40 protein-coding genes, 1 tRNA gene, 2 pseudogenes and 2 riboswitches are annotated in these 42,292 nt (G+C 67.9%); of the genes and pseudogenes, 30 read left to right on the forward strand and 13 right to left on the reverse strand.

Translation table 11 applies throughout. The features are described 5' to 3' along the window. A partial coding sequence (locus IPF36_RS34425; protein ID WP_218959753.1) for a hypothetical protein occupies positions 1–236 on the reverse strand: 236 nt, incomplete at its 3' end. On the opposite strand from IPF36_RS34425, the gene IPF36_RS29920 reads away from it, so the two are divergent. Together IPF36_RS29920 and IPF36_RS29925 are read left to right on the forward strand one after the other, a co-directional pair. Next, entirely contained in the window at positions 235–1,179 is a 945-nt protein-coding gene (locus IPF36_RS29920) for a Kdo hydroxylase family protein (RefSeq protein WP_195431836.1), read from the forward strand. The two genes, IPF36_RS34425 and IPF36_RS29920, sit on opposite strands and share 2 nt — an antisense overlap. A gap of 261 nt (positions 1,180–1,440) precedes the next feature. Beyond that, on the forward strand, positions 1,441–3,120 hold the full coding sequence (locus IPF36_RS29925; protein ID WP_135704239.1) for a GMC family oxidoreductase: 1,680 nt from the start codon (positions 1,441–1,443) through the stop codon (positions 3,118–3,120). 22 nt (positions 3,121–3,142) lie between these two features. Here IPF36_RS29925 and IPF36_RS29930 read toward each other — a convergent pair whose 3' ends face one another. Further along, a complete protein-coding gene (locus tag IPF36_RS29930; RefSeq protein ID WP_195431838.1) occupies positions 3,143–4,813 on the reverse strand; it encodes an acyl-CoA dehydrogenase family protein in 1,671 nt (556 codons plus the stop codon). Positions 4,814–5,025: 212 nt separating this feature from the next. Then, positions 5,026–5,127, forward strand: a riboswitch (TPP riboswitch). Between the two features lie 101 nt (positions 5,128–5,228). Here IPF36_RS29930 and thiC point away from each other — a divergent pair. The 6 genes from thiC to IPF36_RS29960 all read left to right on the forward strand — a co-directional run bounded on the left by thiC (position 5,229) and on the right by IPF36_RS29960 (position 11,272). Next, entirely contained in the window at positions 5,229–7,109 is a 1,881-nt protein-coding gene (gene thiC / locus IPF36_RS29935; protein ID WP_133098165.1) for a phosphomethylpyrimidine synthase ThiC, read from the forward strand. Positions 7,110–7,251: 142 nt separating this feature from the next. Beyond that, positions 7,252–8,442, forward strand: a complete 1,191-nt coding sequence (locus tag IPF36_RS29940; protein WP_133098166.1) for an FAD-dependent oxidoreductase — start codon at positions 7,252–7,254, stop codon at positions 8,440–8,442. 12 nt (positions 8,443–8,454) lie between these two features. After that, the gene (thiS, locus tag IPF36_RS29945) at positions 8,455–8,652 is read left to right on the forward strand and encodes a sulfur carrier protein ThiS (RefSeq protein ID WP_029047356.1); all 198 of its coding nucleotides are present in this window, start codon (positions 8,455–8,457) and stop codon (positions 8,650–8,652) included. A gap of 4 nt (positions 8,653–8,656) precedes the next feature. Beyond that, complete coding sequence (locus IPF36_RS29950; protein ID WP_133098167.1) at positions 8,657–9,499, forward strand: thiazole synthase; 843 nt, start codon at positions 8,657–8,659, stop codon at positions 9,497–9,499. Further along, positions 9,496–10,629, forward strand: coding sequence for a thiamine phosphate synthase (locus IPF36_RS29955; RefSeq protein WP_133098168.1), 1,134 nt, complete (start codon positions 9,496–9,498; stop codon positions 10,627–10,629). Before IPF36_RS29950 ends, IPF36_RS29955 begins: the two co-directional genes overlap by 4 nt. A 193-nt stretch (positions 10,630–10,822) precedes the next feature. Beyond that, positions 10,823–11,272, forward strand: coding sequence for a PaaI family thioesterase (locus IPF36_RS29960; RefSeq protein ID WP_063241153.1), 450 nt, complete (start codon positions 10,823–10,825; stop codon positions 11,270–11,272). Positions 11,273–11,306: 34 nt separating this feature from the next. On the opposite strand, the gene IPF36_RS29965 is transcribed toward IPF36_RS29960, so the two are convergent. Together IPF36_RS29965 and thiD are read right to left on the reverse strand one after the other, a co-directional pair. Then, positions 11,307–11,741, reverse strand: a complete 435-nt coding sequence (locus tag IPF36_RS29965; protein ID WP_133098169.1) for a PGDYG domain-containing protein — start codon at positions 11,739–11,741, stop codon at positions 11,307–11,309. Between the two features lie 7 nt (positions 11,742–11,748). Beyond that, entirely contained in the window at positions 11,749–12,585 is an 837-nt protein-coding gene (thiD, locus tag IPF36_RS29970) for a bifunctional hydroxymethylpyrimidine kinase/phosphomethylpyrimidine kinase (RefSeq protein ID WP_167884580.1), read from the reverse strand. 58 nt (positions 12,586–12,643) lie between these two features. Continuing rightward, positions 12,644–12,736, forward strand: a riboswitch (S-adenosyl-L-homocysteine riboswitch). A 118-nt stretch (positions 12,737–12,854) separates the two neighbouring features. Here thiD and ahcY point away from each other — a divergent pair. The 4 genes from ahcY (at position 12,855) to IPF36_RS29990 (ending at position 16,483) form a co-directional block, all read left to right on the forward strand. Next, on the forward strand, positions 12,855–14,273 hold the full coding sequence (gene ahcY, locus IPF36_RS29975; protein ID WP_133098171.1) for an adenosylhomocysteinase: 1,419 nt from the start codon (positions 12,855–12,857) through the stop codon (positions 14,271–14,273). Between the two features lie 82 nt (positions 14,274–14,355). Beyond that, on the forward strand, positions 14,356–14,706 hold the full coding sequence (locus IPF36_RS29980) for a phage holin family protein (protein WP_133098172.1): 351 nt from the start codon (positions 14,356–14,358) through the stop codon (positions 14,704–14,706). A 40-nt stretch (positions 14,707–14,746) separates the two neighbouring features. Further along, entirely contained in the window at positions 14,747–15,577 is an 831-nt protein-coding gene (metF, locus tag IPF36_RS29985) for a methylenetetrahydrofolate reductase [NAD(P)H] (protein ID WP_133098173.1), read from the forward strand. Positions 15,578–15,739: 162 nt separating this feature from the next. Beyond that, on the forward strand, positions 15,740–16,483 hold the full coding sequence (locus tag IPF36_RS29990) for a Mut7-C RNAse domain-containing protein (protein ID WP_135704247.1): 744 nt from the start codon (positions 15,740–15,742) through the stop codon (positions 16,481–16,483). A gap of 39 nt (positions 16,484–16,522) precedes the next feature. On the opposite strand, the gene IPF36_RS29995 is transcribed toward IPF36_RS29990, so the two are convergent. Then, positions 16,523–17,128 (reverse strand): 5-formyltetrahydrofolate cyclo-ligase, encoded by a 606-nt coding sequence (locus IPF36_RS29995; protein ID WP_133098175.1) that lies wholly within the window; start codon positions 17,126–17,128, stop codon positions 16,523–16,525. 108 nt (positions 17,129–17,236) lie between these two features. On the opposite strand from IPF36_RS29995, the gene IPF36_RS30000 reads away from it, so the two are divergent. The 4 genes from IPF36_RS30000 (at position 17,237) to IPF36_RS30015 (ending at position 22,455) form a co-directional block, all read left to right on the forward strand. Beyond that, a complete protein-coding gene (locus tag IPF36_RS30000; protein ID WP_135704251.1) occupies positions 17,237–19,192 on the forward strand; it encodes a lytic transglycosylase domain-containing protein in 1,956 nt (651 codons plus the stop codon). A 106-nt stretch (positions 19,193–19,298) separates the two neighbouring features. Further along, positions 19,299–20,321, forward strand: a complete 1,023-nt coding sequence (locus tag IPF36_RS30005; RefSeq protein ID WP_133098177.1) for a complex I NDUFA9 subunit family protein — start codon at positions 19,299–19,301, stop codon at positions 20,319–20,321. A 153-nt stretch (positions 20,322–20,474) separates the two neighbouring features. Next, entirely contained in the window at positions 20,475–21,164 is a 690-nt protein-coding gene (locus IPF36_RS30010; RefSeq protein ID WP_133098178.1) for a glutathione S-transferase family protein, read from the forward strand. Between the two features lie 55 nt (positions 21,165–21,219). Beyond that, complete coding sequence (locus tag IPF36_RS30015) at positions 21,220–22,455, forward strand: multifunctional CCA addition/repair protein (RefSeq protein ID WP_195431840.1); 1,236 nt, start codon at positions 21,220–21,222, stop codon at positions 22,453–22,455. A 13-nt stretch (positions 22,456–22,468) separates the two neighbouring features. Here IPF36_RS30015 and IPF36_RS30020 read toward each other — a convergent pair. After that, positions 22,469–22,738, reverse strand: a pseudogene (locus IPF36_RS30020) (universal stress protein); the annotation flags it as partial. On the opposite strand from IPF36_RS30020, the gene IPF36_RS34885 reads away from it, so the two are divergent. Continuing rightward, entirely contained in the window at positions 22,625–22,882 is a 258-nt protein-coding gene (locus IPF36_RS34885; RefSeq protein ID WP_240745972.1) for an ABC transporter permease subunit, read from the forward strand. The pseudogene IPF36_RS30020 and the gene IPF36_RS34885 sit on opposite strands and share 114 nt — an antisense overlap. A 19-nt stretch (positions 22,883–22,901) precedes the next feature. Here IPF36_RS34885 and IPF36_RS30025 read toward each other — a convergent pair whose 3' ends face one another. Beyond that, entirely contained in the window at positions 22,902–23,096 is a 195-nt protein-coding gene (locus tag IPF36_RS30025) for a DUF2905 domain-containing protein (protein WP_133098180.1), read from the reverse strand. 15 nt (positions 23,097–23,111) lie between these two features. After that, positions 23,112–24,329, reverse strand: a complete 1,218-nt coding sequence (locus IPF36_RS30030) for a class I SAM-dependent methyltransferase (RefSeq protein ID WP_195431841.1) — start codon at positions 24,327–24,329, stop codon at positions 23,112–23,114. Between the two features lie 15 nt (positions 24,330–24,344). On the opposite strand from IPF36_RS30030, the gene IPF36_RS30035 reads away from it, so the two are divergent. The 3 genes from IPF36_RS30035 (at position 24,345) to ttcA (ending at position 26,768) form a co-directional block, all read left to right on the forward strand. Next, positions 24,345–25,202 (forward strand): SDR family oxidoreductase, encoded by an 858-nt coding sequence (locus IPF36_RS30035; protein ID WP_133098182.1) that lies wholly within the window; start codon positions 24,345–24,347, stop codon positions 25,200–25,202. Positions 25,203–25,297: 95 nt separating this feature from the next. Beyond that, positions 25,298–25,702, forward strand: coding sequence for a dihydroneopterin aldolase (locus IPF36_RS30040; protein WP_133098183.1), 405 nt, complete (start codon positions 25,298–25,300; stop codon positions 25,700–25,702). 124 nt (positions 25,703–25,826) lie between these two features. Then, a complete protein-coding gene (gene ttcA / locus IPF36_RS30045; protein WP_133098184.1) occupies positions 25,827–26,768 on the forward strand; it encodes a tRNA 2-thiocytidine(32) synthetase TtcA in 942 nt (313 codons plus the stop codon). 83 nt (positions 26,769–26,851) lie between these two features. Here the strand turns inward: ttcA and IPF36_RS30050 are convergent, their stop codons facing one another. Further along, positions 26,852–27,679: a DUF6279 family lipoprotein gene (locus tag IPF36_RS30050; RefSeq protein WP_135704260.1), complete on the reverse strand. Its 828-nt coding sequence runs from the start codon at positions 27,677–27,679 to the stop codon at positions 26,852–26,854. Between the two features lie 290 nt (positions 27,680–27,969). Between IPF36_RS30050 and glmU the strand changes: the two genes are divergently transcribed. Next, positions 27,970–29,334, forward strand: a complete 1,365-nt coding sequence (gene glmU / locus IPF36_RS30055; protein ID WP_195431842.1) for a bifunctional UDP-N-acetylglucosamine diphosphorylase/glucosamine-1-phosphate N-acetyltransferase GlmU — start codon at positions 27,970–27,972, stop codon at positions 29,332–29,334. A 105-nt stretch (positions 29,335–29,439) separates the two neighbouring features. After that, the gene (gene glmS / locus IPF36_RS30060) at positions 29,440–31,278 is read left to right on the forward strand and encodes a glutamine--fructose-6-phosphate transaminase (isomerizing) (protein WP_195431843.1); all 1,839 of its coding nucleotides are present in this window, start codon (positions 29,440–29,442) and stop codon (positions 31,276–31,278) included. Between the two features lie 69 nt (positions 31,279–31,347). Here glmS and IPF36_RS30065 read toward each other — a convergent pair. Beyond that, a pseudogene (locus tag IPF36_RS30065) lies at positions 31,348–32,320 on the reverse strand (transporter). 107 nt (positions 32,321–32,427) lie between these two features. Beyond that, complete coding sequence (locus tag IPF36_RS30070; RefSeq protein ID WP_195431844.1) at positions 32,428–33,378, reverse strand: LysR family transcriptional regulator; 951 nt, start codon at positions 33,376–33,378, stop codon at positions 32,428–32,430. 107 nt (positions 33,379–33,485) lie between these two features. Here IPF36_RS30070 and IPF36_RS30075 point away from each other — a divergent pair, with 107 nt between their 5' ends. The 4 genes from IPF36_RS30075 to IPF36_RS30090 all read left to right on the forward strand — a co-directional run bounded on the left by IPF36_RS30075 (position 33,486) and on the right by IPF36_RS30090 (position 36,197). Continuing rightward, positions 33,486–34,466 carry a tripartite tricarboxylate transporter substrate binding protein gene (locus tag IPF36_RS30075; RefSeq protein ID WP_195431845.1) on the forward strand — a complete coding sequence of 327 codons (981 nt, stop codon included), beginning with the start codon at positions 33,486–33,488 and terminating at the stop codon, positions 34,464–34,466. 331 nt (positions 34,467–34,797) lie between these two features. Next, complete coding sequence (gene bfr, locus IPF36_RS30080; RefSeq protein WP_133098191.1) at positions 34,798–35,277, forward strand: bacterioferritin; 480 nt, start codon at positions 34,798–34,800, stop codon at positions 35,275–35,277. A 107-nt stretch (positions 35,278–35,384) separates the two neighbouring features. Next, positions 35,385–35,459 (forward strand) — tRNA-Cys (locus IPF36_RS30085). Between the two features lie 294 nt (positions 35,460–35,753). Next, complete coding sequence (locus IPF36_RS30090) at positions 35,754–36,197, forward strand: GNAT family N-acetyltransferase (RefSeq protein ID WP_135704270.1); 444 nt, start codon at positions 35,754–35,756, stop codon at positions 36,195–36,197. A gap of 54 nt (positions 36,198–36,251) precedes the next feature. Here the strand turns inward: IPF36_RS30090 and dmeF are convergent, their stop codons facing one another. Then, a complete protein-coding gene (gene dmeF, locus IPF36_RS30095; protein ID WP_195431847.1) occupies positions 36,252–37,253 on the reverse strand; it encodes a CDF family Co(II)/Ni(II) efflux transporter DmeF in 1,002 nt (333 codons plus the stop codon). 229 nt (positions 37,254–37,482) lie between these two features. Here dmeF and IPF36_RS30100 point away from each other — a divergent pair, with 229 nt between their 5' ends. Beyond that, the gene (locus IPF36_RS30100) at positions 37,483–38,361 is read left to right on the forward strand and encodes an alpha/beta fold hydrolase (RefSeq protein ID WP_195431848.1); all 879 of its coding nucleotides are present in this window, start codon (positions 37,483–37,485) and stop codon (positions 38,359–38,361) included. Positions 38,362–38,439: 78 nt separating this feature from the next. After that, positions 38,440–38,661: a hypothetical protein gene (locus IPF36_RS30105; RefSeq protein ID WP_135704276.1), complete on the forward strand. Its 222-nt coding sequence runs from the start codon at positions 38,440–38,442 to the stop codon at positions 38,659–38,661. Positions 38,662–38,743: 82 nt separating this feature from the next. On the opposite strand, the gene IPF36_RS30110 is transcribed toward IPF36_RS30105, so the two are convergent. Next, positions 38,744–40,210 carry a PLP-dependent aminotransferase family protein gene (locus IPF36_RS30110; RefSeq protein WP_135704277.1) on the reverse strand — a complete coding sequence of 489 codons (1,467 nt, stop codon included), beginning with the start codon at positions 40,208–40,210 and terminating at the stop codon, positions 38,744–38,746. Between the two features lie 376 nt (positions 40,211–40,586). Here IPF36_RS30110 and IPF36_RS30115 point away from each other — a divergent pair, with 376 nt between their 5' ends. Next, positions 40,587–41,918, forward strand: coding sequence for an aspartate aminotransferase family protein (locus IPF36_RS30115; protein ID WP_133098197.1), 1,332 nt, complete (start codon positions 40,587–40,589; stop codon positions 41,916–41,918). A 108-nt stretch (positions 41,919–42,026) separates the two neighbouring features. Continuing rightward, a partial coding sequence (locus tag IPF36_RS30120) for an aldehyde dehydrogenase family protein (RefSeq protein ID WP_195431849.1) occupies positions 42,027–42,292 on the forward strand: 266 nt, incomplete at its 3' end.

Here is a 42,292-nt window from a genome sequence, read left to right on the forward strand (position 1 = left end):
GACGCCAGCAGCAGGGGCCACGCCCAGCTCTGGGCTCGTTCAATCATCGCAGGCGGTTCAACAGCCGACAGCATGTCATCAACAGCGACAGCAGACGCTAAAACAGCCAACAGCATGTCACCAGGCCAGAAAGCCCCCGCCCCCTGCGCCCCAATCGCCACCCAAACACCCAGGTAGTAAAATCCCAACCACCACAAAATTCCTTCACGGGGGTCCCGTCCCCAGAGGACTGCCATGCCCGCAGCACCAGCCATTTCCAATGCCACCGCGCCGACCCGCTCCGCGTCGGGAGGCAGCCTCGACCTGATCCGCCCACAGCCCTACACCAACTGGGCCCCCCAGGTCACCCCCGAGGAACGCGCCACCCTTCGCCGCGAGCTGGAGCAGGGCGCGGTGCTGTATTTCCCCAACCTGAAATTCCACTTCGAACCCGGCGAGGAACGCTTCCTCGACGCCCGTTATTCCGACGGCAAATCCAAGAACATCAACCTCCGCGCCAACGACACCGCGGTGCGCGGCGCGCAGGGCACCCAGCAGGACCTGTCCGACCTCTACACGCTGATCCGCCGCTATGCCGACAACAGCGAGTCGCTGATCCGCACGCTGTTCCCCGAATACATTCCCCACATGACCCGCGCCGGCACCTCGCTGCGTCCCAGCGAGATCGCCGGCCGCCCGGTCAGCTGGCGCAAGGACGACACCCGCCTGCACGTCGATTCCTTCCCCTCCAACCCGATGCTGGGCAAGCGCCTGCTGCGCGTGTTCCATAACATCGACCCGGCCGCGCCGCGCGTGTGGCGCGTGGGCGAGCCATTCGGTGATTTCGCGCAGAAGTTCGTGCCGAAGACACACGGCATGTGGCCGGGACAGGCGGCGCTGATGAAGCTGCTGCATATCACCAAGCGCAAGCGCTCGGAATACGACCACCGCATGCTGCAGCTCCACGACCTGGCCAAGGCCGACCTGGACTACCAGCGCGACGTGCCCCAGCAGGAATTCCATTTCCCGCCCGGTTCGACCTGGATTGTCTTCAGCGACCAGTTGCTGCACGCCGCCATGCGCGGGCGCGCGATGATGGAGCAGACCATCTATCTTGAGCCGCAGGCGATCTCCGACCACACTCACTCGCCCGAGGCCGTGCTGTCGCGCATGCTCGGGCGGCCGATGCTGGTGCCCTGACCCGCAGGCCAGACGCGCAGTCGGTTGCAACACCCCGGGGCATCGGGATGGCGCGCCGGCTGCCGCGCGCATCACTTGAAGGCCAGCCAGGGCCATTGATGCCTGTTCCTCCATCGGCATGACAACCGCCCGCCCGGACCACCAACGCCGGCACGCCGCAACCCTTCACCCCCGCTCAGGCTAGCGCCTACACTGAATTTCACGGCTTGCCATCCGCTGGCCCGGCTGACTCTCGCCGCCTGCGGACATGCGGGGAGACAGATGGAAACCACCTACGACTACGTCATCGTCGGCGCGGGATCGGCGGGCTGTGCGCTGGCCGGAAGGCTGGCCGACAGCGGGGACGACACCATTGCCCTGGTCGAGGCCGGCCAGCACGACCACCATGTGCTGGTACGCACACCCGCCGCGTGCGCCGCCATGCTGCCGCGCGCCAGCGCACGCAACTATGCCTACGAGACCGTGCCGCAGCCGGGACTGAATGGCCGGCGGGGCTACCAGCCGCGCGGACGCGGCCTGGGCGGCTGCTCGTCGATCAACGCGATGATCTACACGCGCGGACGGCCCGCCGACTACGACGACTGGGCCGCCGCAGGCTGCGACGGCTGGTCATGGGACGACGTGCTGCCGTATTTCCGCCGTGCGGAATGCAATGAGCGCCTGGCCGGCAGCGACGACGATCCGCTGCATGGCGGCAGCGGCCCGCTCCATGTATCGGACCTGCGCACGCCAAATCCCTTCGCCGAGCGCTTTATCGAGGCCGCGCAGCAGGCGGGCTACCTGCGCAACGATGACTTCAACGGCGAAGAGCAGGAGGGCGTGGGCTGGTACCAGGTCACGCAGCATGCGGGCGAGCGCTGGAACGCGGCGCGCGCCTACCTGCACGGCGGCAACACGCGCGACAAGGCCTGCAACGGCGGGCGCGCGCGGCTGCAGGTGCTGACCGGCACACAGGCCCTGCGCATCGTCTTCGAGGGCCGCCATGCGGCCGGCGTGCTGGTCGCGCGCGACGGCCGCCAGCAACTTCTGCGCACACGGCGCGACGTGATCGTTTGCGCCGGCACCTTCGGCTCGCCGCAATTGCTGCTGGTGTCCGGCGTGGGACCGGCGGCGCAGCTGCGCGAGCTTGGCATCGACGTGGTCCACGACCTGCCCGGCGTGGGCGCCAACCTGCAGGACCATCTCGACATCATCCTGCACAAGCGCGTGGCGGCGCCCGAGTTGTTCGGCGTGTCGTTCAGCGGCTTCATGACCCTGCTGTCGGAAATGCTGCGCTACCGGCGCGAACGCACCGGCATGCTGTCGAGCAACTTCGCCGAGGCCGGCGGCTTCATACGCAGCCGCCCCGAACTGGCCGAGCCCGACCTGCAGCTGCATTTCGTCGTCGGCATGGCCGACAACCACATGCGCCGGCTCAACTTCGGCCACGGCTACTCCTGCCACGTATGCGTGCTGCGTCCGCGCAGCCGCGGCGAGGTGCGGCTGGCATCGGCCGATATCCGCGAGGCGCCGCTGATCGACCCGCGCTACCTCAACGATGTGCGCGACCTCGACGACATGGTTGCCGGCGTGCGCATCGTGCGCCGGATCTTCGCGCAGCCGCAGCTGGCCAGCTACGGCGGGCGCGAGCTGTACTCCGCGCACCTGCGCGCCGACGGCAGCGACGATGCCGACGTGCGCGAGATGATCCGCGCACGTGCCGACACCATCTATCACCCCGTGGGCACCTGCCGCATGGGCATGGACGCGCTGGCGGTGGTCGACCCGCAGTTGCGCGTGCGCGGCGTGGAAGGGCTGCGCGTGGTCGATGCCTCGGTCATGCCGACGCTGGTCGGTGGCAACATCAACGCGCCCGCGATCATGATCGGCGAACGCGCGCATGACCTGATCCGCTACGCGCCGCGGGTGATGCTGCGCGTGCTGGAGTCGATGGAGGCGTGACGCAAGCGCCGGGTCTGCGCGGCTAGCCTTCGAAGCCGCGCGATGCCACGCGCTTCAGCAATTCGGCCTCCGCATCCAGCGTGCCGAACACGCGTCCATGCTGGCGCCCAAGCCGGCTGGCGACAAACAGCTCCGCATTCTCCGCATCGGCATGCGCCAGCATCAGCGCCGCCTGCGTGGTCAGCACCAGCCCCTGCGCAAAGCGGCGCGCGTTGGCCTCCAGGTGCTCCGGCGCTTCGCGCAGCAGCGCCTGCAGCGATGCCAGCTCGGCGCGCACCGCTGGATGGCCGCCGGCGCGGCGCTGCAGGTCCTGCAGCAGGCGCGCGCCGTCGTCGGGGTTGCGCTGGATCGCGCGCAGCACGTCCAGGCACATGATGTTGCCCGAGCCTTCCCAGATCGAGTTGACCGGCGCTTCGCGGTACAGCCGCGCCATCGGGCTTTCTTCGACGTAGCCGTTGCCGCCCCAGACTTCCATCGCCTCGCCGGTGGCCTCGATGGCGCGCTTGCAGATCCAGAACTTGGCCGCGGGCGTGACCACCCGCTTCCACGCGGCGGCGAGCGGGTCGGGGTTGTCGCCCTCGGCGTGCTCGAAGGCGTGGCCCAGTTCCATCATCAGCAGCGAGGCCGCTTCGGATTCCAGCGCCAGGTCCGCCAGCACATTGCGCATCAGCGGCTGGTCGGCCAGCAGGCGGCCGAAGGCGCTGCGGTGGCGCGTATGGTGCAGCGCCTGCACGAAGGCCGCGCGCAGGATGGCCGAGCTGCCGATCACGCAGTCGAGCCGCGTATTGGTCGCCATCTCGATGATGGTGGGGATGCCGCGTCCTTCCTCGCCGATCAGGATGCCGGTCGCGTCGCGGAACTCGACCTCGCTGCTGGAGTTGGAGCGGTTGCCGAGCTTGTCCTTCAGGCGCTGGATCTGGATCGGGTTCTTGCTGCCGTCGTCGCGGAAGCGCGGCACGAAGAAGCACGACAGCGGGCCGTCTTCGGCGCCCATGCGCGCCACCACCAGGTGCGCGTCGCACATCGGCGCCGAGAAGAACCACTTGTGCCCGGTCAGCACGTATTCCGCGCCGCGGCCTTCGCCACGCACGGCGCGCGCCACGGTGGTGTTGGCGCGCACGTCCGAGCCGCCCTGTTTCTCCGTCATGCCCATGCCGATCATGATCGCGGTCTTCTCGCGCCAGGGCAGGTCGCGCGCATCATGCTCGCTCGCATACAGGCGCGGCTCCAGCTCGGCGAACAGCGCGGTTTCCTTGCGCAGCACCGGAATGCTGGCGAGGGTCATGGTGGGCGGGCACAGCGAGCCGGACTCAACCTGCGCCTGCAGGAAGTAGCCCGCGGTGCGCGCGCTCCACACGCCCGCGCGCGGCAGCGCGAAGGGCAGGGCCTGCAATTGCTGGCTGCGCAGCAGCGACAGCAGTGCGTGCCAGCTTGGGTGGAATTCCACGGAATCGATGCGCTCGCCGGTGCGGCTGTGCGTGTGCAGCTCGGGCGTATGGCGGTTGGCGTCGGCGGCCCATTGCTGCACTTCCGGCTCGCCCAGCCGCGCGCCGAACTGCCCCAGCGCCTCGGCATGCCAGCCGCCGCCAAGCCGCTCCAGCGCGGCGCGGACGATGGGATCGCAGCCGAAGAGGTTGTAGTGCGCAAGGTCCGGCACCTGGTTGAAGACACGATGCGTGGCGGCGTCGGTCATTTTGGGAGGTCTCCTGGATCGGTTCGATGCTTGCCGTTTGCTTTGCATGGTAGAGCACCTGACACGCGTTTGAGTGCATGCTCGGCCGCTTGATGCCTGTTTTTGCGCTGCACCATGCGCGATTCGATACCTATGCGCACAGGTGTGGCACCACAAACGACGGGGAACTGGCACTGGCGCCCACCGGTGCTCTGTGCTTAAATTCACCCCGTTGGATGAAACAGGGGTGCCGTACGGATGGGCCGTGCGGCTGAGAGAGTCCCTTCGAACCCGATCCGGTTAGTACCGGCGTGGGAAGTTTCAGCAAGACCAAGCCTCTAGTCCCTCCGGGACTCGCCGCCCAGGCCACCACGCCGCCGGCAGCGCTCACAGGGCTCCTGGTTTCGTCCACCCCGCAAGAGAGAGGACGACACCCATGGCCCGTACTGCCCCCGCTGCTTCCTTCGAATCGCTCGAGAGCGACCTCGACCAGAAATTTGCCTACCCGGCTTCCAGCAAGACCTACCTGACCGGCAGCCGCCCGGATATCCGCGTGCCGCTGCGCACGATCCTGCAGACCTCCACGCGCACCGAGAAGGGCGAGATGCCCAACCCGCCGATCCCGGTGTACGACACCTCGGGCCCGTACAGCGACCCGGACGTGCATATCGACCTGAAGGCCGGCCTGCCGGCGGTGCGCGCCAAGTGGATCGAAGAGCGCGGCGACACCGAAGTGCTTCCCGGCCTGTCGTCGGAATACGGCCGCGACCGCGCCAACGACCCGGCCACCGCGCACCTGCGCTTTGCCCAGCTGACCAACCCGCGCCGCGCCAAGGCCGGTGCCAATGTGTCGCAGATGCACTATGCGCGCAAGGGCATCATCACGCCTGAAATGGAGTACGTGGCGCTGCGCGAATCGCTGAACCTGCAGGCGCTGTACGACAAGCCCGAATACAAGGCGCTGCTGCGCCAGCACCCCGGCAACGCGCTGGGCGCCGGCCTGCCGCTGCGTCCGGAAGACATCACGCCGGAATTCGTGCGCCAGGAGATCGCCTCGGGCCGCGCGATCATTCCCGCCAACATCAACCACACCGAGCTGGAGCCGATGGCGATCGGGCGCAATTTCCGCGTCAAGATCAACGGCAACCTGGGTAACTCCGCCGTGACCTCGTCGCTGGCCGAGGAAGTGGAAAAGATGGTGTGGTCGATCCGCTGGGGCGCAGACACCATCATGGACCTGTCGACCGGCAAGCACATCCACGAAACCCGTGAGTGGATCCTGCGCAACTCGCCGGTGCCCATCGGCACGGTGCCGATCTACCAGGCGCTGGACAAGACCGGCGGCATCGCCGAGGACCTGACCTGGGAGATGTTCCGCGACACGCTGATCGAGCAGGCCGAGCAGGGCGTGGACTATTTCACCATCCACGCCGGCGTGCTGCTGCGCTACGTGCCGCTGACCGCCGACCGCGTCACCGGCATCGTCTCGCGTGGCGGTTCGATCATGGCCAAGTGGTGCCTGGCGCACCACAAGGAAAACTTCCTGTACACGCACTTCGACGAGATCTGCGAGATCATGAAGGCGTACGACGTGTCGTTCAGCCTCGGCGACGGCCTGCGTCCGGGCTGCATCGCCGACTCCAACGACGATGCCCAGTTCGGCGAGCTGCGCACGCTGGGCGAGCTGACCGCCAAGGCGTGGAAGCACGACGTGCAGGTGATGATCGAAGGCCCGGGCCACGTGCCGCTGCAGCGCATCCAGGCCAATATGGACGAAGAACTCAAGCATTGCTACGAGGCGCCGTTCTACACCCTTGGACCGCTGGTGACCGACATCGCCCCCGGCTACGACCACATCACCAGCGGCATTGGCGCGGCCAATATCGGCTGGATGGGCACGGCCATGCTGTGCTACGTCACGCCCAAGGAGCACCTGGGCCTGCCGGACAAGGAAGACGTGCGCGAAGGCATCATCACCTACAAGATCGCTGCCCACGCCGCGGATCTTGCCAAGGGCTGGCCGGGCGCACAGCTGCGCGACAACGCGCTGTCCAAGGCACGCTTCGAGTTCCGCTGGGAAGACCAGTTCAACCTCGGCCTGGACCCGGAACGCGCGCGTTCGTACCACGACGCCACGCTGCCGGCAGAAGGCGCCAAGATCGCCCACTTCTGCTCGATGTGCGGGCCGAAGTTCTGCTCGATGAAGATCACGCAGGAAGTGCGCGACTACGCGGCATCGCTGCCCAAGGAAGCGCAGCAGGGCATGGAAGAAAAGTCGATCGAGTTCCTGAAGAAGGGCAGCAAGATCTACTCGTAAGGCAACGGCAGTACGGGCATGGCCTCGCAACCATGCCCGCGCATGTTCCGCCGCCGCGCAGCGCCCCGCGCGGCGGCACAGACAACAAGGAGGCCGGCGCGGCGGCATGCCCGCATGCCCATGCGCCGGCACAACATCCCTCATGACAGCAGTACAGTCGTTTGACGTCGCCATCCTTGGGGCCGGACTTGCCGGCCGCCTGGCTGCCTGGCAACTGGTGCGCAGCGGCGCCCGCGTGGCGCTGGTGGAGCGCGCCGGGCCGGACGGCGCGGGTTCGGCCGCCTACGTGGCCGCGGCCATGCTGGCGCCGCTGGCGGAATCGGCCATCGCCGAGCGCCGCATCGTCGATCTGGGCATCGCCAGCGTCGACCTGTGGCGGGCGTGGCTGGCCGAGTTGCCGGAGCCGGTGTTCTTCCAGGAGGACGGCACGCTGGTGGTCTGGCATGCGCGCGACCGCGGCGAGATGTCGCTGTTCACCAGCCGCATGCGCGCGGTGGCGCCGCCCGAGCTGGTGTCGCAGCGGCTGCGGGCGCTGGACGGCAAGGGCGTGGGCGAAGTCGAGCCGGCGCTGGCGGGCCGCTTCCCGCAGGGGCTGCTGCTGGCCGGCGAGGGCCAGCTCGACAACCGCGGCGTGCTGCGCGCGCTGCTGTCGTGCGCGGTCAGCGAGGGCGTGCATTGTGTCTGGGAAGCCGGCGAGGTAGAAGCCGACACGCTGCCGGCGCTGGGCATCCGCGCCGACGTGGTGCTGGATTGCCGCGGCCTGGGCGCGCGCGCGGCGTGGCCGTCGCAGCCCGGCGGCAGCGCGCCCGGACTGCGCGGGCTGCGCGGCGAAGTGGTGCGCGTGCATGCGCCCGACGTGAAGCTGCACCGGCCGGTGCGGCTGCTGCATCCGCGCTACCCGATCTATATTGCTCCCAAGCCCAACGACCTGTACGTGATCGGCGCGACCGAACTGGAAAGCGAGGACGATTCGCCGATGAGCGTGCGTTCCGCGCTGGAGCTGCTGTCGGCGGCGCATTCGCTGCATCCCGCTTTCGGCGAGGCGCGCGTGCTGGAACTGAACGTGCAGCGCCGCCCCACGCGGCCCGACCACCTGCCGGCGATCCGCGTCGACCAGCAGGCGCGCGTGGTGCGCGTCAACGGCCTGTACCGCCACGGCTTCCTGATCGCGCCGGCGGTGACCGAGGCCGCGTGCGCGGTCGTGGGCGCGTTGCTCAAGGGCGATCCTGCCGCCCATGCAGTGCCTGCCGCGCTGCGCTGGCCCGGCATGATCGAGGCAGTGACGGAAGCGCCGGCCGCAACGCTGCACGCGCGCACCGGGCTGCTGCACTAACGCAAGACTGACATGGAAATCCTGCTCAACGGCCGACCTCTCGCCCTTGCCGAATCCGCCACACTGGCGGATGCGGTGGTCGTGGCGAAGATCGCGCCCCCTTTTGCCGCGGCGGTCAACGGCCAGTTCGTGCCGCGCGCCGCGCATGCCAACACCCCTCTTGCGGCCGGCGACCGCATCGACCTCGTGCAACCCGTGACGGGAGGCTGACCCCATGACATTCGAACCTTCCGAAACCCTGCGCGACCCGTTCGTGCTGTATGGCGAGTCGTTCGGCTCGCGCCTGCTGCTGGGCACCGCGCGCTATCCGTCGCCGGCCACGCTTGAAGCGGCCGTGCAGGCCTGCGCGCCGGCCATGATCACCGTCGCGCTGCGCCGCCAGGGCGCGGTGGGCGACGGCGAGGGCGGCCAGGCGTTCTGGCAGATGCTCAAGGCGCTGAACGTGCCGGTGCTGCCCAACACCGCCGGCTGCTTCACCGCGCAGGAGGTCATCACCACCGCGATGATGGCGCGCGAAGTATTCGAGACACCGTGGATCAAGCTCGAACTGATCGGCGACGACTACACGCTGCAGCCCGACACGCTCAACCTGCCCGCTGTGGCCGAGACCCTGATCAAGGAAGGCTTCAAGGTGCTGCCCTACTGTACCGAGGACCTGGTGCTGTGCCGCCGGCTGCTCGACGTCGGCTGCCAGGCGCTGATGCCGTGGGCCGCGCCGATCGGCACCGGCCGGGGCGCGGTGAATCCGCATGCGATGCGCGTGCTGCGCGAGCGCCTGCCGGATACGCCGCTGATCGTCGATGCCGGCCTGGGCCTGCCGTCGCACGCGGCGCAGGTGCTGGAGTGGGGCTACGACGGCGTGCTGCTCAACACCGCGGTGGCGCAGGCCGCCTACCCCGTCAACATGGCGCGCGCGTTCGCGCAGGCCGTGGAAGCGGGCCGCACCGCGTACCTGGCCGGCCCGATGCCCGAGCGCGAGGTGGCGCAGGCCAGCACGCCGGTGGTCGGCATGCCGTTCTGGCATGCGGAGGCGGAGCAGCGGGAGCAGCGCGCATGACCCGCCGCCCCGTCCACGTTCCCAGCGACGGTCCGCTGCGTGCGGCAGTGCTGGAGCATTATGGCGAGACCTTCGGCATCGACGACAAGCCGTGGCAGGCCTGGCGCCTGGAAGACGCGCCTGAGCATCCCGGCGCGCACGATGTGCTGCTGTCCGACGGCGAAGCCACCGAAGAAGCCATTGCGCGCGTCGCCGCCAGCGGCGCCACGCTGATCGAGACCGACCGCGAGGGCGGCCGGTGGATCGACACGGTGCGCTCGCCGATGGGCACCTGGGTGTTCTCGGTTGCCGCGGACAGCGACCAGCCGCATTCGGCAGCGTTCGTCGCGGTACTGCTGGCGAGCCTGTCGCTGCATTTCCCCGCGCATGATGCGCTGGCGCTGGCGCGCGCCTGGGCGCCGGGCTCGGCCGACTGGCCGACGGATTTCGCGCGTTTCCCGCACGTGCGCCATGTCGCGCTGGTGGCGCCGGAGCAGGCCGTCGAGCCGTTCGCGCCGTGCCCCGCGCTGGGCCTGTACGTGGTCGTGCCGAGCGCGGAATGGATCGAGCGCCTGGCGCCGCTGAACGTGCCGACGGTGCAGTTGCGCTTCAAGTCCGACGATCCCGCCGCGGTGCGCGCCGAGATCGCGCGCGCGGCCAGGGCCATGCAGGGCTCGTCGTCGCGCCTGTTCATCAACGACCACTGGCAGGCGGCGATCGACTACCACGCCGCCAATGGCGCGCAGAGCGGCATCTACGGCATCCACCTCGGCCAGGAAGACCTCGACGACGCCGACCTCGACGCGATCCGTGCGTCCGGGCTGCGGCTGGGCATATCCACGCACGGTTACGCCGAGATGCTGCGCGTCGCGGCGATCCGTCCGAGCTACCTGGCGCTGGGCGCGATCTTCCCGACCACGACCAAGGTGATGCCGACCCAGCCGCAAGGCATGGGCCGTTTCCGCGCATATGCAAAGCTGATGCAGCCGGTGATCCCGTCGCTGGTCGGCATCGGCGGCGTCAATGCCACGAATATGCGCGAAGTGCTCGCCGTGGGTGTCGGCAGTGCCGCAGTGGTGCGCGCCGTTACCGAGGCCGACGACGTGCCGGCCGCGGTGGCGCATCTCGTCAGCCTGTTCCCGACCGGCTGAGCGCGCGATCACGTGCAGAGTGTGTCCGGCGGTGTGCTCCCCTCTCCTTGATAGAGGGGAGCACACCGCACCTGGTGAGGGGCATCGCGTCGCCAAGATTTGTGCGACATTCGCCCAGCCGCGGGAACCGAAGCGGACCCCGCCGCTATGATGTCGGGCAGCATTCCCCGCCAACCATCCCGCATCGCGCACCATGTCGACCCAGCTCCCCGAGATCATTCCCGCCGCTCCCGGCACGCCTGAGAAGCCCTATTTCGGCATCGATGTCCCGCTGATGCGCTATTTCGGCCTGCAGCCGGAGGTGATCGAGGAGGGCTACTGCCGCACGCGCCTGCCGGCGCACCCGCAGCTGGTGAACAGCCGCGGCGACGTGCACGGCGGCACGCTGATGGCGACGCTGGACTTCACGCTCAGCGGGGCGGCGCGCTCGCATGCGCCCACGGAAACGGGCGTGATCACCATCGACATGTCGACCCACTTCCTTGCCGCCGCGCGCGGCGAGCTGACGCTGGAAGCGCGCTGCCTGCGCCGCGGCGCGCGCATCGCCTTCTGCGAAGGCGAAGTGAAGGATGCGGCCGGCACCGTGGTGTGCGTGGCGCGGGCGGCGTTCAAGCTGGTGCCGCTGTCCAGCGGCGGCAACTGATCCCTGCCTGAACCTGCCCGAAAAACCCGGCCGCTCAGTCCTGCAGCGGCCGGTACACCTGTTCGAACCTCGCGCGCTCGGTGATGCCATAGTCGCCGGGCGCGTATTGCATCAGCCAGTCGCCCGGCTTGCCGTGCAGCACGTCGCCGCCGGCGCTGCGTTCGATGCTGAAGGCCTCGTGCATCTCGCGCGCCAGCACCGGGATCGGCTTGTTGCGATAGGCGCCGTCCTGGCCGTGCACCAGCGGCGGGATGGCGTCGTACTTGGGGTCGAAGCGGTCGCGCGACACGCACCAGCGGTCGCCGGTGCGGCTGGTGATCAGCGCATCGCCGGGCTGGTAGCGGTTGGGGCCTTCGCGGCTGACCAGCTCGCCAGCCTCGGTGGCGAATGCAACGTCGACGACTTCATGCTTGAGGTAGAAGGCGGCGTCGGGATCGCTGCGCAGATCGATATGGGTGAGCCTCTGCATCTGGCGCTCAACCCAGCGCGCGCGGCGCGAAGGCGTGGTTCAGCGGGCCGTTGCCGCTGCCAAGCCGCAGTCCCGCGCCGGCCGCGATGGCCTGCGCCACATAGTCCAGCGCCTTGCCCGCGGCATCTTCCAGCGCATCGCCACGCGCCAGCTGCGATGCGATGGCCGCTGCCAGCGTGCAGCCGGTGCCGTGCAGGTTGCGGGTATCGACGCGTGGATGCGTGAACACGCGCACAGTGCCGTCCTCGAGCATCAGCAGGTCGTCCAGCCCGCCGGCAATGCCGGCCGCGCCATCGTCTTCCAGGTGGCCGCCCTTGAGCAGCACGGCCGGGCAGCCCATCGCGATCAGGTCGGCGGCGGCCTGTTCCATGTCGGCGCGGCGCGCAATCCTGCGGCCCAGCAGGTAGGAGGCCTCGGGCAGGTTGGGCGTGACCAGCAGCGCGCGCGGGAACAGCAGCCGCACCATGGCCTGCGTGGTGGCGTCGTCGGACAGCGTCGCGCCCGAGGTCGAGATCATCACCGGGTCCACCACCAGCTTGCGGATGCCATGCCGGTCCGCCGCCGCGGCCACGGCCTCGACGATGGCGGCGGTGCCCAGCATGCCGGTCTTGGCCGCGTCCACGCCGATATCGCCGGCCACCGCGTCGATCTGCGCCGCCACCATGTCGGCCGGGATCGCATGCACGCCGGTCACGCCAAGCGTGTTCTGCGCGGTGATCGCAGTGATCGCGCTCATGCCGAAGCAGCCCAGCGCGGAGAAAGTCTTCAGGTCGGCCTGGATGCCGGCGCCGCCGCCGGAGTCGGAGCCGGCGATGGTCAGGGTGCGGGGTGGCGTTGGGATCATCTGTGAGGAAATCAAGGAGGGCCGGTGCGCAAGGCGGCCGGGCACGCTACAATACCGCCACTCCGAGGAGCGTTGCAACGGATGCGGTAGGCAAAAGTGCTACCCCATGCATCCGCCAGGCTCGGACTGTCTTCAACGGCGCTCGCTGATCCGTGGTTTCGCACGGAGGCGAGTCGACCTATCCGCCCGCTGCGCATGTGCCCGCTGCCATGCCGCCGCCCGATTTCCCGATCTCGTCACCTGCGTGCCACTCTTCACCGGAGTGAAAGATGAACGCCGTGACCGACCTGAAGCAAGACTACCTCGTCGCCGATATCAACCTGGCCGGCTGGGGCCGCAAGGAAATCGCCATTGCCGAGACCGAAATGCCCGGCCTGATGGCGATCCGCGACGAATTCGCCGCCGCGCAGCCGCTCAAGGGCGCGCGCATCGCCGGCTCGCTGCATATGACGATCCAGACCGCCGTGCTGATCGAGACGCTCCAGGCGCTGGGCGCCGACGTGCGCTGGGCCTCGTGCAACATCTTCTCGACGCAGGACCACGCCGCCGCCGCCATCGCCGCGGGCGGCACGCCGGTGTTCGCCTTCAAGGGCGAATCGCTGAAGGAATACTGGGACTTCACGCACCGCATCTTCGACTGGGCCGACGGTGGCACCCCGAACATGATCCTCGACGACGGCGGTGATGCCACGCTGCTGCTGCACCTGGGCGCGCGCGCCGAGAAGGACCAGTCGCTGATCGCCAACCCGGGCAGCGAGGAAGAAACCTACCTGTTCGCCGCGATCAAGGAAAAGCTGGCGAAGGACCCGAGCTGGTACAGCCGCAACCTGGCAGCCATCCGCGGCGTGACCGAGGAAACCACCACCGGCGTGCATCGCCTGTACCAGATGGCCCAGAAGGGCGAGCTGCGCTTTCCGGCGATCAACGTCAACGACTCCGTCACCAAGAGCAAGTTCGACAACCTGTACGGCTGCCGCGAATCGCTGGTCGACGGCATCAAGCGCGCCACGGACGTGATGATCGCCGGCAAGATCGCCATCGTGGCCGGCTACGGCGACGTGGGCAAGGGCAGCGCGCAGGCGCTGCGCGCGCTGTCGGCGCAGGTGTGGGTCACCGAGATCGACCCGATCTGCGCGCTGCAGGCCGCGATGGAAGGCTATCGCGTGGTGACCATGGACTACGCCGCCGAGCATGGCGATATCTTCGTCACCTGCACCGGCAACTACCACGTCATCACGCATGAGCACATGGCCAAGATGAAGGACCAGGCCATCGTCTGCAACATCGGCCACTTCGACAACGAGATCGACATCGCCTCGATCGAGAAGTACGAGTGGGACGAGATCAAGCCGCAGGTCGACCACGTGAAGTTCCCGGACGGGAAGAAGCTGATCATCCTGGCCAAGGGCCGCCTGGTGAACCTGGGCTGCGCCACCGGCCACCCGTCGTACGTGATGAGCAGCTCGTTCGCCAACCAGACCATCGCCCAGATCGAGCTCTGGCAGGAACGCGACAGCGGCAAGTACCCGGTCGGCGTCTACACGCTGCCCAAGCACCTGGACGAGAAGGTCGCGCGCCTGCAGCTGCGCAAGCTGAACGCGCAGCTGACCGAGCTGACCGAGCAGCAGGCCGCTTATATCGGCGTGAAGAAGGAAGGCCCGTACAAGGCGGATCACTACCGCTATTGATGCGCGCAGTGAGGTAGCAACTCCCCTCTTCCGCTTGCGGGAGAGGGAGCAATCCCGCCATTGAGCCAACCAAGGAGCCGTCATGAGACTACTGGTCGTCTGGATCATCAACGCCGTTGCGCTGTTCGTGCTGCCGTACATCATCCCGTCGATCCACATCAAGAGCTTCGGCTCGGCGATGCTGGCGGCGCTGGTGCTGGGCCTGGTCAACACGCTGATCCGTCCGATCCTGGTGATCCTGACGCTGCCGGTCACGCTGCTGACGCTGGGGCTGTTTATCTTCGTCATCAACGCGCTGCTGTTCCTGTTTGTCGGCAACCTGCTGTCGGGCTTCACGGTCGGCGGCTTCTGGGCGGCCTTGCTGGGCTCCATCCTGTACAGCGTGATCTCGTGGCTGCTGTCCAGCCTGCTGCTGGGCAACCGCGACGACTGACCTTATTTCGCGCGCCGCGCCAACGCGACGCGCCACCATCATGCAAGACCGCTACTTCAGCTTTGAATTCTTCCCGCCCAAGACGGCGGAGGGCCTGGAAAAGCTGCGCAACACGCGCGCGCAGCTGGCTCCGCTCAAGCCCAAGTACATCTCGGTGACGTTCGGCGCCGGCGGCACCACCCAGCAGGGCACGCTCGACGCCGTGCTGGAGATCCAGCGCGAAGGCATCGAGGCCGCGCCGCACCTGTCGTGCGTGGGCTCGTCGCGCGAGAGCATCCGCGCAATCCTGCAGCAGTACCGCGAAGGCGGCATCCGCCATATCGTCGCGCTGCGCGGGGACATGCCGTCGGGCATGGGCGAGATCGGCGAGTTCCGCTACGCCAACGAGCTGGTGGAGTTCATCCGTGCCGAGACCGGCGACTGGTTCAATATCGAAGTCGCAGCGTACCCGGAGTACCACCCGCAGGCGAAGTCGCCGCGCCATGACCTCGACAACTTCGTGCGCAAGGTCAAGGCCGGTGCCGACTCGGCGATCACGCAGTACTTCTACAACGCCGACGCGTACTTCCGCTTTGTCGACGACGTGCGCGCGCAGGGCGTGGAAGTGCCGATCGTGCCGGGCATCATGCCGATCACCAACTACTCGCAGCTGATGCGATTCTCCGAGATGTGCGGCGCCGAAGTGCCGCGCTGGGTGGCCAAGCGGCTGGAGAGCTTCGGCGACGACCGAGAATCGATCCGCGCCTTCGGGCTGGACGTGGTCACCGCGCTGTGCGAGCGGCTGCTCGCCGCGGGCGTGCCGGGGCTGCATTTCTACACGCTCAACGCGGCCGCCGCGACCAAGGCGATCTGGCAGCGGCTGAAGCTGTAAGGAACCCGCTGAAGAAGAGAGCGGTTTTGGGTGCTCCAAAGCGGCTCGATCTTGCCAGGCAAGGTGTTCCCCCTCTCCCCTCATGGGGAGAGGGGAGCCTGCTGCATGCGTCCGTGGTGCCACCAGCGTACTAACACGGCAAATCGGTGCCATACTCGCCCCATGGTCACCGCCACCTTCCGCTTCTACGAGGAACTGAACGACTTCCTCGCGCCGGACCAGCGCCGGCGTGACCTGCCCTGCGCGTGCGCGCGCGCCGCGACCGTCAAGCACATGATCGAGGCGCTGGGCGTGCCGCACACCGAAGTCGAGCTGATCCTGGTCAACGGCGAATCCTCCGGTTTCGAGCGCCAGCTGCGGGACGGCGACCGGGTCTCGGTCTATCCCAAGTTCGAACGCCTCGACGTCACGCCGCTGCTGCGCGTGCGCGAACATCCGCTGCGCGCGACGCATTTCGTTGCCGACGCGCATCTGGGCGGACTGGCGCACCTGCTGCGCATGACCGGCTTCGACACCCTCTACGACAACCACTTCGAGGACAGCGAGATCGAGCGCATTGCGGTCGACGAAGGCCGCATCGTGCTGACGCGCGACCGTGAACTGCTCAAGCGCCGCGGCATCACGCACGGCTGCTATGTGCGGGCGCTCAAGCCGCGCCAGCAGGTGCGCGAGATCTTCGCGCGGCTCGACCTGGCGCGCAGCGCGCGGCCGTTCTCGCTGTGCCTGGACTGCAACGTGCCGCTGCACGCGCTGGAAGCGGCCGCCGCGGCCGGGCGGGTGCCAGACGGCGTGCTCGAGCGCCACCGCAGCTTCGTCACCTGCGACCAGTGCCGGCGGGTATTCTGGGAAGGCTCGCACTGGCGCTGCATGCGCGCGCTGGTGGACGAGCTGGTGCAGGCCGGCTGAACCCGGCCGTAGCCCGCACGCTGCTGTCACCCTATCGGGCTAGAACGCCCCCGCTTCGGTAACGATCCAGTCCATCGCCACGTCATGCGGCTGCGCTGGCAGTGCGATGCGGCACGCTTCATAGCCGATGCCGATCGCCACGGGCCGCTGCGCCATTGCCGCCAGCGTGCGGTCGTAGAAGCCGCCGCCGTAGCCCAGGCGGAACTTGTCCGGGCTGAAACCGACACAGGGAATGACCAGCGCGTCGGGCGTCACGGCCTCGGTGCCGTCGGGGACCGGGATGCCATAGTGGCCCCTGGTCATCGGCGTGTCCGGGTCCCAGCGATGGAAGTCCAGCGGCGCGCCGGGCCGGCTTACCGCCGGCAGCGCCGCCTGGCGCGCGGGCACCGCCGCGAGCCATTGCGCGACCGCGCCGCGCGCGTCGAACTCCTGCTGGATCGGCCAGTAGAAGCCAAGGCAGCGCACGGCCAGGCCCGCCAGCAGCTCGGACAATGCGGCGGCGATGCGCGCATCGGCATCGTCGCGCGCGGGCAGGGCGGCACGCAAGGACAGCAGGCGCGCGCGCTGCGCGCGGCGGTCCTCCGCAAGGTCGATTGGCGAACTGCCGGAGGAGGTGGCGGCCGAGGTGGCGGAACTTGAGGACATGGCGTGGGATAATGCCCGCGTCCGAACCAACACGGACGGCGGAAGCTGCTGCGGCCCTTGCCTTGCATGGCGGCACCGGCGCCGCCGTCATCGACAAGGAAGCAAAGAATGCTGAAGGGAGTATATCTGCAGCGTGCAGGGCGGGCCGCCTGGATCGCCATGGCATGTGCACTGCTTGTCACGCCGGTCCATGCGCAGAAGCGCCCGCAGGCGCCCGTGCGCCAGCAGCAGCCGGCGGTGATCCCGAGCGATCCGGACGAGGCCTTCGCCGCGCTGCGCGAAGCGGCGCGCAAGAATGACGTAGAGCGCGCCTACGCGATCTCGGCCACGCTGGTCGACTACCCGATCCCGTCGTACGTCGAGTACTTCCGCATCAAGCCGCAGATGTTCGACGCCAGCGGCCTGGCGCGCATCGACGCGCCCGACGACCAGGTGCGCGCCTTCCTGCAGCGCTACAAGGGCCAGGCCATCGCCGACCGCATGCGCAACGACTGGCTGCTGGTGCTGGGCAAGAAGCGCGACTGGGCCAGCTTCGATGCCGAGTATCCGCAGTTCGCGCTCAAGGACGACACCCAGGTCGAATGCTATGCGCTGCTGTCGCGCGCGCTCAAGGGCCAGAACGTTGCCGCCGAGTCGCGCCAGGCGCTGAGCGATCCGCGCTATTTCGGCGAAGGTTGCGTCGACCTGATCGGCTACCTGGTGCAAAGCCAGCAGATCCAGCGCAGCGATGTGGCCTTCCACGCGCGGCTGGCGCTGGAGCAGAACTACCTCACGCTGGCCGGCAAGATCGCCGCGCTGCTGCCCGATGCACGCGTCGACGGCGACGCGCTCGCCACCATCGTCAAGATGGCGCGCACCGATCCCAACCAGGCCGTCGCCTACCTGGGTACCGTCCAGGGCACGCTGTCGCGCGACGAGCAGGGCGCCGCCTGGGGCGTGATCGGCCAGTTCGCGGGCAAGAAGCTGATGCCGGAAGCGGCCAACTACTACCGCCGCCAGATGGACCTGGGCGGCAACCAGTGGTTGTCCGACGACTCCCAGGAATGGCGCGTGCGCGCCGCGCTGCGCCAGGGCGACTGGAAGCAGGTGCGCCAGGCAGTCGAGCTGATGCGTCCCGAGCTGCGCGCCAAGGACCCGGCGTGGCTCTACTGGTACGGCCGCGCGCTCAAGGCCGAAGGCCGCGACACCGAGGCGCAGCAGAACTTCCAGCAGATCGCCGGCCAGTTCAACTTCTATGGCCAGCTCGCCAGCGAAGAACTGGGCAACCGCATCACGCTACCGGCGCGCACCGCCGTCGGCGATGCCGAAGCCAATGCCATGCGCGCGCGCGCCGGCTTCCAGCGCGCGCAGAAGTTCTACGCGATGAACATGCGCTTCGAGGGCAACCGCGAATGGAACTGGGAATTGCGCGGCATGAACGACCGCGAGCTGCTCGGCGCGGCGGAGTACGCGCGCCGTCTCGAACTGCTCGACCGCACCGTCAATACCGCTGACCGCACCCGCAACGAGCATGACTTCGAGCTGCGCTTCCTGATGCCGTACCGCGACATCATGCAGCGCGCGACCGACGATGTCGGCCTCGACATGGCGTGGGTCTACGGCCTGATCCGGCAGGAATCGCGCTTCCTGATGAACGCGCGCTCGTCCGCCGGCGCGCACGGCCTGATGCAGGTGATGCCGGCGACGGCCAAGTACGTGGCGCGCAAGATCGGCATGAACGACTTCTCGCCGCAGATGATGGGCGATCCCAACATCAACATCCTGCTCGGCACCAATTACCTGAACATGGTGCTGACCGACCTGGACAGTTCCTGGGCGCTGGCGTCGGCGGCATACAACGCCGGTCCGGGCCGGCCCAAGGCCTGGCGCAGCACGCTGGCGCGGCCCGTGGAAGGCGCGATCTTTGCAGAGACCATCCCGTTCAATGAAACGCGCGGCTATGTGAAGAATGTGCTTTCCAACGCTACGTACTATGCTGCATTGATGAGTGGCCGGCCGCAGTCGCTGAAATCGCGCCTGGGGACGGTCGCGCCGTCGCCGGTGACCACGACCAGCCTGCCCTGACGGGCACCCGACGGGACGGGCCGCTGGTGTGCCGCGCCGGGCGCGTCGCGGCGGCCTGGCTTGCGCAATGCGCCGCGACGTGCAGTCCACTTTGCACGGAGGCATCATGCAGACCAGCAACGTCCTCGTCATCGGTGGCGCCGGCTTTATCGGCAGCCACCTTGTCTCGCGCCTGGCCGGCGCCGCTTCTGCCTCGGGTGCGCCGCTGGAACCCGGCAGCAATCCCGATTCGCCGATCGCCCCCGACCGCATCGTGGTCGGCACCCGCAACGTCGAGCACGCGCAGCACCTGTTGCTGCTGCCGCGCGTCGAGGTAGTCGAACTGGGGCTGGCCGACAATGCCGCGCTCGACGACGCCATCGGCTCGCTCGGGGTCGACGGCATCGTCGTCAACCTGGTGGGTGTGCTGCACGGCGAGCGTGCCGATCCCTACGGCGAGGCCTTTGCCAGCGCTCATGTGGAAATGGTGCGGCAGATCGTGGCCTCGTGCCTGTCCACCGGCGTGCGCCGGCTGTTGCATATGAGTGCGCTTGGCGCCGACAGCCAGGGGCCGTCGATGTACCTGCGCAGCAAGGGCGACGGCGAGCGCATCGTGCGCGCCAGCGGGCTGGACTGGACCATCCTGCGGCCGTCGGTGGTGTTCGGCCCCGACGACCATTTCCTCAACCTGTTCGCGCAGATGCAACAGATGGCGCCGGTGGTGCCGCTGGCGTGCGCACAGGCGCGCTTCCAGCCAGTGTTCGTGCAGGACGTGGTGCAGGCCTTCCTCAATGCCATGGTCAACCCTGCCACCATCGGCCGCGGCTATGAGCTGGGCGGCCCGCAGGTCTATACGCTGGAGGAGCTGGTGCGCTTCGCCGGCCGCGCATCCGGCCATCCGCGCCCGGTGATCGCGCTGCCGGATGCGCTGGCGCGGGTGCAGGCGACCATCATGGAACACATGCCGGGCGATCCGCTGCTGTCGCGCGACAACCTCGACTCGATGCAGCTGGACAACGTGCTCGAGCATCCGGTCGCGCCGGAGCTGGACCTGCATCCGGCCAGCCTGGAATCCGTGATGACCGACGCGCTGGCGGGGCGCAATCGCGATGCCGCGCTGACCTCGATGCGCGCCAGCGTGCACCGCTGAAGGGCGGGCGGGTCAGGGCCGCGGGTGGCCTATGTGACCCATTTTCGGATCGGTTGCGAGAGCAATTCACTTTGAGGCAGGCGGGCGCGCTGGCAAAATGACCGGTCCGGCGCGCCGCCGCCGTCTCCCTTCGCCTCCCCCCAAGGACCTACGATGAAGCTCGTCATCGGCAACAAGAATTACTCCTCCTGGTCGCTGCGCCCCTGGCTGCTGATGCGCCAGGCCGGCATCGAATTCGAAGAGGTACAGGTGCGCCTGTTCACCGGCAGCTTCGCGGCCGAGATCGCGCGTTATTCGCCGGCCGGCAAGGTACCGGCGCTGGTCGACGGCGACGTCACGGTGTGGGACTCGCTGGCGATCGCCGAATACGTGGCCGAGCGTTTCCCGGAAAAGACGCTGTGGCCCGCCGACCGTGCCGAGCGTGCGGTGGCGCGCGCAATCTGCGCCGAGATGCATTCCGGCTTCACCAACCTGCGCAGCCAGTTGCCGATGAACGTGACCGCGGTGCTGCCCGGACGCGGCTGGAACGTGGCGGTGCAGCGCGACGTCGACCGTATCGCCGCGATCTGGAGCGGGTTGCGCCAGCAGCATGGCGCGCGCGGCCCGTTCCTGTTCGGCGAGTTCACCGTGGCCGACGCCTTCTTTGCGCCGGTGGTGAGCCGCTTCGCCACTTACGGCATCCACCTGCCGGAAGACGCCAAGGCCTATGCCGACTTCATGCTGGCGCTGCCGACCATGCAGGAGTGGATCGCCGCCGCGCGCGAGGAGCGCGATTTCCTGGCCGACGACGAGCCTTACCGCCTGTCGCCCGAGCGGCCCGACGCGATCATCGTCAACCACTGAGACTGAGCGATACCGCCGGCGCCGGCGCGCCGGCACCAGAGAAGAGGCCACAACGATGCAGGTGTATGCCGTCGGCGGCGCGATCCGCGACGAACTGCTGGGCAAGCCCAGCCAGGACCGCGACTACGTAGTCGTCGGCGCGACCCCGCACGAGATGGTAGCCGCGGGCTATCGCCCCGTCGGCAAGGATTTCCCGGTCTTCCTGCATCCGCGCACCCACGAGGAATACGCGCTGGCGCGCACCGAGCGCAAGACAGCGATGGGATACAAGGGTTTTGCCTTCTACTGCGAGCCCGATGTCACGCTGGAAGACGACCTGGTCCGGCGCGACCTGACCATCAATGCGATGGCGCGCGAGGTCGATGCCGATGGCAACCTCGTCGGCCCGGTGATCGACCCGCATGGCGGCCAGCGCGACCTGCAGGCCCGCCTGTTCCGCCATGTCTCGGATGCCTTCGCCGAGGACCCGGTCCGCATCCTGCGGCTGGCGCGCTTTGCCGCGCGCTTCCACGAGTTCACCGTCGCCGCCGAGACCCAGCGCCTGATGCGCGAGATGGTGGCGGCCGGCGAGGTCGATGCGCTGGTGCCCGAGCGCGTCTGGCAGGAACTGGCGCGCGGCCTGATGGAAGCGCATCCGTCACGAATGTTCGAGGTGCTGCGCGACTGCGGCGCGCTGGCGCGGCTGCTGCCCGAGCTTGACTGCCTGTGGGGCGTGCCGCAGCGCGCCGACTACCATCCCGAGGTCGATACCGGCGTGCACGTGATGATGGTGATCGATACCGCCGCGGCGATGGGCGCGCCGTTGCCGGTGCGTTTTGCCGCGCTGGTGCACGACCTGGGCAAGGGCACCACGCCCGAGGACGTGCTGCCGCGCCACGTCGGCCACGAGATGCGCACCGTCAAGCTGCTGGAAGAGGTCTGCGCGCGGCTGCGCGTGCCCAACGACTGCCGCGACCTCGCGCTGGTGGTGGCGCGCGAGCATGGCAATATCCATCGTTCGCTGGAGATCAGCGCCGCCGCGGTGATGCGCCTGCTCGAGCGCTGCGATGCGCTGCGCAAGCCGGCGAGATTTGCCGGAGTCTTGCAGGCGTGCGAGGCCGACATGCGCGGACGCAAGGGCTTCGAAGCGGGCACATACCCGCAGGCGCCGCGGCTGGCAGCGGCGCTGGAGGCGGCAACGGCAGTCGATGCCGGCGCCATCGCCCGCGCCTGCGGCGATGCGGTCGACCAGATCCGCGACCGCATCCACGAGGCGCGCGTGGCGGCGGTGGCAGCGCGCATCGGGGGCTGAACGCGGCTCTCTGCTAGCGGTAGACGAGCACCGGGATCTTCGTGTGCGTGAGCACCTTTTGCGTCTCGCTGCCGATCACCAGCGCCTGCACCCCCCGCCGCCCGTGCGAGGCCATCACGATCAGGTCGCATTGCCGGGCGTCCGCCTCGTCGATGATCGCCTGGAAGATGTGGTCGCCGGTGGCGCAGGCGGTATTGCAGGCCACGCCTGCCGCGGCGGCCTCGCCGGCGATCGGCGCGATATCGAGGAAGCCGCCATGATGGACGGGCTGAGCCGCTTCGGCGCCTTCCTGACGGTGGTGGTGCCGGTGTCGTCGAGCGGTATCCTGACCGTGGTCATCTTCAGCATGACGCTGGCGATGCAGGAGTTCGTCTACGCCCCGACCTTCATCACCGTTGCGGGATTTACCGTCGGGGCGATCAAGTGAGCCTGGTGGACTAGAGGGACTAGAGCAGCTTGCCGATCACCAGCGCCACCAGCGACAGCAGGATCGTCGATGCAAACGGCAGCACGAATTCCCGCCCGAACACGCGGAAGCGCACGTCCCCGGGCAGCCGTCCCAGCCCGAACTTCTGCAGCCACGGCAGCGCCGCGGACAGGATGATCACGCTCAGGAAGATAGTGAGGGTCCAGCGCAGCATGGCGTTCGCGATGGCTTACAAGGTATGGCAGCGGTCGCCGCGGGCGAAGCCGGCCAGCGGCTCGCTCTGGTCCGTGCCGTCGTCCAGGCCCCGCGTCAGCGCGATGACCTTGAACAGCTCGCCCATTTCCGCTTCGGACAACAGCTTCTGCACGGCGTTGGCCTGCGGCAGGAAGGCGCGCGCATCGGACGGGTCAAGCGCCATCAGCAGCTCGGTGATGCCGGCGTTCATCAGGAAGCGCGCCTGCGAGGCAAAGCCCGACACCGTAAGCCCGGTTTCCACCGCGGCGGCGGCGATGCCGCTGAAATTGACGTGCGTGGTGATGTCCTGCAGGCCCGGGTAGAGGAACGGGTCCGGGTGCGCGTGATGCCGGTAGTGGCACATCAGCGTGCCGCCGGCGCGCTGCGGATGGTAGTACTCGGCGGCGGGGAAGCCGTAGTCGATGAAGAAGGCGGTGCCGCGCGCCAGCATCGCGCCGACGGCACGCATGAAGCCTTCGGCCTCGGCGTGGGTTTCGGTGACGACATCGTGGTCGCCGGGGATGTCGCGGAGCATCGCCGGCACGTCGGCATCGGCGAGCACGCGGTCCTCGAAGCGGAACGCGGCGGCCGCGCCGGGTTCGGTGCCCGCCACGCCGCTGCGCGTCACGCCGCGCTCGTGCCAGCGGCCGCCGGTGCGTGCGTAGAGCTGCACCGGCATTGCATCGAGCACTTCGTTGCCGACGATGACGCCCTCGAAGCTGTCGGGCAGCGCATCCAGCCAGCGCACGCGCGCGGCCAGGTGCGGGGCGCGCTGCGCCAGCGTTTCCTGCTGGCGCGCGCGCAGCTCACCGGACAGTTCGACGATCGCGTATTCCTGTGGCAACTGGCCTTCCTGCTCCAGCTCCAGCAGCAGGTCAGCGGCCAGGCGGCCGGTGCCGGCGCCGAATTCCATCATGTGTGGCAGGCCCTGCGCGATCAGCGGCGCGAACTGGCGCGCCAGCGTGCGCGCGAAGAACGGGCTCAGTTCCGGCGCGGTGATGAAGTCGCTGCCGTCGCGGGCATCGCGCCCGAACTTGGCCGAGCCGCCGCTGTAGTAGCCCAGGCCGGGCGCATACAGCGCCAGCGCCATATAGCGGTCAAAGCCGATCCAGCCGCCGGCCGCATCGATCGATTCGCCAATACGGGCTGTAAGGGTATCGGACGCGGCCTGCGCGTCGGCGGGGGGAAGGGGTAAACTAGCGGCTTTCTGCATCCCGCGATTGTAGCAATGCCCGCATCCGATACCTCGGCACCCGCTGCCGCCCAGCCTGCAGCCGCTGCCGCCACGGCCCAGTCCGCCGCCCGCGGCGTCGCCCTCGTCACCGGCGGCGCGCGCCGCCTGGGCCGCGCCATTGCGCTGGAACTGGCCACGCAGGGCTGGGACGTGGCCGTGCACTGCCACCGCTCGGTGGACGAGGCCGAAGCGCTGGCGACCAGGATCCGCGGGCTCGGCCGCCGTGCCGCGGTGCTGCGTGCCGATCTCGCCGACGAAGCCGCCACCGGCCGCCTGATCGCGGACTGCATTGCCGCGCTGGGCCTGCCGACCTGCCTCGTCAACAACGCCTCGCTGTTCCAGTACGACGTGGCGACCAGCTTCTCCTATGCGTCGCTCGATACGCATATGCGCACCAATGTGGCGGCGCCGTTGCTGCTGGCGCGCGAGCTGCACAAGGCGCTGGCCGCCGCCGCGGATGGCGACAAGGACAAGGCCGCCGAACCGCGCGGCGTGGTGATCAACCTGCTCGACCAGAAGCTGGACAACCTGAATCCCGATTTCCTGTCATACACGCTGTCCAAGGCCGCGCTGCAGACCGCCACGGTGCAGCTGGCGCAGGCGCTGGCGCCGCGCATCCGCGTGGTTGGCGTGGCGCCGGGCATCACGCTGGTGTCGGGCGAGCAGTCGGAGCAGAGCTTCCGCCGCGCGCATCGCGTGACGCCGCTGGGCCAGTCGTCGACGCCCGAGGATATCGCCCAGGCGGTGGCCTACCTCGCACAGGCGCGCGCCGTCACCGGCACCACGCTGTACGTGGACGGCGGCCAGCACCTGATGCCGCTGGCGCGCGACGTGATGTTCCTGACCGAGTAAGCTGGCGCCTGTACGCCAGGCACGCCGGCAAGCCGTACCCTGATGTGCCGCGCCCCCCGGCGCGGCGTTCCCTTTTCTAGTCTTTTCTCCCAGCCATGACCATGCTCGCCGCTCTTTCCCACCCCAGCCTGCAGGACTGCCGACGCATGTTCCTGCGCAACTATGAAGTGCAGATCAATATCGGCGTGCATGAGTTCGAGAAGAAGGGCGAGCAGCGCGTGCTGATCAATATCGACCTGTTCGTGCCGCTGGAAGAATGCACCCCGCACGCCGACAAGCTCGACGAAGTGGTCGACTACGACTTCATGCGCAACACCGTGGCCGAGCGCATGGCGCAGGGCCACGTCCACCTGCAGGAAACGCTGTGCGACGACGTCGCGCGCGCCATGCTGAAGCATCCCAAGGTGCGCGCCGTGCGCGTGTCGACCGAGAAGCCCGACGTGTACCCGGACTGCGATTCCGTCGGCGTCGAGGTGTTCCACATCAAGCAGGGCGCTTGAGCCGGCAGCTGCGTTATCTGCGGCTGCCCGGCGCCTGCGGCGCGCGGGCGCCTGAAGTAAAATGTTGCCCCTTCGCGCGCTGCCGGCCATTCCATCCGGCAGGCGCCATGCAACAGGATGCTCCATGAGCCACTCGAACAATTTCTACCGCCTCGAGACGAGGCTGCAATCGCAAACCGGCAAGGCCATCGGCGACTTCGGCATGATCGAGGACGGCGACACCGTGCTCGTCTGCATGAGTGGCGGCAAGGACTCGTACACCATGCTGTCGGTCCTGATGGCGCTGCAGAAGCGCGCGCCCATCAAGTTCAGGCTGATCGCGATGAACCTGGACCAGAAGCAGCCGGGTTTCCCGGAGCACGTGCTGCCCGAATACCTGAAGTCGGTGGGGGTGGAATACCTGATCGTCGAGGCCGATACCTACTCGATCGTCAAGGAGAAGGTGCCCGAGGGCAAGACCACCTGCTCGCTGTGCTCGCGCCTGCGCCGCGGCGTGATCTACCGCACCGCCAAGGAGCTGGGCGCCAACAAGATCGCGCTGGGCCACCACCGCGACGACATCGTCAACACCTTCTTCCTGAACATGTTCTTCGGCGGCAAGATGAAGGCCATGCCGCCCAAGCTGGCCACCGACGATGGCGCGCATATCGTGATCCGCCCGCTGGCGTACTGCTCGGAGAAGGACATTGCATCGTACGCACGCGCGATGGAGTTCCCGATCATCCCGTGCAACCTGTGCGGCTCGCAGGAGAACCTGCAGCGCAAGAAGGTCAGCGAGATGCTGCAGGAGTGGGAGCGGCAGAACCCGGGCCGTATCGACAATATCTTCTCGGCGCTGCGCAACGTGGTGCCCTCTCACCTGGCCGATACCGAGCTGTTCCCGTTCACGGGGCTGGCTACCGGGTTGGCCAAGGTGGACGAGGCTTCGCTGTTCGGTGAGACCACATTCCAGCAGCAGCCGCTGGTGTTCGCGGGCAGCATGGAAGAGAACCGGATGGAGTTCGTGCGCTTCGAGCGCCCGCCGGTGTCCGCGCCCGGGGCGGAGCAGGCCGGCGCGCCGCAGTAACGCCGCCAACCGCCACCACATGGCAACAATGCCCGCGCGAGCGGACCGCGCGAGCGGGCATTTTGCATGTGTGCTGCCAAGGCTCAGTTCGTCGCCGCCGACTGCACCGGGGCGTTCGCCTTCTCCCGCATCAGCGCGTTGGTATCGTCGATCCACCTCTGGAACCGGTCCTGCGCATGTGCCTTCTGCTTCGGCGTGGTCATGTTGGCGATCGCCACGGTCAGCGCAATGCCGGCGCTGGTACTGGCATCGTGGCTCACGGCATGCTTGCCCGGCGGGTTCTGCCAGTAATCGCGGAAGCGCCGCAGCAGGTCCGTCACCTGCGGCTTGGACGGCTGCGTGGCCTGCACGTAGCGCACCATCTTGAGCCATTCCTGCTGGCGCGCCACCCGCTCGGCGTAGCGCGACTCGGCGTTCTCGACCACCGGCAGCACCGCCGCACGGATCTGCTTTTCCTGCTCGCCGGAGAAATCGCCATAGACCAGCCGCGCATAGTCCATCACCTTGTCGAAACGGGCGTCGACCCGCTCGGCCGGGTTGGGGTTCAGGAATTTCTTGCGGTATTTGGCGTTGCCCTCGGCGAATTTCTTCTCCATGCGGGCGATCTGGTCGGGCGTCAGCGTCAGCAGAAAGTCGGCCATGTCGGGCATGGCCTGCTCGTACGAGCGGCGCGCCAGCTGCTGCGAGGCGTCCTGGAAGTGCTCGACCATGGCCGGCGTCACCGGCTGGCGGACCTCGGCCTTGGCCTGCTGCAGCAGGCCCGAGATCTCGGGCAGCTGGGACTTGCGGTGCCAGGCGAAGAAGCGCGCGATGGCCTCGCGCGTGAGCGGCTCCTGGGCCGAGGTCACATCGACATAATTGTCGATCCACCAGTAGGCCAGCCGGTCACCCTGCTGGTACCCGAGTTTCATCGCGTTGCATGCGCACAGCGCCGCGGCGCTGAAAATCACCAAAATCCGCCGCGCCCACCGATTGTGAAATTCGGAAACAGCGCCGGGTTGCGCAGAAATCGCCATGTTAAAATCGGCGCGCATTGCAGCCGGGCCGCTTCGATCGCCGCCAGCCCAAGACTGGCAAGGGTTTGCGGGATTCCGCACCGACCGGGCCCGGACCTGCAGCCAAGCTGGGCGGCGAAGACCGCGAATCACCCGGTTGGCGCTTTTCAGAATATTTTCGGACACACTCACTTAGGGGTCTCCTTGTGAATATCGTCATTCTCGCCGCGGGCATGGGCAAGCGAATGGTTTCCGATTTGCCCAAGGTACTGCACCCGGTTGCCGGGCGGCCCATGCTGGCGCACGTCCTGGATACGGCTCGCGCGCTGTCGCCGTCGCGGCTGGTCGTAGTGGTCGGCCACGGCGCCGCGCATGTGCGCGAGGCGGTCGCCGCCTACGATGTCGCCTTCGCCGAACAGGCCCAGCAGCTGGGCACGGGCCATGCGGTGATGCAGGCACTTCCATTGTTGGACGACAGCCAGCCGACATTGGTTCTGTACGGTGACGTGCCGCTCACAACCGCAGCTACGCTCAAGGCACTGGTGGCCGAGGCAGGCTCGGAGCGCTTCGGCGTGCTGACGGTCGAAATGCCCGATCCGACCGGCTATGGACGTATCGTACGCGACGCGGCGGGCAGCATCGTCCGCATCGTCGAGCAAAAGGATGCCAGCGAGGCCGTCAAGGCCATCCGCGAAATCAACACCGGCATTATCGTGTGCCCGACGGGCCACCTAAGGCGCTGGCTGTCAACACTCGGCAACGACAATGCCCAGGGCGAGTACTACCTGACCGACACGGTCGAGCGCGCCGCCAGGGAAGGTGTCGAGATCGTCTCGGCGCAGCCGGCGGCGATCTGGGAGACGCTCGGGGTCAACAGCAAGTTGCAGCTTGCTGAAGTCGAACGCATCCACCAGGGCAACCAGGCGCGCCGCCTGCTCGAAGCCGGCGTGACGCTGCTGGATCCGGCGCGCATCGATGTGCGTGGCGAGCTGACCTGCGGGCGCGATGTCACCATCGATGTCGGCTGCGTGTTCGAAGGCCGCGTGCACCTGGAAGACGGCGCCAACATCGGCGCCCATTGCGTGATCCGCAACAGCACCGTGGGTGCCGGCGCGCAGTTGCACCCGTTCTGCCATGTCGACAGCGCCAGGATCGGTCCTGCCGGGCGCATCGGGCCGTACGCGCGGCTGCGTCCGGGCACCGAACTGGGCGAAGATGTCCATATCGGCAACTTCGTCGAGGTCAAGAATGCCCAGGTGGCAGCGCACAGCAAGGCCAATCACCTGGCCTATGTTGGAGACGCCACAGTGGGTTCGCGCGTCAATATTGGCGCCGGCACGATCACCTGCAACTATGACGGTGTCAACAAGCACCGCACGGTGATCGAGGACGACGTCTTTATCGGCTCCGATACGCAGCTGGTTGCGCCGGTGACGGTACGCCGCGGTGCCACGCTGGGTGCGGGCACCACGCTGACCAAGGAAGCGCCTGCGGATAAGCTGACGCTGTCGCGCGCCAAGCAGTTGACCGTCGACGCATGGCAGCGTCCGGTCAGGCAGCCGAAGAAGTAATCGCCAGGCCGCCGCGTGAGCGGCCAAGGAAAGCGCCGGCCCGGGACGGGCGGCGCGATTGATTGGACAGGGCGCCGCAGTGGGCGCCAGCAACGGGGGTTCAGCATGTGTGGCATCGTCGGCGCGGTTTCGACGCGCAATATCGTTCCGGTCCTGATCGAGGGGCTGCGCCGCCTGGAATACCGCGGCTATGACTCGTGCGGCGTCGCCGTCGTGCGCGACGATGCGGTCGAGCGCGCGCGCACCGTGTCGCGCGTGGCCGACCTGGATGCGCAGACGCAGGCTTCGGGCCTGTCCGGCTTCACCGGCGTGGCGCATACGCGCTGGGCCACCCATGGCAAGCCCGATACCGTCAACGCCCACCCGCACCTGTCGGGCGAGACCATCGCGCTGGTGCATAACGGCATCATCGAGAACTATGAGCCGCTGCGCGAGGAACTGCGCGCGGTCGGCTACGGCTTCGAGTCGCAGACTGACACCGAAGTCGTCGCGCACCTGATCCACCAGGCCTACACCTATCCCAGCAGCGCCACCCGCGGCGACCTGTTTGCCTCGGTGCGCGCCGTTACCAAGCGCCTGCACGGCGCCTATGCCATCGCCGTGTTCGCCAAGGACCAGCCCGGCGTGGTGGTCGGCGCCCGCGCCGGCTCGCCGCTGGTGGTGGCGCTGGGCGAGAACGAGGCCTTCCTCGCGTCCGACGCGCTCGCCGTGGCCGGCACCGCGAACCGCATCATCTACCTCGAAGAGGGCGATGTGGTCGAGATCTCGCTCGACGGCGTCGTCATCCATGACGCGCAGGACCACGCGGTCGAGCGTGAAGCGCGCCTGGTCGAGGCCCATGCCGCATCCGTCGAGCTGGGGCCGTACCGCCACTTCATGCAGAAGGAAATCTTCGAGCAGCCGCGCGCGCTGGGCGACACGCTGGAGGGCGTGGAAAGCATCACGCCGGCGCTGTTCGGCGACAACGCCGCCGAGGTCTTCGCCGGCATCGACAGCGTGCTGATCCTGGCCTGCGGCACCAGCTACTATTCCGGCTGCACAGCCAAGTACTGGCTCGAAAGCATCGCCAAGATCCCGACACAGGTCGAGGTCGCCAGCGAATACCGCTATCGCGACACCGTGCCCAATCCGCGCGCGCTGGTGGTGGTGATCTCGCAATCCGGCGAAACCGCCGACACCATGGCCGCGCTGCGCCACGCGCGCGCGCTCGGCCACGTGCATACGCTGTCGATCTGCAACGTTGCCACCAGCGCCATGGTGCGCGAGACCGAACTGCGCTTCCTGACCCGTGCCGGCACCGAGATCGGCGTGGCCTCGACCAAGGCCTTCACCACGCAGCTGGCCGCGCTGTACATGCTGACGCTGGCGCTGGCCAAGGTGCGCGGCCTGCTGACCGAGGAAGCCGAGGCCAGGGACCTGGCCAACCTGCGCCACCTGCCGGCCGCGCTGCACGGCGTGCTGGCGCTGGAGCCGCAGATCATCGCCTGGTCCGAAGACTTTGCGCGCCGCGAGAACGCGCTGTTCCTGGGCCGCGGCCTGCACTACCCGATCGCACTCGAAGGCGCGCTCAAGCTCAAGGAAATCTCGTACATCCACGCCGAGGCGTATCCGGCCGGCGAACTGAAGCACGGCCCGCTGGCGCTGGTGACCGAAGCGATGCCGGTGGTCACGGTCGCGCCCAACGATGCGCTGCTGGAAAAGCTGAAGTCCAACATCCAGGAAGTGCGCGCGCGCGGCGGCCGCCTCTATGTGTTCGCCGACAGCGATACGCAGATCCAGTCGTCGGACGGCACCCAGGTGATCCGCATGCCCGAGCACTATGGCGACCTGTCGCCGATCCTGCACGTGGTGCCGCTGCAGCTGCTCGCGTATCACACGGCATGCGCTCGCGGGACCGACGTGGACAAGCCGCGCAACCTGGCTAAGTCGGTGACGGTGGAGTAAGGAAGCCGCAGCGCAATGTCATCAAAAAAGCAAAGAGGCCCTTCCGGGCCTCTTTGCTTTTGGGTCCGCTCAGAACATGATCGCCGCCGTCCCCATGAACGTGCTGGTGCTGTCGAGCCGGTTCTTGCTGGCAATGGTCGGCACCCAGCGCAGGCTCATCGACAGGTGGCTTTTCGCGCCGATCTTGGTGTCGTAGGTGACGATCGGCCCGAGCGCCCAGTCATGGCCGCGGAAGCCGTTGAGGCGGTCGGCCAGCGGACCGCTGTCGTCGCCCAGCTGCTGCGTGGTGCCGGCGATCAGGCCCACGCCGGCGCCGTTGGCGAAGCGCTTGAGCAGCATCGTGTCGAGCGTGAACAGCGGCGCGTTCTGGTAATCGGTGGCGTTGTTGCGCGTGTAGAACTGGAGCCCGGCCACCGCATCGAATTCGAGCCCGTGCTCGGGGAACAGCCGGGTGTAGGCCACCTGCGGGATAAAGGTCCAGTTGTTCAGGCTGGGATTGGCCAGTGCGTTGGGATCGTACTTGCCGGTCGGCGCCCGCCCAGATGTTCAGGCTCAGCGCCACGTGTTCGGTCTTGGAGAAGTGGTAGCCGGCGATCAGCGGCGTGAAATAGATGTCGAACAGGTTCGACGCGGTGTCCTGGGTGCTGGCGCTGACGCCGCCGATGCCGGCATTGGCCGTGACCTTGGTCCACACGTAAGGCAGCGTGAAGCTGGAGGCAAAGTTCCACGCGCCGGGCCCGGTGTCCCAGACCTTCATCACGGTTGCCAGCGTGAAGGCGACCTTGCCGTCGACATCCAGCGCTGCCTTGCCGCCAATCGGCACGCTGCGGCTGCCGCCGACCGATCCGTCTAGGTAGATCTCGCCGAGGTTGACCGCCAGGATGGGTTCGGGCGAGACGATGCCGGCATTGGGCGTGACGCTGGTCCCGGTGACGGGCCGGCCGAGCGCGCCTTCGGTAGCGCCGGCACTGGTTGCCGCGCCCAGCAGCGGCAGGGCTGGAGCCAGGGTAGCGAGCAGCCGCCTGGCGGTCTTGGTTGGCATGCGTGAGCCTCCGGAGCGACCTCGGTGGAAGGTGTGACCCGCGGCCAACATAGCATGCCGGTCCGGCTCGCGATCTGAAGATTTTTTCCCGGCTGCCCTGAGAATTTCTAGTGAACCGGTACGGCGCCGGACTCTGCCGCCGGGTAGTCCGCCAGTGCCGCGTGCACCTGGGCCACGAATGCGCGCGTTGCCGGCGACGGCGTATGTCCGGCCAGCGACACGATCCCGTACTGCGCGCGCAGGTCATGGCGCGGGCGCATCTGCAGCGGCACGGCCGTGCCTTGCGCGCACGCGTCGGCCATCATCGCCACCGGCACCAGCGCGACGGCATCGCCGGACAGCATCAGCGCGCGCAGCGCGTGCATGTCATTGCAGGTGGCGGTAAGCAGGCCGGTGCTGTCGTCATCGGCCGCGCCGCTGCCGGCGGCCTGCATCGCCTCTCGGAAGAACTGCCGGATATGGGCCGGCAGCCGCGGACCGGCCACGGGATAGTCGCGCAGGCTGGCAAGGCTGATATCGCCTTGATGCGCCAGCGGGTGCGCGGCGCGCACGAAGAAGCCGGTCTCCAGCGCGGGCAGGCGCTCGATCTGCAAGTGGCCGAACTGGGCCAGGCTGCGGCTTTCGCCGACGAAGACATCGAGGCGCTCGGATTCCAGCGCGCGCAGCATGGTGGTGGTGTCGGCGGTCTCCACGTCGATGCGCAGGCGCGGATAGCGCCGCACCAGCGCTTCCAGTACCGGGTCGAGCAGGAACGATGCCGCGAACGGTCCGAAGCCGGCGCGGATCTCGCCGATCTCCACTTCGTCCAGCAGTTGCAGGTCGCGGCGCAGTTCGCGGCTTTCGCGCAGCATCCGGCGCGCGCGTTCCAGCACCAGCGTGCCGGCGGCGGTGGGACGAACCTTGCCGTAGCTGCGGTCGACCAGTGTGCCGAGGTCGGCCTCCAGCGCCTGGATGCTGCGCGTCAGTGCCGGTTGCGACAGGTGCAGCGCCGCGGCCGCGCGCGCGAAGCTGCCTTGTTCGACCAGGGTGACGAAGTGATGCAGCTGGCGCAGGCCCATCAACTTAACCTTCTATGCATGGAAATCTGAAAAATATTGCATTGGACGTATTTTCTCAAGCCCGCTACCGTTGTTCTCCAAAACCATAAAGACGATCTGGAGACGACATGAAACGACGCGCATGGCTCGCGCTCGCAATCAGCGGGCTTTCGCTCAGCCTCGGCCTGCCGGCCGCGGCACAGACCTATCCGGCCAAGCCGATCCGCCTGGTGGTGCCCTACGTGGCCGGCGGCGGCACCGACACCATCGCCCGCGCGATGGGCGAGAAGCTCAGCAAGCGGCTGGGCCAGCCGGTGGTCGTGGAGAACAAGGCCGGCGCGTCCGGCATCATCGGCACTGATGCCGTGGCCAAGGCGGCGCCGGACGGCTACACGCTGCTGATGACGCTGACGCAGTCGGTGCTCACCAACCAGTTCCTGTTCGAGAAGCTGCCGTACGACCCGCGCAAGGACCTGACCATGATCAGCGTGCTGGCCGACGCGCAGCTGGTGCTGGTGGCGCACCCGTCGGTGCCGGCACGCACGCCGCGCGAGCTGGGCGACTATGCCCGCGCCCAGGCCGGCAAGGCTACCTATGCCTCATGGGGCGTGGGCTCGCTGTCGCACCTGAGCGGCGCCTACCTCAGCAAGCTCACCCGCGGCAACGCCACCCACGTGCCCTACAAGGGCGAGGCACCGATGCTGCAGGACCTGCTCGGCGGCCAGGTGCAGTTCGGCTTTGCCAGCATCCTGACGGCCAGGCCGTATATCGAGAGCGGCAAGCTCAAGGCGCTGGCCGTTACCGGCACGCAGCGCAGCAGCGCGCTGCCCGCGATGCCGACCTTTGCCGAGCTGGGCATGCAGGACAGCGCGTTCAAGACGGTAGGCTGGATCGGGCTGGTGGCCCCGGTCGGCGTGCCGGCGCCTATCCTGGCCAGGCTCGAAAGCGAGGTGAAGGCGATCCTGCAGACCCCCGACATGCAGGCGCGCATGGTCGCGCTGGGGCTGCGCACGGTAGGCAGCTCGCCGGCAGAGGCGCAGGCGCTGTATGCGCGCGACTGGCCGGTGCTGAAGACGCTGGTCGCGGATTCGGGCGCGCGGCTCGACTGATTTCCTTCCGGTTCCTGCCATGGCGGGCGCCGCGGCAAGATGCCGTGTGCGCCCCTTTTTTTTTTTATTCACCAGTATTGTCCGGAAGGCCGGCGTATTAATGCCGGATGCGCCGGATGCGGCTTTTCATGCGCTAACGAAAACCGAATGGAAACCATTGCCATTCTCATATGCAATAGCGCCGGATAATCGGCCAATAACAGCCGAATTTGCTTGATGTCCCCCTTTGCCGGGCTACCATGAAAGGCACGGCGCAATATTGTCTGCAGCGGCGCGCTGGCCACGATAATGAAAATTGATCCACCCGAATCGAGGGGTCGGTGGTGCTGTCATGAAAAGCGACAAGAAAGCGATTCAGATGCTCAACGGCCAGCTCCGGCATGAGCTGACCGCCATCAACCAGTATTTCCTGCATGCGCGCATGTACCGGCATTGGGGTCTCAATGCTTTGGGCAAGCACGAGTACGAAGAATCGATCGAGGAAATGAAGCATGCCGACAAGCTGATCGAGCGCATCCTGCTGCTCGATGGCTTGCCCAACCTGCAGGACCTCGACAAATTGCTGCTCGGCGAAAACACCGAAGAAATGCTCGGCTGCGACCTGAAGCTGGAACAGGTTTCACAGGCCAGTTGCAAGGATGCGATCAAGTATCTGGAGTCGATCGGCGATTATGTTTCGCGCGAGGTGGTGGTCGATATCCTGGAAGCCACCGAATCGCATATCGACTGGCTCGAGTCGCAAATCGAGCTGATCGGCAAGGTTGGCCTGCAGAACTACGTCCAGTCGGCCATTGGCGAGATCGGCGACTGACTGGCGCCGGTGCCGGCGCTGCCGTCCGCGCAGCGCCCTGCAGACTTTTCCATTTCCCGCTACACTGCGGCCCGCAGCACGACGCGCCGGCATGGCGCGCCATCCACGGCGGGGTGGCAGAGTGGTGATGCAACGGCCTGCAAAGCCGTGTACGACGGTTCGATTCCGGATCCCCGCCTCCAGTTTTCCTCTCCTGTAGCGCCATTCCTTCTTCACACCTGCGCCGCGTTATGCCCGCGATGGGGTGCGCCTGCGCCACGTTGCCGCCATTGCCCTGTGCGTAATGCGGCGGGCCAATTTCCGACACCGGTTTGCCCTGTTCTTCCCTGATAGTACAAAGCGATCGAATCGGTTAGTGTTGGGCGGTCAGGCCAGACCGGCCTGTGCGCACAGAGCGCCGCCAGGATGGCGGTGCGACCATGCCGGGCTTCCATGGTGTTCCCGTCGCCAAGTGATGTGAAGAAAAGAGGCTCCTGATGATGAAAGACCTGCGAATCCGGGCGGCGATGCCCTCGGACGCGCCAGCGGTGGGGGCGCTGCTAGAGCGCTGCGGCCTGCCGACCGACGATGTGTTCCGCGTGCTGGAGCACTTCCATGTGGCCATCCTCGAATCGAGGATCATCGGCTGCGCCGCCGGCGAGCCGTTCGGCCAGACCGTGGTGATCCGCTCGGTGGCGGTATTGCCCGAGCACCGCGACCAGGGCGTGGCGACGCATGTGGTGCGCGCCGCGCTGATGCGCGCGCGCTCGAATGGCCTGCAGCGCGCGGTGCTGCTGGCATCGAGTTGCCCGAGCTATTTCGCGCGCTACGGCTTTACGCTGGTGCCGGCATCGAAACTGCCGCAGGAGGTGCTGTCGTCCGGCGAATTCCAGCGGCACACCGATACGCCGCCGCTGTGCATGTGGTGCGAGCTGGGCTGACCGCACGCCCCCAGCGTGGCGCGCGCTTTCCGCGTGCTTGGTTCCGCGGGTGCTTCAGTGCGTGCCCTCGCAGCGGCTGATCTCGACGGTCACGTGCACCAGCTCCTCATGCACGGACAGCGCCTGGCGCACGCGCAGCGGCGTCAGCGTGGCGTCATGCGTGACCAGGCAGACGATGCAGGCAAAATGCTGGCGGCCGACGCGCCAGACATGCAGGTCGGTCACGCGGGTGCCTTCGTCGCCAGGGCGGCCGTCGCGGTCTAGCCCGGCCAGCACCTCGCGCACGTCTTCGACCACCGGGTGGTCCATCTCGCGGTCCAGCAGCACGGTGCCGCTCTGGCGCAGCAGGCCGATCGCCCACTTGCCGACCAGCGCCGCGCCCACCAGGCCCATCACCGGGTCGAGCCAGGCCCAGCCCAGCCACCAGCCGCCGGCCAGCGCCACGATGGCCAGCACCGAAGTGGCGGCATCGGCCAGCACGTGGACGTAGGCCGCTCGCAGGTTGATGTCGTGGTGGTGGCCGTGGCCATGGCCATGGTCGTGGTCATGCCCATGATGGTGATGCCCGTGGTCATGCCCATGGTCATGACCGTGCCCATGCGCATGTCCGCCGAGGATCAGCGCGCAGCCGAGGTTGACCAGCAGCCCCAGCGCGGTCACGATCATCGCCTCGCGGTAATGAATTTCCTGCGGGCTGAACAACCGCTCGACCGAACCCGCCGCCATCAGCGCCGCAATGCAGAGCAGGAACACGGCACTGGCAAAGGCGGCCAGCACTTCGATCTTCCATGCGCCAAAGGCAAAGCGCCAGTCGCTGGCGTAGCGGCGCGCGGCCGCGTAGGCAAAGGCGGACAGGCCGATGGCCAGCGCGTGCGAGCTCATGTGCCAGCCGTCGGCCAGCAGCGCCATCGAGTTGAACCAGAGGCCGGCGGCGATTTCCACCACCATCACGACGGCGGTGATCATCATCACCAGGCGCGTGCCGCGCTCGGCGTTGCGGTTGCCACCGTCGAAGGTATGGCTGTGGGTCCATGCGGACAGGTCATGGGTATGCATGGTCGGATCTTGCTGTGTGCTGGAAGTCAATATGGATGCAGCAAGGGTAGCAGAGCGCCGCGGTGCGGCCGGCGGCATCCCTGCCGGTGGCAGGGGCGGGCCGGCAGCGATAGATTCATGAATTTGTCGACCGAATGAGTGTCGTCGCAGGAAATCCTGTCGCACCGCTTAGTGATTACACTAGCCCGCACGGATGCAGACGGCCGCCCGCCAGCCATGGAGACAGACGATGTTCGAAGGATTCACGCCGCACCGGATCGATTGCGGCGACGTTGCCATCCACGCGGTGGCCGGCGGCCAGGGGCCTGCCTTGCTGTTGCTGCATGGCCACCCGCAGACCCATGCGATCTGGCACAAGGTGGCGCCCGAACTGGCGCGGCATTTCACCGTGGTGGCCGCAGACCTGCGCGGCTATGGCGACAGCGGCAAGCCCGCGGGTTTGCCGGACCACGCCAACTACAGCAAGCGCACCATGGCCGCCGACCAGTTCACGCTGATGCGCGCGCTCGGCTTCGAACGGTTCAGCGTGCTGGCGCACGACCGCGGCGCGCGCGTGGCGCACCGGCTGGTGCTCGATCATCCACAGGCGGTGACGCGGCTGGTGACGCTGGATATCGCCCCCACGCTGGCGATGTACGCGCAGACCAGCGAGGCCTTTGCCCGCGCCTACTGGCACTGGTTCTTCCTGATCCGGCCGGCGCCATTCCCGGAAACGCTGATCGAAGCGGATCCCGCGCTCTACCTGCGCCAGACCATGGGTGCCCGCAGCGCCGGGCTGGCGCCGTTCACCGATGCCGCCATGGCCGAGTACCTGCGCTGCCTGAGCCTGCCCGGCGCCGCCCACGGGCTGTGCGAGGACTACCGCGCCAGTGCCACCATCGACCTCGAGCATGACCGCGCCGACCTTGCCGCGGGCCGCATGGTCGAGTGCGAGATGCTGGCGCTGTGGGGCGAGCAGGGCGCCGTCGGGCAGTGTTTCCGGCCGCTGGACGAATGGCGCAAGGCGGCGCGGCGCGTGCGCGGGCATGCGCTGCCGTGCGGCCACTACATTGCCGAAGAGATGCCGGAGCGCCTGCTGGAGGAAGTGCTGCCGTTCCTGCGCGGCTGAAGGTCCCCCGGTTACCCCTCCGACCCGCGGCATCTTGCCGCATCAGCGCCTGTCGCATGCCGCAATAGGCGCTTTTTCGTGTTCCCACGTTACGAAAAGCCCCCAGACCATCTCAGGGAAATACGATTGCCGCTTACATACATTCATGAATGGATGTATGATTTTGCGAAGAATTCATATTCCCGCAACGACTTTATTGTCGCCCCCGAGATGACATATCGCTTTATCGCTATCGCACTGGTGACCTGGGTGGGCATCTGCGCCACCGCAGGCCTGGTCGTCGAACGCCTCTGGAGTTGAGGCAGCGCCCTGGGAACGGCGCCGGCCCGCGCTCCCGCCACGAACCACATTACCGCTTCTGAAGTAGCCGGGTATCAGGGTATCAGGCGGCCGCGGCACGCGGCGCCTGTGCCAGGCTGTCAAAGAACTGCCACAGCTGCGGCGCGTCGCCGGTGGCCACGTTGAAGCGGATCCACGGCGAGTCGGTCTCGTCCGGCTCGAAGTACGAGCCCGGCGCCAGCCAGATGCCGTGCTCCAGCGCCAGCGTGGCCAGCTGGTTGCCGCTCAGCGGCTCGCCGCGCCGGCTCGCCTGCAGCCGCTGCTGGGTGTCTTCGCACAGCCGCGCCCAGGCGAACATTCCGCCTTCGGGGCGCAGCAGCACCTCCAGGCCGTGCGCCTCCATCTTTTCCGTCACCAGGTCCTGCTGCGCGCGCAGCCGCTCGGCCAGCGCGGCCACGTGGCGACCGTAGTGGCCGCTGGTCAGCACCGAGTAGACCAGGCGCTCGGTCACTTCGGACGAGGTCAGCCCGACCGCCATCTTGGTCCGCGCGAAAGCCTTGGCCAGGTCCGGGCTGGCGGCAAGGTAGCCCACGCGCAGCGACGGCGTGATGGTCTTGGAAAAGCCATTGACGTAGACCACCTGCGACAACCCGTCCATGGCCGCCAGCATCGGCGAGCCAGCCGGCGCCAGCTCGCGGTAGATATCGTCTTCCACCACCAGCAGCCGGTGCTGCTCGGCGAGCTGCAGCACGCGGAAGGCGTTCATGCTGCTGAGGCTGGCGCCGGTCGGGTTCTGCAGCACGGTGTTGACGAAGAGGGCGCGCGGGGCGTGGGCGCGGATCGCGTCGTCGAGCGCATCGGTGTCGAGCCCGGCCGCCGAACGCGGCACGCCGATGACGCGCAGCCCCGCCAGCCGCAGGATCTGCAGCAGGTTGCAGTAGCAGGGCGATTCCACCAGCACGGTGTCGCCGCCGCGCAGCAGCGTGCGCACCACCAGGTCCAGCGCCTGGGTCGCGCCCTGCGTCAGCACCACCTGCTGCGCCTGCAGCGGGATGCCGTACTGGCCGAGGCCGGTGGCGATATGCTCGCGTAGCGGCGCGAAACCATACGGATGGCCGTAGCCAGACAACTGCGCCGCAGGCACCCGGGCCGAGGCGCGCATAGCCTGGTGCAGGCCTTCCTCGTTGAGCCAGTCCCCCGGGAGCCAGCCGGCGCCGGCCTTGATCGGCACGGAATGATCGGCGAACACATCCGACAGCAGCCAGGCCGCGTTCAGCCCCGGCGCTTCCCATTGCGGCGCACGGGCGCTGCCGGTGGGCGCGTGACGGTGCGCCACGGTGTAGCCGGAGCCCGGCCGCGCGGCCAGGTAGCCCAGTGCGGTCAGCCGCCCGTAGGCCTCGGCCACGGTGAAGGTGCTGACCTGGTGGTGCTGGGCAAAGCGGCGTACCGACGGCAGCGTGGCACCGGCGCGCAGCGCGCGCTGCTCCACCAGCGCGGCGATGCCGGCGACGATCTGCTCAGTCAGGGTTTCGCCGCCGCGGCGGCTGCGGGTCAGGTTCAGGGTCAGCATCGGAAGCGTTGCACTAGGCACCTCGGTAGGCGCGAACCTGTACAGTTTAACGGCCGCACAGGGGCGACGCGCGCAGGCCCATTCCAAGTAGCGAAAATTGCCGCAGTGCAGCGTGGGATGCCGCACGGTGCCGGCAAACGCTGCGTGGCACGGTGGCGGTCGCGGCGGGCGCCGCGGCTGCTTGCCTGTACGGTTTGGCGTGATCAAACTGTACGGTAAGGCGGTGCTGTCCGGACTGTATATTTTGTCGGCCAGACGCCGCCGGTAGAGTGGCCGTCATTGCCGCCGTTTCCGTGCCTGCTTCAGTGCCCGCCACTCTCAGCGGGCCGGAACGGCACCAGCCAACCGACCCGCCCAATTGCCCCGAGGAGGACGTATGGACGCCGCCAAGACCGTGATTCCCGATCTCGATGCCCTGTGGATGCCCTTCACCGCCAACCGCCAGTACAAGGCGGCGCCGCGCCTGCTCGCGTCGGCAAGCGGCATGTACTACACCACCCACGACGGCCGCCAGATCCTGGATGGTTGCGCCGGCCTCTGGTGCGTGGCCGCGGGCCACTGCCGCAAGGAAATCGCCGACGCCGTCGCGCGCCAGGCGGCAACGCTGGACTATGCGCCGCCGTTCCAGATGGGCCACCCGCTGTCGTTCGAGGCCGCCACCAAAGTGGCCGCGGTTATGCCGCAGGGACTGGACCGCATCTTCTTCACCAACTCGGGTTCGGAGTCGGTCGACACCGCGCTGAAGATCGCGCTGGCGTACCACCGCGCGCGCGGCGAAGGCCAGCGCACCCGCTTTATCGGCCGCGAGCGCGGCTACCACGGCGTTGGCTTTGGCGGCATGGCGGTGGGCGGCATCGGCCCGAACCGCAAGGCCTACTCGGCCAACCTGATGCCGGGCACGGATCACCTGCCGGCTACGCTCAACATCGCCGAGGCCGCCTTCTCCAGGGGCCAGCCGCAATGGGGCGCGCATCTCGCCGACGAGCTGGAGCGCATCCTTGCGCTGCATGACCCGGCCAACGTCGCCGCCGTGATCGTCGAGCCGCTGGCCGGCTCCGCCGGCGTGCTGGTGCCGCCGCTCGGCTACCTGGAAAAACTGCGCGAGATCACCAGCAAGCACGGCATCCTGCTGATTTTCGATGAAGTGATCACCGCCTTCGGCCGCCTCGGCGCGGCCACCGCAGCCGAGCGCTTCAACGTGACGCCGGACCTGATCACCATGGCCAAGGCGATCAACAACGCGGCGGTGCCGATGGGCGCCGTGGCGGTGCGCCGCGAAGTGCACGATGCCGTAGTCAATGCTGCCGCGCCGGGCACGATCGAGCTGCTGCATGGCTACACCTACTCCGGCCACCCGCTGGCCGCCGCCGCTGCCGTGGCCACGCTCGACCTGTACCAGCGCGAGAACCTGTTCGGCCGCGCGGCCGAGCTGTCGCCGGTGTTCGAGGCGGCGGTGCACAGCGTGCGCGGCGCGCCGCACGTGAAGGACATCCGCAACTTCGGCATGGTGGCCGGGATCGAGCTGGAGCCGCGTCCGGGCCAGCCCGGCGCGCGGGCCTACGAGGCCTTCCTCAAGTGCCTGGAGCTGGGCGTGCTGGTGCGCTACACCGGCGACATCCTGGCGTTCTCGCCGCCGCTGATCATCTCGGAAGCGCAGATCGGCGAACTGTTCGATACGGTGAAGAAAGCGCTGCAGGACATCAAATAAGCGGCGCACGCCGCCTCGCATTGCCGCCGGCCCTTCGGGGCCGGCTCTCTCCCTCTCTCTCCCTGATTGCAAGCCACGGCGCGCGCCGTGGCCATCGAAGGATCCCAAGTGAGCATCGCAGAAAACCGGCAACTGGCCGAAATCCATCATTACATCGGCGGTGCCGTGCGCCGCGCCGGCGGCCAGCGCCTGGCTGACGTATTCAATCCCGCCACCGGCGAAGTTGCGGCGCGCGTGGCACTTGGCACCGCACAGGACGTTGCCGATGCGGTGGCTGCCGCCAAGGCCGCGTTTCCGGCATGGGCCGAGACGCCGCCGCTGCGCCGCGCGCGCATCCTGTTCAAGTTCAAGGAGCTGCTCGACCAGCACCATGA

This window comes from Cupriavidus sp. IK-TO18 (genome assembly GCF_015549295.1).
Classification (GTDB): domain Bacteria; phylum Pseudomonadota; class Gammaproteobacteria; order Burkholderiales; family Burkholderiaceae; genus Cupriavidus; species Cupriavidus oxalaticus_A.

Excerpts from the sequence above, each read along its gene's own strand:
- IPF36_RS29920 (WP_195431836.1), top strand. The coding sequence starts at position 235 with ATGCCCGCAGCACCAGCCATTTCCAATGCCACCGCGCCGACCCGCTCC.
- IPF36_RS29925 (WP_135704239.1), top strand. The coding sequence starts at position 1,441 with ATGGAAACCACCTACGACTACGTCATCGTCGGCGCGGGATCGGCGGGC.
- IPF36_RS29930 (WP_195431838.1), bottom strand. The coding sequence starts at position 4,813 with ATGACCGACGCCGCCACGCATCGTGTCTTCAACCAGGTGCCGGACCTT.
- thiC (WP_133098165.1), top strand. The coding sequence starts at position 5,229 with ATGGCCCGTACTGCCCCCGCTGCTTCCTTCGAATCGCTCGAGAGCGAC.
- IPF36_RS29940 (WP_133098166.1), top strand. The coding sequence starts at position 7,252 with ATGACAGCAGTACAGTCGTTTGACGTCGCCATCCTTGGGGCCGGACTT.
- thiS (WP_029047356.1), top strand. The coding sequence starts at position 8,455 with ATGGAAATCCTGCTCAACGGCCGACCTCTCGCCCTTGCCGAATCCGCC.
- IPF36_RS29950 (WP_133098167.1), top strand. The coding sequence starts at position 8,657 with ATGACATTCGAACCTTCCGAAACCCTGCGCGACCCGTTCGTGCTGTAT.
- IPF36_RS29955 (WP_133098168.1), top strand. The coding sequence starts at position 9,496 with ATGACCCGCCGCCCCGTCCACGTTCCCAGCGACGGTCCGCTGCGTGCG.
- IPF36_RS29960 (WP_063241153.1), top strand. The coding sequence starts at position 10,823 with ATGTCGACCCAGCTCCCCGAGATCATTCCCGCCGCTCCCGGCACGCCT.
- IPF36_RS29965 (WP_133098169.1), bottom strand. The coding sequence starts at position 11,741 with ATGCAGAGGCTCACCCATATCGATCTGCGCAGCGATCCCGACGCCGCC.
- thiD (WP_167884580.1), bottom strand. The coding sequence starts at position 12,585 with ATGATCCCAACGCCACCCCGCACCCTGACCATCGCCGGCTCCGACTCC.
- ahcY (WP_133098171.1), top strand. The coding sequence starts at position 12,855 with ATGAACGCCGTGACCGACCTGAAGCAAGACTACCTCGTCGCCGATATC.
- IPF36_RS29980 (WP_133098172.1), top strand. The coding sequence starts at position 14,356 with ATGAGACTACTGGTCGTCTGGATCATCAACGCCGTTGCGCTGTTCGTG.
- metF (WP_133098173.1), top strand. The coding sequence starts at position 14,747 with ATGCAAGACCGCTACTTCAGCTTTGAATTCTTCCCGCCCAAGACGGCG.
- IPF36_RS29990 (WP_135704247.1), top strand. The coding sequence starts at position 15,740 with ATGGTCACCGCCACCTTCCGCTTCTACGAGGAACTGAACGACTTCCTC.
- IPF36_RS29995 (WP_133098175.1), bottom strand. The coding sequence starts at position 17,128 with ATGTCCTCAAGTTCCGCCACCTCGGCCGCCACCTCCTCCGGCAGTTCG.
- IPF36_RS30000 (WP_135704251.1), top strand. The coding sequence starts at position 17,237 with ATGCTGAAGGGAGTATATCTGCAGCGTGCAGGGCGGGCCGCCTGGATC.
- IPF36_RS30005 (WP_133098177.1), top strand. The coding sequence starts at position 19,299 with ATGCAGACCAGCAACGTCCTCGTCATCGGTGGCGCCGGCTTTATCGGC.
- IPF36_RS30010 (WP_133098178.1), top strand. The coding sequence starts at position 20,475 with ATGAAGCTCGTCATCGGCAACAAGAATTACTCCTCCTGGTCGCTGCGC.
- IPF36_RS30015 (WP_195431840.1), top strand. The coding sequence starts at position 21,220 with ATGCAGGTGTATGCCGTCGGCGGCGCGATCCGCGACGAACTGCTGGGC.
- IPF36_RS30025 (WP_133098180.1), bottom strand. The coding sequence starts at position 23,096 with ATGCTGCGCTGGACCCTCACTATCTTCCTGAGCGTGATCATCCTGTCC.
- IPF36_RS30030 (WP_195431841.1), bottom strand. The coding sequence starts at position 24,329 with ATGCAGAAAGCCGCTAGTTTACCCCTTCCCCCCGCCGACGCGCAGGCC.
- IPF36_RS30035 (WP_133098182.1), top strand. The coding sequence starts at position 24,345 with ATGCCCGCATCCGATACCTCGGCACCCGCTGCCGCCCAGCCTGCAGCC.
- IPF36_RS30040 (WP_133098183.1), top strand. The coding sequence starts at position 25,298 with ATGACCATGCTCGCCGCTCTTTCCCACCCCAGCCTGCAGGACTGCCGA.
- ttcA (WP_133098184.1), top strand. The coding sequence starts at position 25,827 with ATGAGCCACTCGAACAATTTCTACCGCCTCGAGACGAGGCTGCAATCG.
- IPF36_RS30050 (WP_135704260.1), bottom strand. The coding sequence starts at position 27,679 with ATGAAACTCGGGTACCAGCAGGGTGACCGGCTGGCCTACTGGTGGATC.
- glmS (WP_195431843.1), top strand. The coding sequence starts at position 29,440 with ATGTGTGGCATCGTCGGCGCGGTTTCGACGCGCAATATCGTTCCGGTC.
- IPF36_RS30070 (WP_195431844.1), bottom strand. The coding sequence starts at position 33,378 with ATGGGCCTGCGCCAGCTGCATCACTTCGTCACCCTGGTCGAACAAGGC.
- IPF36_RS30075 (WP_195431845.1), top strand. The coding sequence starts at position 33,486 with ATGAAACGACGCGCATGGCTCGCGCTCGCAATCAGCGGGCTTTCGCTC.
- bfr (WP_133098191.1), top strand. The coding sequence starts at position 34,798 with ATGAAAAGCGACAAGAAAGCGATTCAGATGCTCAACGGCCAGCTCCGG.
- IPF36_RS30090 (WP_135704270.1), top strand. The coding sequence starts at position 35,754 with ATGATGAAAGACCTGCGAATCCGGGCGGCGATGCCCTCGGACGCGCCA.
- dmeF (WP_195431847.1), bottom strand. The coding sequence starts at position 37,253 with ATGCATACCCATGACCTGTCCGCATGGACCCACAGCCATACCTTCGAC.
- IPF36_RS30100 (WP_195431848.1), top strand. The coding sequence starts at position 37,483 with ATGTTCGAAGGATTCACGCCGCACCGGATCGATTGCGGCGACGTTGCC.
- IPF36_RS30110 (WP_135704277.1), bottom strand. The coding sequence starts at position 40,210 with ATGCTGACCCTGAACCTGACCCGCAGCCGCCGCGGCGGCGAAACCCTG.
- IPF36_RS30115 (WP_133098197.1), top strand. The coding sequence starts at position 40,587 with ATGGACGCCGCCAAGACCGTGATTCCCGATCTCGATGCCCTGTGGATG.